The organism is Lacinutrix salivirga (genome assembly GCF_053604675.1).
The window spans coordinates 1-41,218 of the sequence record NZ_JBSHNP010000136.1 but is presented as its reverse complement, the minus strand read 5'-3'; the positions used below and the strand labels follow the sequence as shown (position 1 = coordinate 41,218).

The following is a 41,218-nucleotide window of genomic DNA, read 5'->3' as shown; positions in this document are numbered from 1 at the left end:
GAAACTTATAACAACAAAAGACCACATTTGAATCTTAACATGAAAACACCTAATTTTATACATAACAAAAAACCAGAGAAGTTAACTTCTCTGGTTTAATTTATTTTTTAAAAACTGTCAACCTATTTTAGGACGACTCACACGAACTAAATCACTGATACAGCAATCAGGTTTTAAACCAATAAAAATATGTATATGGTCTGGCATACCATTTATAGCAATAAGTTTTTGTTTTTTTTGTGTAATTATTCCTGTAATGTATTTGTATAATTTATCTTCCCAACTAGAGTTTATTAGAGCATTTCTGTTTTTAACAGCAAAAACAATTTGAATATATATTTGTGAATACGTATCTGGCATTATATAAATATAACTATTTCAAAGTTATTAATATATTGAACTTTATGTCGTATTATAATTCTATTTCAATAATCCAGCGCGTTTTAATAACGCTTCTGGTTTTGGTTCTTGACCTCTAAATCGTTTATATAATACTAATGGATCTTCTGTGCCACCTTGAGACAGCACATGGTTTTTAAATTTATTTGCAACAGTTTTATTAAAAATGCCTTCTTGTTTAAAATACTCAAATGCATCAGCATCTAAAACTTCGGCCCATTTGTAACTGTAATAGCCAGAAGAATAACCTCCTTGAAAAATATGAGCAAACGCTGTGCTCATACAATTCTCTTTTACATCAGGATAGAGTTTAGTGTTTGCGAACGCTTTAACTTCTTGTGCTTTTACGTTTGTAATACTCGTTGGATCTTGCCCATGCCAACTCATATCTAATAAACCAAAACTTATTTGACGCAACGTTTGCATGCCTTCATGGAAGGTTGAGGACGCCTTAATTTTCTCTATTAATTCCATAGGTATTACTTCGCCAGTTTTATAATGTGTCGCAAACAGCTCTAAAGTTTCTTTCTCGTAACACCAATTTTCTAAAATCTGACTTGGTAATTCCACAAAATCCCAATACACATTAGTGCCAGATAAACTAGGATAAGTTGTGTTGGCTAGCATGCCATGTAAAGCGTGGCCAAACTCATGAAATAGTGTTGTAACTTCATTAAAAGTTAGTAAAGAAGGCTTTGTTTTTGTTGGTTTTGTAAAATTACACACAATGGATACATGTGGTCTTTCATTAGTTCCGTTTTTAATTTTTTGAGATTTGTATGAGGTCATCCAAGCACCATTTCGTTTTCCTGCTCTTGGGAAGAAATCGGCATAAAAAATAGAAACTAAATCACCCGAAGCATCTAAAACCTCGTAAGTTAGAACCTCTTTATGGTATTTATCTATTGTATTTATTTCTTTAAACTGAAGACCAAATAGTTTTTTAGCAACAGTAAAAGCTCCGTTTATTACATTCTCTAATTTAAAATAAGGTTTTAATTGCTCGTCGTTTAAACTGAATAGTTTTTGCTTTAATTTTTCTGAGTAGTAAGCCGAATCCCATTTCTCTAATCTGTCTATTGTATCTAATTTTTTAGCAAATTGCTCTAAATTATCGAATTCTTTTTGTGCAGCAGGTTTTGCTTTTTCTAATAGTTCGTTTAAAAAACTAGTAACGTTTTCTGGTGTTTTTGCCATACGCTCTTCTAAAACAAAATGTGCATGTGTTTTATAACCTAAAAGTTGAGCACGTTTAAACCGAAGCGTTGCAATTTTTAATACTATATTTTGATTATCTAAGGCATCGTTTTTAAAACCTTTGCTCCCAGAGGCTAGAGATAGTTTTTTTCTCAGTTCCCTATTTTTTGCATAGGTCATAAATGGTATGTAGCTTGGATAATCTAAAGTAATTAACCAACCTTCTTTGTTTTTAGCTTCGGCTAATTGCTTAGCAGCTTCTTTTGCACCTTCTGGTAAGCCTTCTAAGTCCTTTTCATCTGTAATTAGCATTTCAAATGCATTAGTTTCAGCTAAAACATTTTCACCAAATTTTAGTTTTAAGGTCGATAACTCTTTGTCAATTTCTCTTAATTCTTGTTTTTTGTCTTCTGGTAAATTGGCTCCATTTCTAGAAAAGCTTTTATATTTTTTGTCTAAAAGCGTGCGTTGTTCTGTGCTTAAATCTAGATTGTCTTTTTGATCGTAAACCGCTTTTACTTTTAGAAAAAGTGCTTCATTTAAAGTAATATCGTTACCAAATTCTGAAAGTAGTGGCGAAATTTCTTGTGCTAATTTTTGAATTTCCTCATTAGTTTCAGCAGAATTTAAATTAAAAAAAATACTAGAGACTCTATTTAATTGCTCTCCAGAAAATTCTAAGGCTTCAATTGTATTTTCAAATGTTGGTGCTTCGGTATTATTGACAATAGCATCAATTTCTGCTTTAGCGTTTTTTATCCCTTCTTGTATTGCAGGCAAAAAATGAGCATTTTCTATAGCCAAAAAAGGTGCTGTATTATAGTTTGTATTAAATGTATGTAGTAAGGTATTCATATATGCTTATGGTTTATTTTATAAAAGTGCTAGTAAACTTAAATAAATTAATTAATTTTGTTTTTATGATTTTTCCCTAATGAGGTAACTCGTTTTGAGAATTATTGATTAATAGCGATTAAAAGCCTCAGATTTATTTTGAGGCTTTTTTTTTATGTTAAAATTTAGCTTTTCATCGATTAATTAGGTGTTTCGTCTAATTCATTGATTAATTTCATTCGGTTTTCGTCAAATAACAAGATAATATCAATATTTGTATAAGTTTTTTTTGATGTGAGTATATAAACTCATTTATAGAAAGATTAATAGCGATAAAAGCCTTAGGAGACTAAGGCTTTTTTAATGCGCTTATTTTAAGTTTTTTGCAGATTCTTCTACTTTTACTTTTAAGCCTTCCTTATACATTATTATTTTATCCAACACACATTGGTCTGTGCTACCAATAATTTGAGCCGCTAAAATACCTGCGTTTTTTGCGCCATTTAAAGCCACAGTGGCAACAGGTACACCTCCAGGCATTTGTAAAATAGAGAGTATAGAGTCCCAACCATCAATAGAGTTACTACTTTTTACAGGTACTCCAATTACTGGTAAAGGTGTTAATGAGGCTACCATACCTGGTAAATGAGCAGCTCCACCAGCTCCAGCAATAATTACTGAAAATCCGTTTTTATGAGCATTTTTACTGTATTCGAATAATTTTTCTGGTGTTCTGTGAGCCGAAACTATATCTACTTCAATTTCTACATCAAATCCTTTTAATATTTCAATAGCGTCTTGCATTACTGGCAAATCGCTTTTGCTTCCCATTATTATTCCTACTTTACTCATATTATTTGCTTTTTACTTTAATAGTTTCCTTCACTTCTTGTGCTATTTTCCTAGCTTCAGTTAAGTCTTTATTTACAATTGTTACGTGTCCCATTTTACGAAATGGTCTTGTTTGTTGTTTACCATAAATGTGAGGTGTAACCCCTTCCATTTTCATAATATCGGCTATATTTTCATAGATTACATCTCCTGTAAACCCTTCTGCACCAACCAGATTTACCATAATTCCTGCAACTTTGCTCTCTGTTTTACCCAAAGGCAAATCTAAAATGGCACGTAAATGTTGTTCGAATTGCGAAGTGTAGCTTGCTTCAATAGTTTGGTGGCCAGAATTGTGTGGTCTTGGAGCAACTTCGTTAATTAAAATGGCATCGTCTTCAGTTTGAAAAAGTTCAACTGCCAACAATCCAACATGGTTAAAGGCTTTAGATACATTTAAAGCCACTTCTTGTGCTTTTTGAGCTACTTTTTCAGAAATTCTTGCAGGACAAATAACGTACTCTACTTGGTTAGCTTCAGGATGAAATTCCATTTCTACAACAGGATACGTTTTTATCTCTCCAGATACATTTCGCGCAACAATAACTGCTAGTTCATTTTTAAACGGAATAAGTTTTTCCGCAATACACTCACCTTTAGGAAGTGCTTTTAAATCTTCTAGATTCCTAACAATTTTTACACCATTACCATCGTAACCAAATTGTGCTGCTTTCCACACAAACGGCATCTCCAAACCACCATTTAATATGGCATCTTCAATTTCGGAAGCATAAGCAAAACGCGAAAAAGGAGCAGTTGGTAAATTATGATCTAAGTAAAATAATTTCTGATTAGCTTTATTTTGTATTTGACGCAATGTTTTTGAGCTAGGATAAACTTTAACACCTTCTTTCTCTAAGGTTTCTAAAGCCTCTACGTTAACATTTTCAATTTCAAAAGTTAGTACATCTACTTGTTTACCAAAATCAACAACAGTGTTGTAATCCATTAAATCGCCTTTGGTAAAATTGTTACACGCAATTTTGCAAGGTGCTTGATCGCTTGGATCTAAAACATAGGTTGTAATATCAAATTTTCTGGTGTCGTAGAGTAGCATTTTGCCAAGTTGTCCACCACCTAAAATCCCTAGTTTAAATTGCGACGAAAAGTAATTCATAAGTTGCCTGCTTTTGTACAAAAGTACAAATCACAACGCACGAAAAAAACTAATTGCTAAAGGAATTAACTCTTAATTCGTAAATGCTTTAACATTTGATTATCTTTGTTTTTTTAAAACTAAAAATAAGGTGATACAACTTCACGATAAATACTTTAAACCTTTTATTTCAGCAGAAGAAATTGATGCTGCTGTACAGAAAATGTGCGATCAAATTGCCGAAGATTTAGGCGATGAAATACCAGTTTTTGTAGGTGTATTAAACGGTTCGTTTATGTTGGTTAGCGATTTTGTAAAAAAATATCCTAAGCCTTGCGAAGTAACTTTTATAAAATTAGCCTCGTATGAAGGTGTAAAATCTACCGAAGATATTCAACGGTTAATAGGTTTAACACAAGATTTAACAGGTAGAACTGTTGTGATTTTAGAAGATATTATAGATTCTGGAAATACACTTTCTGAAGTTCATCGAATTTTTAAAAACGAAAACGTAAAATCCTTAAGTATTGCAACGCTTTTTTATAAGCCAGAAGCTTACAAAAAGGACTTTAAATTACATTATATTGGTATTGAAATTCCTGATAAATTTATAGTAGGCTATGGTTTAGACTACGATGGATTAGGACGAGATTTACCAGAAGTCTATCAAATAAAAACCATTCAACACATGACAAATTTAGTCTTATTTGGTCCTCCAGGAGCAGGTAAAGGTACACAAGCCAATTTTTTAAAAGAAAAGTATAACTTAGTGCACATTTCTACAGGAGATGTATTTAGATATAACATTAAAAATGAAACCGCTTTAGGTAATCTCGCTAAATCTTATATGGATAAAGGTCATTTAGTACCAGACCAAGTGACTATAGATATGTTAGAAGCTGAAGTTGAAAGAAATGCAGATGCAAAAGGATTTATATTTGATGGTTTCCCAAGAAATGAAACACAAGCAGAAGCTTTAGATAAAATCTTAGACGCTAAAGACTCTGTAGTTAATGCAATGATTGCCTTAGAAGTTGAAGACGAAATACTAGTAAAGCGTTTATTAGAACGAGGGAAAACTAGTGGAAGAAAAGACGACTCTGACGAAGCGATTATTAGAAACAGAATAAAAGTCTATTACAACGAAACTGCCATTTTAAAGGACTACTATTCTGCTCAAAATAAATATTTTGGTGTAAATGGTGTTGGTAGTATAGAAGATATTACTAAGCGTTTATGTACTACAATAGATACTTTGCAATAATTAGTTGTATTAATAAGAAAAATTACAGATTAAAAAAATAAACCGAGTAAGTCCAAGAGTCAATAACTTTTAACTTTTAACTCATAACTTTTAACTTACAACAATGACAGAAGGTAACTTTGTAGATTATGTAAAAATGCATGTTTCTTCTGGAAACGGAGGAAAAGGTTCTACGCACTTGCATCGCGAAAAGTACATTGCTAAAGGTGGACCAGATGGAGGAGATGGAGGACGTGGAGGTCACGTAATTTTAAAAGGAAACTCTAATCTTTGGACGCTTTTACACCTTAAGTTTAAACGACATGTAAGAGCAGGACATGGTGCACATGGAAGTAGTGGAAGAAGCACAGGAGCAGATGGTGAAGATGTTTACGTAGAAGTACCACTAGGTACAGTAGTGCGAGATTCTGAGACCAACGACATACTATTTGAAATTACAGAAGAAGGTCAGGAAATGATTGTTGCAGAAGGCGGAATGGGAGGACGAGGCAATTGGCACTTTAAATCTTCTACAAACCAAACACCTCGTTACGCACAACCAGGCATGCCTCTGGAAGAACGATATGTTACTTTAGAGCTTAAAGTACTTGCAGATGTTGGATTAGTTGGGTTTCCAAATGCTGGAAAATCAACATTGTTATCTGTATTAACTGCTGCAAAACCAAAAATTGCAGATTATGAGTTTACTACACTAAAACCTAATTTAGGAATTGTTAAGTATCGTGATTTTCAAACCTTTGTAATGGCAGATATTCCTGGTATTATTGAAGGCGCAGCCGAAGGTAAAGGACTTGGATACTACTTTTTACGCCATATAGAACGTAACTCTATTTTATTGTTTATGATTCCTGCGGATGCTAAAGATATTAAAAAACAATACGATATTCTGTTAGACGAATTACGACGCTATAATCCAGAAATGTTGGATAAAGATCGAGTAATCGCCATCACTAAATCCGATATGTTGGATGACGAATTACAAGCAGAATTTAAAAAAGAATTGGATAAAGTGTTACCAATTCCATATTTGTTTATTTCTAGTGTTGCACAACAAGGCTTAACAGAATTAAAAGACAAATTGTGGCAAATGTTAAATGATTAAACCTAATTAGTTTATGAAATCATACATTAAGTCTATTGTTGAAATTAATGATAACAAAGCTAGTCGGTTTTTTTCTTTTTTCATTCAAGCCTTAATTTTAATATCTGTAATTGCGTTTTCAATTGAAACCATACCAGATTTAGAACCTTTAACTAAAAGTATTTTACAATTTATTGAAATTTTTAGTGTGGTTGTATTTACATTAGAGTATGCACTAAGAATTTATGTGGCAGATAGTAAGCCTAAATTTATTTTTAGTTTTTTCGGAATCATAGATTTACTAGCTATCCTTCCTTTTTACTTGTCTTTTGGGTTAGACTTACGTTTTTTAAGATCACTTCGTTTTTTAAGATTATTTAGAGTTTTAAAATTAGTGAGATACAACAAAGCAATTAATCACTTTAGTAAAGCCATCCAATCTGCTAAAGAAGAAATTTTCTTATTCCTATTTATTACTCTTTTACTTATTTATTTTTCTGCAATAGGTATTTATTATTTTGAGCACGAAGCACAGCCAGAGCATTTTTCTTCAATTTTTGATAGTTTGTGGTGGGCAATTATTACACTAACAACAGTAGGTTATGGTGATGTTTATCCAATAACAGTTGGTGGACGTGTGTTTACATTTATTATTTTAATGATTGGCTTAGGTATTGTTGCTATACCAACAGGTATAATTTCTTCTGCATTAACAAAATCTGTAGATAGCAAAGATGAAGATTAAATTTGCTCTAAAATCCAGTTTTTAATTACCATTAAAGCGTCTATATTAAACGTATCTTCTAGGCCTGCATATTCTTGTGGTAAGCCTGTTTCGCTTTTTTGAAATAAGTGGTTTAAACCCTCTAATTGTATAATAGTTATAGCGTTATTGTTTCCTTTTTTTAAAGCACTTTCAATCGCATTTAAGTTTAAATCTGGTAAAACTTGTAAATCTTTAGTGCCATTAATGGCTAAAACAGGACATTTTACTTGAGATAAATAATGTTGAGGTTCTATTTTTAAAAAACTCAGCATCCAAGGATTTGTTAATTGATTTGTTAGTTGTTTAATGGTAAACTCGTTAACATAAATAGCAAACGGACTGTTCTCAGACTCTAATTCGCTTTTGTAATTTTCTAAGGCTTTTGTGATGTTAGTTTTAAGTTTAGAAGTGTCTTTTTCTGTTTTAATCACCTCGTAAGCAACACTTGTAAGATTATTGTTAAAGGCAATGCCTTCTTGTGTGGTTCCGCTTAATTCGGCAATTTTTTTACTTTGTGATTGTAATACTTCTTGGCCATTAACTCCTGGTCCTGCTAAAAGCACAATAAAGGCAACTGTTTTGTTTTTGGAAGCTACAATTGGTGCAATTAGTCCACCTTCGCTATGACCAATTAACCCAATTTTACTAGTATTAATATCTGTTCTGGTTTTTAAATACTCTACAGCTGCATTAACATCGGACGCTAAATCGAATGTTGTTGCTGTTTTGTGGTTGCCTTCGGATTTTTCAATGCCTCTTTCGTCAAAACGTAAAACTGCAATGTCATTATTGGTTAAATAATCTGAAATTACTAAAAAAGGTTTATGTCCTAAAATCTCACTATTTCTGTTTTGTGGTCCAGAACCAGCAATTAGTACTACAACAGCAGGTTTTTTCTTGTTTTTTGGTAACGTTAAGGTTCCTGAAAGTGTAATGTTATCGGCTTTAATGTTTTTAAAGTTTACTTCTTCAGAACTATATTGAAAAGGAGGTATTGGTTCTTGAGGTTTGGTGTTTTGTGCGATGCCTTCAGTTGAAAACCATAAAAAACAAAATGTAAAAATGAGATATAGTGGTTTCATATTATTAAGAATTAATGCGTTTTAGTTTTTTAAATTTCAGATAAGAATAAACAATTGGTATAACAGCTATTATAATTGTTATTACAATAAATACAGTGAATATACTTTCTGTACTCAAAACCATACTTAATATTATGATGCTTAATCCACCAATAAGCCAAAGTTTACCAGCCATTTTGTGAGTTGCTTTCCAGACTGTTTCATTCTCTAAAGTCCAAGGTGTTCTTACTCCAACAAAATAATTTGGCTTAAAAGTTTTCATATAATTACCTAAAATTAGGTATAAAAAACCTATAAATAATAGGATTATTTTTGGGTTGGTAAGCGATTGCGATTTAGAGCTGTAAATAATAAAAATGGCTAAAACAGACATAAATGTGGTGAGTAAAAACTTGACTAGTCCATATTTATTTCCCATTTTTTTAATTTGACCTTTAGGATCAATTTTTGGAATAATGCTAAAAAGTATAAAAACTAATAATGGTAATAGAATTGGAATTAGCCATAAGGTTATTTTGCTACCATAGCCATCTATTTCGCCTTTTTCGTTCCAATGTATTGGTACAGTTTCTGGTAGATCATTCCATAAATAGGCTAAATAAGCAAAAGGAATAGCAACAATTATAAGTAGTAAAACGTCTTTTTTAAATAGAGATTTCATAAGCTTATTTTTTTAAAGTGATTATCCATTGTAGCACATCTTCTAAAATGGACGTGTTAATGGAGTATTCTACAAATTGTCCTTTTTTTTCGCTGGATACCAAATCTGCTCGTTTTAAAATATCTAAATGATGCGATATACTAGGCTTAGAAATATTAAAGGCATCTGCAATTTCGCCAGCAGTTAAATCTTTTTCTTTCAGCAATTCGAGAATTTGCCTTCTGGTATCGTCGTTTAACGCTTTAAATAAAAGATTCATTAATTAGGTATTTAGACAAATATCTAAATATTATCTTGTTTTTCAAAATTTATTATCTGTTTTAGGTTTTAAAAGGAATAGTTTTTGATTACTTTTAATAAAAATATTGCAATGAAAACTATTCTATTTTTAGGTTTAATTATAACGCTCATGTCTTGTGGAGTAACCGTTAATTACGATTATGAAAAATCTACAGATTTCAAAAAATATAAATCTTTTGACATCAATGACGATGGCGAATCTGGTTTAAGTGCTTTAGATAATAAGCGATTAAACAGAATTTTAATTAACGCTTTGCAAGCCAGAGGGTTTATAAAAGCAGATAGTACTGCGGATTTTTATATTAATATTAAAAGCTCAGAATTTCAACCAATACAACGCAACACTGTTGGTGTTGGAGTAGGAGGAAGTGGACGCAATGTTGGTGGAGGCATTTCTATTGGGTTACCTATTGGGCAATCCAAAGTTAATCGCCAGATTGTTTTTGATTTTATGGATTCTAATACTAATCAATTATTTTGGCAAGCGGTTAGTGAGAGTGATTTTAATCCAGACAGTACACCAAACGAACGCGAAGCAACGTTAAAAAGTGTGGTAGAAAAAGTACTAAAAGGCTATCCTCCTAAAACAAAATAGATTAATTTTTAACCAATTTTTTGGTAGCAATTTTGGTGTTATCCACATAAAAATTGGTAAGATATACACCATCACTTAATGCGCTAATATCTATTTGAGGCGACTGTGTGTTGTTAAACTCTACGCGTTTAATAAGTTTGCCTTCCATAGTAACCAACTCAATAGTCATTGTTTTATTAATTCTACTTTCAAACTCAAAAGTCACAACGTTTTGCGAAGGATTAGGAAACATAGAAATGCTAAATGCATTGCTTTCGGTTGTAAATTCTTCTACACTTAAAGCTGCATTTATAGTCCAACTTACTGTATAGATATGGATTGTTTCATGATTATCTACACGCAGTAAAGGCGAATTATCATGCACAACTGCCATTAAAAAATTAGTACCATCGTTTAAATCGCTTTCTTCTAAAGACACTGTATTTACATTTGTAGCAAATTCGCTAGCGTTTAAAGTCCAAGTGGTTTCTAAAGTATTTGGGTTTGGAAGTATGAGATCTAATTGAAAATCTGCAGGAAACGAAGGATTTTCAACAGTATTTATATTAGGAGAATAACTATCTATTGGAGATACTAAGCTATGTATTTTTTCAACAAAACCTTCTTTACACACTGCACAAAATGGAGCACCTAAATATCGCATTTTACAATTTTGGTGTGGTCTGTACCAAGTTGCACTTTGTCCTGAGCTTCCATGAACATAAGTACCAACACCATTTGTATTTATCCAGTTTTTCCACTTTACAGTTGTAGGATTATTATCTTGAGTCATGTTAATCCCTTCTTGCGCATAATTATCTCCAGCGTAATATTCATCTCTTAAATTTCCAAACGAGTGACCTATTTCGTGAATAGAGATTTCATTAGCATTTGATCCTGTTGAGGATACCGCAAACTGTCCACCACTACCTCCATAATAAGGAGAGTTAACCAATACTAAAGCTTCATCATAATTTGGGAAGTTGTTGGCTAACACTGTATTTATTGGTGCATATTGGCTGGTTAATAATCTATGGATATTAAAAGAATCGAACGCAGAATTAAAATACGTATCGACATCACTTACAGGAACAGGATTCGAAGGCTCGTCTGCTGCTGTACCTGGATGGTCTGCGCCACTCTCATTAGAAGGTACCCTTATGGCATACACATTAAAATAACTTTCATATTCTAAAAATGGAGATTGACTAAATAAACTATTACTAAAACTGGTAGCATCAGTAATAAACTGATCCAGTTCAGAATTTTGATAGCCATCGCCTAAAATCACAATATTTATGCGATTATCGCTATTTCCATTATCTTTTATAGTTTCTACAGGAAACGTTTGCGCAGTTACCGAGAGCGAAAAAATGGCTATTAAAAGTAAGTTTAAAATTAGTTTCATGGCTAATGTATTTTTGTGGTAATTAAAGTGTTTACCTTATTATTTGTATTAAGTTCTCCAATCCTTATATGTGTGGCTTTTGGATGCAATTGTATTCTTAAAGACACTTGAGTGCTATCTAAATCTAATGCTGTTTTGGTAAATGAATTATCGTCGTTAACGGTTTCAGCAACCATTTTTAAAGGATTATCAATATAAAATTTATCTAAAATAATATCGTTTTTATACAGTTGAAGACATTCTAAGTCACCTTTTTTGCCTTGTTTTTTAAAGTTGTTACTGTTCTTCTTCGCTTTACCATCTACAACTATTTTATTAATAAAAGTCATTGTTTTTTCTGCTGAAGCATTCTGGTAAATAGTATAATTTAGAAACACCAATTTAGGTTGAGATGCTACAGTTTTATCTGTTTTATTTATAGTATCTACGGAAGAATTAGTTGTTGCGGTTTTACAAGATTGCATAAAAAGTAATCCAGTAAATACTATAACAACGTATTGCAATAGATTTAAAAAATGGATTTTATGTATAGACTTATAACGCACTAAATGAATGATTTGGGATTCAAAAATAAAACACAAAGTTAAGGAATAATCATTTTAATACTAAAAAAAGAGACTTAAAAGCCTCTTTAGTATAATTTATTCTTTAAGTAAATCCTTGTATTTATGTCGATATCCATAAATTACAAGGACGTTTAAAACAAGTAACACTGCAGCTCCTCCAATTCCTGCAGGATCTAAAACTGCGTGAAATAACACTGCGTTTATAGAAATACTCATTAAAATTAGTGCAAATAAAGCACCATATTTATTGAATATTAATGCTACACCAGCGACAACTTCAACAATACCAACAAGCATCATTGTTTTTGCAGCCATTAATGCACCAAAATACGCTCCTGCTTCTGCAGAGAGCTCTGGCATTGGTAAAAAACTTAAAAACTTATTAAGTCCAAAGACTAAAACGAAAATTCCAAGTAGTATTCTTAGAACCATAAAAACTTTTGAATTCATATTTATTTGGTGTTAGTTAGTGATTTAATATAAACATTTATAGTTTAAACATTTTATTACTTGGTCGTATTATTTCAGTTTTTCTAACAATCCTGTTATTTTTCCGCTTACCATAATTTAATAACCACTCATCATATATTCAATTTTTTAAGCTTTAATGGTTTATATATTTACAGTATTAACTAATAAAAAAAAAATATGATTAATCTAGCAAAGGCAGTAGTGCAACTAATCGTTGATATTGTATTAAATTAAATTTTATAAATCATTAAAAACAAAAATTATGACACATTCAAAAGCAAAAAATCAAGACACTTTTCAAATTCAATTAACAAAGTTTAATAGGCTCTTGCTTGGAGGCAAAATGGCAAAATTATCTTCTGTAATTTTAATAATAGTGTCGTTGTCGCTTGTATATCATTCTAGAGAAAACAGTATAAATGTTGTAATACTATTAACAGGAGTATTAGGTTTAATATTTTTTATGGATAATTTTTTATCCCTAAAGGGAATCAAGCAAAAGACATATACACACACCTCTTTAGTTGCAAGTATTTCAAAATTAAAAATTTATATGACTAATCGTAAAAAATACGAAATGTATTTTATGTCATTTTGGATGCTTACCTTAATTCCATCTGCGGTTATTTATCTTGAGTCAAATGTAAAGGGCACTTTAGGCGTAATAATGTATATTGTTGTAGTAGGCTTTTTTGGCTATTTAGCTTATAAGAGAACAGATAAAGAGATTGCGTTGTTAGAAACAACAATAGAAAATGAATTACAACTACAATAAAAATTTAATAAGCAGTATATTGTACTATAATTAAGTTCTAAACAATGAAGTTATCTTTACATAAGTTTTATATAGTTTTTGCTTTAATTGGTTGGAGTCTTATCTTTTTTCTAACGTTAGCTGGACCTAAACTTTTTTTAAGATCAGAACCGTTAACTAATGATGGTTTGATACTGATTTTATCAGAAAGTTTTTCCTGTGCCATTTTCGCATATATATGTAGTTTTATTATTTCACTTTATATAGATTATAAAATAGATTTAAATAAGAGGTTTGTAAGTTTATTAGCACCAATTATATTAGTTTTTATAGCTACCCAAATATTTTATAATTTACTAATTTGGCCTATTTTGGGTTATGTTTCTGAAGTAATAACTGGAAAATATGTTGTTGCAGATACAATAGGTAAAATATATAATGTCGTTTATTTTGCGACGCTATTTGTCATTTGGCTTTTTATTTTTTTAACTATAAAAATATATCATCAATTAAAAAAAGTACAATTAAAACAATTGCAATTAGAATCCAACCTTAAAGAATTTCAACTCAATACTTTAAAAGGGCAAATAAATCCACATTTTATGTTTAATAGTTTAAATAATATTCGTGGTTTAATGTTAGAAGATGTAATTAAAGCAAGGCAAATGCTTACTAATTTATCTGAAACTTTAAGGTATTCATTAACTAAAAGTGAAGTAAATTCTATTGCATTGGAAGATGAATTAGAAATGGTAGAAAATTATGTAGAAATTTCTAAAATTCAGTTTGAAGACCGTTTACATTTTGAAACTCATATTGATCAAGAGTCTTTAAACAAAAAAATTCCACCAATGATTATTCAAATGTTAGTAGAAAATGCACTTAAGCATGGTATTTCTAATTTAAAAAATGGAGGAAAAGTAAGTGTAAAAATACAAGTTAAAGAAAACCAATTACAAATAGAAGTTGCTAATTCTGGAAGCTTACAAAAAAGTGTAAACACTACACAATTAGGTTTACTAAACATAAAAAAACGATTGGAATTACTGTATGGAGATGAGGCAACATTTAGTATAAAAGAAATTGAACACTTAGTGGTTGCTACTATTAAAATGCCATTAATATGATTACATTAAAAGCTGTTATTGTTGAAGATTCTCGTTTAGCTCGTAATGAGCTAAAGGAACTTTTTAAAGCGCATAAAGAAATTGAGCTTGTTGGTGAAGCAGAAAATGTAGACGATGGTTTTGAACTTATAAATAAAACGAATCCAGATTTACTTTTTTTAGACATTAATATGCCTGAGAAAGATGGTTTTGAGCTTTTAGAAATGCTAGATGAAGTGCCAATAACTATTTTCACAACGGCTTTTGATGAGTATGCCATAAAATCCTTTGAGTATAACGCCTTTGATTATTTATTAAAGCCGATAAATCAAAAACGATTTTCTAGTTCCATCTCTAAAGTTATTGAGAGAAACAGCTCAATACCTTTAGTAAATGGAAAAAAAGAAGAAGTATTAACTTTAGATAAACAGATATTTATTAAAGATGGCGAAAAATGTTGGCTAGTTAAAATTCAGGATATTTTTATATTCGAAATAGTCGGTAATTACACACGTGTCTTTTTTGAAGAGTACAAACCATTAATCTATAAATCGCTATCACAAATAGAAGAAAAATTACCTAGTGATGTATTTTTTAGAGCGAATAGACAGCAAATAATAAACATTAATCATGTTAAAAAAGTAGTCTCTTGGTTTAACGGGAAACTAAAAATTGAGATGAATTCTGGAGAAGAAATTGAAATCTCCAGAAGACAATCTTACATATTTAAAGATCGGTTAAGTTTTTAAATTTACTCCACTGTAATTCGAACACCTTCGCTATGGCTACTAAATTCTGGAGCATACATACTTTGTATTGTTGTAATGCCATTGCTCATATTTCCTGCATTATTTACACGTAAATCGTATTCAAAAACATAAACGCCTTTGGGCAAATAATCAAAAAAGAAGTTAGTACTTGCGTCTTTAGTACTTTCATAATAGCCTAAACCATCTTGCCATTTGTATTGCGAGATCACGTTTACAGGTTCTAAACCTGCAGCTCGCATATCTTTCATGTGTATAAACTCCATATTTCTATCGCTACGTAATTCTATACGTACTCTTACTAAATCACCAACGTTAAGTTGCGTTTCTGTTGTGATTTCGGAAATCTCTTCACCTGTATCAGTATTCGTTTTTAAGAATAATTTTTTCTTCAATTTTAAAGGTGTTTCTGCTGAAGTAATTTTATCTAAATCCTCAAAATACTGCCAATATAAACTTCCCCAAGCTATACCTTTTCCTTTTTTTGTGAGTTTTACAGTTGCCATTTCTGGAGTAATTTTCGCAGGATTCCAAGCCGTTTTATAATAGCCTGTTCCAGCTTCTACTTTTACATCTTCTAATTTAGAAGGTGAAATTTGTTGTCCTCCAATAACCACATCAACCCTATCTGTAACACTTAACCAATCACTGCCTTGTAATAGTAAAGCATACACAGCTTCTGTTGTTGCTTTGGTGGTTTTCCAACGGTTAGTTTGCTTGTTTTTTAGCAGCCAAATTTTAAGATTATCTATATCTTCAAGATTCTTCGCTTCGCTGTGAATAACAGTGCCAACTTCCGCAAAGGCTTCAATTAACAAGGCGTGTGTTTCAATTGGAGCTTGATACCAATACCAAGAACTCGTATTTTCTTTCCAATACATACCTAATTCCTCATTAGTAATACTGGTTTCTTTTAACGATTTTAAAATGTTGCTTGCCGTTGTTTTATCGTTCATTCTATTGGTGACTAAAGCCATCATGCCTTTAGCATACAAAGAACGCGATAACCAATATTTCTGGATTTGAGTTTGGTAATAATCTGTAATTTCCTGTACTTGTTTCGATTGTTTTATCTCAGGATAAAAGCTTCGCATATATAAATAATGCAATTGCGTGTAGCTTAAATGGTCTTTAGATAAATCTACATTTTTATTGTATTTTCTAATGTCTTTATATTCTTGTACAAATTCAGCATCTAAATAAGCAATTGCTTTTTCTATCATTGAAGACGTCTCGACTGCGCTCGACGTGACATTAAGTTTATCCAAATGTCCGAAACCAGTAATAATATGTTGAGTGATGTAACGATTTGCGCGTCCACCATTAAACCAAGGCCAAGCGCCATTACTCATCTGGTTATTTTTTAGTTTACGTTTTGCGTTTTGCAACTCGTTAGTCATTTTATTTAAATCAAATAATAATGCAATACGTTTTTTCTGTTCGGTTTCGCTTTGTGCATCTCGTAACCAAGGTGTTTCTTGTATTAAAATAGATTTTAAGTCTTGGTTTTTTTCTAGATTAGATAATAATGCATCTGTATTTTTCCATTGGTTAAACACCTCTTGAATTCTTGGATTACTATTCGCAATGTGACTAGCCAAAGCATTGGCATAGTAGCGCGAAAAGGTTTGTTCGTTACACTCGTAAGGGTATTCCATTAAATAAGGTAAAGCTTGTACAGCATACCAAGCAGGATTACTCGTAATTTCCAAAGTTAATTTATGGTGTTTTAAAGTTGAAGAGTTCGTTGTCTTTAATTTATCTAGTGTAAATGTTCTGGTTTCGTTGCTTTTAATCCACATTGGCAAGGTTTCGGTAACTAACATTCGGTTAGTTAACACAGGAAGTGCGTTTTGTTCGCCATCGCTAAAATCGCCTGCTTTTGCAATTATTTTATATTGAATTGCCTCAACATCAAAAGGGATATCTAAATTCCAAGTGACTTGTGTATTGCCTTTAGCAGCTGCAGAAAACCCTAACTCGTTATACGCATTAGATAATTTTTCGTCAATTGGTTTCCCTGTTAATCCATCGAATAACTGAAGCACAGCAACACCTTTTAACGCTTTGTCTGTAAGATTAGCAATTTTAGTGCTAATACTAATTTGATCGCCTTCGCGTAAAAAACGAGGTGCATTGGGTATTACCATTAACTCTTTTTGAGTTACAGTTTCTAAACTAGTTACAGCACTTTCTAGTGTTTTAGTGTGTGCTAATACTTGCAGTTTCCATTTGGTTAAAGCTTCTGGAGTGGTAAAACTAAAACTAATATGTCCTTCGTTGTCTGTTTGTAATTGTGGAAAAAAGAAAGCCGTTTCTTGGAGGTTTTTACGAATAGTTACTCCAGAGAAGTCTGCTTTTTTTGGTGAACCTGGTTCATTGGTAGAATTATCTCCTTCAACATTTAATAAGCCTAAAATACCACTTGAATCTTCATTTCCAGATGCATTTGTTGCGGCAGGAGCAGCAGCTATTTTACTTTCCATTACAATAGATTCTTCTAGTTCCATTTCGTCTGCAACAACTTCAATTCCTGCAGACATTCTTTTAAAACGATAATTTAAATTTCCACCTCCAAAATACAATCCAAACATATTTATACCATCAAAATACTGAGGTGCGTAATTTCGATAATTATTATATAAATTCTGAATTCGGAAACCTTGAGCGTTAAAGCTTTGTCCTGCGTTTCTACGAATACGACTATAATAATAAGGACGTTGGATTGGAGTAAATGTCCAATCGTGTGTTTTAAATTGGTCTAAAGAGGCATCGTACATACTTGCTAATAGCTCTGCAGCTACTTTATCTCCTTTTGGTCCTTTAATTTTAAAACGCCAAGTTTCGTCTGTTCCTGGTTGTAGCTTATCTCTAAACGTTAGCGTTTCAATCTCCAAATCTGTTTTAGGATAAGGTACAGTTATCGGTAAGCTACTAGCCGCAAAACTGTTGTTGAAAGCATAACTGTAGTGTACTACAAAACCTCCTAAGTCTTCCGAAGAAACAGGAATTGTAATTGTTTTTTTGTTGTTATTAAGCGTAATAATTTCTGTACGAATCGTTTTGTGTGCTTTCTCCACATCTATAGTAACAACAAGATTTTTTGCTGCAGAACCAATAGTAAGCTCAACAGTTTCATTCGTTTTGTATTCGCTTTTGTTTGTGGTAATACTAAACAGTTGGTTGTCTGCTAATGTTTTGTCTTTATCGCTGTATAAAAATGGTCGCGCTTCATCTTTTACCAGTTGTCCAAATTTGTCTTTACTTTCTAAAACCACCACGTAGTTTCCTGATTCCCATCTTTTAATATTACCAAGTTTTAGCGTTTTAGATTTTTCGGTATTGAAGGTTTTAGAAAACACTTCTTCTCCTTTTTTCCAGAGTAAACTATTGTGTTCGTTACTATACGCTTCATGCGGAAACTTAGTACTGAATTCTTCTTTAGGAATTACTTGATAATCTGGTGCTTGCCAAGGTCTTGGTCTTAAAACCGTATTTGGAGCATTTAATTTGTAAATTTTTATGGTTCCTTTTGCTGGTACAAATTCGCCATTAAGGTTTTTAGTGTCTATAGTTAATGTGTTATCCTTAGATTCTTTATCAACTTTACTATCAATAGACACTGTGGCTAATAAGGCATGATAGCCAACATATACAATGGTTGTTGCGCTTCTGGTTTCTCCATTTACGTCTGTAATATCTGCAGTGACTTCGTATTTAAAGATTGGTAAGGTGGTTTTATCTACACTGTCGTCTGGTAAGGCTTTAAAAGTAATATCAAATTCTCCTTTAGCATTAGTCGTAGTTTCGCCATGTGTGATTTCTTGTGGTTCGCTATTAAAATATGGTCTGTACCAATAATACCAACTTGGATATTGTACTTTTCTGTGTACACGATACACCACTTTAGCATCTGTAATATTGCTTCCTGCATAAGCTAAGGCGTTTCCGTTTACCAAAATGCTATCGTTTACTTTATAGGTTTCGGTTACAGGATTAAATTTAGCTTCAAATTTTGGACGTTTATACTCTTCGACTGAAAACGATTGATAGGCATTTACGTTATATTGTCCTGTTAGCTGAATAGAATAATTACCTGTTAATCCATTGTTTGGCAGAATAAATTCGCCAGCAACCGAACCATAATCGTTGGTTTTTAAATCTAGTGATCCAACATCTTCTCCATTAACATTATAAAGTGTAACTGTTACAGGTTGTCCATTTAAAACTTCCGATTTGTTATCAAACGTTTTCATTGTAATTCCTTTAAAATAGAGCGTTTGTCCTGGTCTGTAAATACTACGATCTGTAAACAAAAAGCCTCTGTATTGTGTACGCTCTTCGTTTTGATTGTAGTTGTAATATCTGTTTAAATAAAGATTGTCAAAAAGCGCCTCGTCGTTTGGAGCTGTAATGTTTAACGAGAGGAAATTACGTCTGTAATCTACTTTGGCTATTGAGAATTCCCCTTTTTGATTAGTTGTAAAACTCTCGGTTTTAAAACTATTTTGATTGTTCTTTTTATAGGAGACCTTTACTTTAGCATTAGCTATTGGCTTTCCATTGTTTCTATTAATTATTTGGTAGTTTATAGCTTTGTTTTCTTCTTTTTGAATGTATGCCAAGTTGGTAACTTGAATGTCTTGATAAGCAAACGAATTACGCGTGTTATTCACTTTACCGAATAAGATATAATGGCCATTGTCTAATTTAGGTATTACAATTTCTGTACTGTGTTTTTGGTAGTCGTTTTCGTTTTTTAAATCGGTTTTAAAAGCATGTAAAGCATTGAGTTGTTGTAAAAATTCTAATTGCTCTTCTTGTCTGTGTTTACTTCGAAGCGTTTTTAAGTCGTTAACACTAACCTTTGCAATTTTAAAATTGATGCTATTTATATTTTTATAATTTATTAATAATTTGCTCCATTGTTGGATTGGCAAATTACCTTCAGTAGAAATTTGAAGGGATTCCATTAAAATTTGACTTTTTAGAGCCTCACATTTTTCTGCACCTCTACTTTTTGGGTACTTACTAATTATAGTATTACAAATCTCTAATGCTTCTTTTAATTTCCAACGGTTTTCAGAATTGGTATTTGGTACAAAATTATTGCCTTGTTGTGCGTAAATATTAGCAATCTCGTAGCTGTATAATCCTGAAACTTCATGGTTTTTATGTGTGTTGACTTCGCTTTGTAAGGCTTTTAAAAGAGTATTTTCTTTATTGGAAAACGTCGCGTTTTCTTTTACAAAATTTAAACGTTCAATATTAACATCTGCTAAAGCAAAAGGCGATTTATCTTTTAAATGAAACTTAATGAGTTCCTGATAAAGATGTAATGCATTTAATTGTAAAGAGTTCTCATCTTTAGAAGTAATTTTTATACGCGAAAATGTTTGTGCATCGCTTAAATATTTCGTGTCGTCAATTTTAAATTTATAAGCAGGTTGTGTAATCGAATTCTCTGTAGTTTTATAAAATGTTAGTGCATTATGAGCGAGTAAATCGTATAACGTTGGTCTGTAAATTCTGGAGTCTTTTTGTTTGTTAATTATAGCATCAAAAGCCTCTAAATTAGTTTGTTGTAAAACTAAACCGTTTTCTAAAGACGCTTGGTAATGTTGGTGCACTTCGTTAAAGAGTGTTTGTAAATCCCAAGTTCTAAAATCCTCAGTATCTACTTTGTCTTCCGTTTTAGTTCGGTTATAAAATTTATATCTGTTTTGGTTAAAATATTGCCAGTATAAATTTGCAAGCAGGTTTTGTAGTACGTTTTTTGTTGGTACTGCGCTGATTTCTATTTCGGCTTTAAAGTCATTAATAACTTTAAGTTGAGCGTCTTCTTCTAAAGTTAATGCATATTTACTTTTGTAGAGTAAGGCTTTAATTTGTTGTGCATCGTTTTTATCTGCTTTTGCTTTGCTAGATAAGGTTTCTACCACTTCCAAAGCCGATTTTGGCAAGCCTTTTTTTTCAAAATTTTCAACAGTATTCCATAATTCGGAATAGTTATTGTTTTGTGCTTGTAGTGTTGTGGTTAAAAAAATCATTAAAATATAGAGGTAATTCTTCATCATATAAAATTTAAAGTCTTACAATACTAACGTCAAAAGTTGTTCCGAAAAACAATAAATGAGTTAAAGTAGGAGTTCAATGAGTGAAGTTACTATTTTTTATAGTGAAAACCATTTTAGTTAACATTTTAGTACGTAAAGTTTTAAACCATTAAAAAGTGTAGTTTTGTAATGCAAAAAAGAATAAGATTAAATACAACTATAATGCGACTATTAGTAATTGTTTTCTGTTTTCCGTTTTTTATTTATGGTCAAAATGCTGTAGATACTGCGCAACAGTTAATTGCAAAAAAGCAATTTGCTAAAGCTGAAAACATTTTAATTCCTTTTGTTGCTTCGCATAAAAACGATTTAAGAGCTGTTGAATTATTAGGCGATGCTTATGGTCACCAAAAAAAATGGGACGATGCCATAACGTATTACAAACAACTTACAGAAGCAGAAGATAGTAATGCAAATTTTCATTATAAATATGGAGGAGCATTGGGTATGAAGGCATTAAGCGTTAGTAAATTTAAAGCGTTGAGTATTATAGACGATCTAAAAACAGCGTTTTTAAAAGCTGCAAGTTTAGACCCAAAACATATTGATGCACGTTGGGCTTTGGTGGAATTATACATGCAATTACCAGGAATTGTTGGAGGAAGCAAAAAGAAATCGTTTAAATATGCCAATGAATTAGAAGCACTTTCTAAAGTGGATGGCTATTTAGCAAAAGGATATATTTACGAGTATGATGATGAACCAGAGTTAGCCGAAAAATATTATAAAATGGCGATTACAGAAGGCGGCTCATTAACGTGTTACGATAAGTTAACTGCACTTTACGAAAAAGAAAAGCAACCCAATAAAGCGATTAAGAATTTAGAAGAAGCTAGCCAGAAACACAAGCGCAATGCGATGCATTATCAAATTGGTAAAGTATGTGCAGAATACAACTTAGAGTTAGATAAAGGCGAAAAATGCTTATCTATTTACATTGAAAACTACAGCGCAAAAGATGGCGTGCCAAAAGCTTGGGCGTATTACAGATTAGCACAAATTAATAAACACCAAAAGGATAAGAAAGAGGCTTTAAAATGGATTAATAAAGCCATTGTTGACTTGCCAAAAATTGAGGTATTTAAAGACGAGAAAGTGACAATAGAAGCTTTGTAAGAGAATTTAATTACAATTTGGTAATTCTAACAATGTCTCCTTGAGCGCAGTCGAAAGGTTTATATATCGATATGTTTTAAGTAGGTCTCGACTGCGCTCGACCAGACACCTGTTTGTAGAAATAAGTAGTATTAATTAGTCACATTAAAGACGAGTAAGTGACAATAGAAGCTTTGTAAGAGAATTTAATTACAATTTTATAATTCTAACAATGTCTCCTTGAGCGCAGTCGAAAGGTTTATATATCGATAAGTTTTAAGTAGGTCTCGACTGCGCTCGACCAGACACCTGTTTGTAGAAATAAGTAGTATTAATTAGTCACATTAAAGACGAAAAAGCGTTAATAGAAGCTTTGTAAGTGAATTTAATTACAATTTGGTAATTCTAACAATGTCTCCTTGAGCGCAGTCGAAAGGTTTATATGTCGATAAGTTTTAAGTAGGTCTCGACTGCGCTCGACCAGACACCTGTTTGTAGAAATAAGTAGTATTAATTAGTCACATTCACTTCAACATTTAGCAATCAATTAGTATATTTACACTTCGTAAAAAAACGCTATGAACGTACATTTTATAGCTATTGGAGGAAGTGCCATGCACAATCTTGCTTTAGCCTTACACAACAAAGGATATCAAGTTACAGGAAGTGACGATACTATTTTTGAGCCTTCAAAATCGAGATTAGAAGCTAAGGGGTTATTGCCAGAATCTTTTGGCTGGTTTCCAGAAAAAATAACTACAAATATAGAAGCTATTGTTTTGGGTATGCATGCGAAAGCAGACAATCCAGAATTGCTTAAAGCACAAAAGTTGGGTTTAAAAATTTATAGTTATCCAGAGTTTTTATACGAGCAGTCCAAACAAAAAACACGAGTTGTTATTGGAGGAAGCCATGGAAAAACAACCATAACCTCAATGATTTTACATGTAATGCATTATCACGATCGCGATGTCGATTATATGGTTGGTGCACAATTAGAAGGCTTTGATGTTATGGTAAAATTAACCGAAGACAACGATTTTATAGTCTTGGAAGGCGATGAGTATTTGAGTTCGCCAATAGACAGACGACCAAAATTTCATTTATACAAACCTAATATTGCTTTATTAAGTGGTATTGCTTGGGATCATATTAATGTATTCCCAACTTACGAGAATTATGTAGAGCAGTTTAGCATTTTTGTAGATAGTATTGTAAATGGAGGAAGCATAAATTATAACGAAGAAGACCTTGAGGTAAAGCGTGTAGTGGAAGCTAGCGAAAATGCCATTAGAAAAATAGCCTATCAAACGCCAGAATATACTGTAGAAAACGGACAGACTTTATTACAAACTCCAGAAGGCGACTTGCCAATTGAAGTTTTTGGAAAACACAATCTTAATAATTTAGCAGGAGCAAAATGGATTTGCCAGCACATGGGAATTGATGAGGACGATTTTTACGAAGCCATTTCCACTTTTAAAGGCGCAAGCAAACGTTTAGAGAAAATTGCTGAAAGTAAAACTAGTGTTGCTTATAAGGATTTTGCGCACTCACCAAGTAAAGTAGAAGCGACTACAATTGCTGTAAAAGAGCAATATGAGAACAGAACACTTGTAGCTTGTTTGGAATTACACACGTATAGTAGTTTAAATGCTGAATTTTTAAAAGAATATAAAGGCGCTTTAGATGCTGCAGATGTTGCTGTGGTTTTTTACTCGCCAGATGCTGTAGAAATTAAAAAACTGAAAGAGGTTACTAAAGCACAAATAGCAACTGCTTTTGAGCGCGACGACTTAAAAATTTATACTACTCCTGAAGAATTTAAGCAGTTTTTATTCTCACAGAATTTTGATGATAAAGCCTTGTTACTTATGAGTAGTGGTAATTATGGTGGTTTGGATTTTGGTGCTATTAAAGGGTTGATTGGGTAATTGAAACTTTAAGTATTTAAATTACTCCTTCTTTTTTTAATACTTCTATTTTCCAAATAGGTAATGATTTTTTTGTACCCTTGTTTAATGCACATTTTATTTGGGCAAACCAAAGACCTAACGCTTTATTTTCTCCTCTTTGTTTTGGAATTTTATTTTTATTTCCATTTTGAAATTCTTTTAGTTCTTTGACTTTTTTAAGAAAACTTCTTTTGTGTTTGTTTTTTAAGTAATCCTTATCAACATATTGAGAAATGAAATCTACTTTTTCTGTAGATAATTTCCCTTTTTTCCAATAGGTCATATAATCATTTAGTTTATTGCCTAACCAATTGATTTTATAATCTTCTGCTACTTGTGAGGGAATTGTAGTGTATTTTTCGTTTGTAGAATAAAATTTAATTAATTCTTCACAAAATTCATCCCATATTTCTTCATTAGAGGTTGTATGTAATGCTATTCCATTTTTAATTAATAAATCGTATCTGTATTTTGGATAATTTTCAGGGTTTTTTCTAAAACTATTTCTTTGCAATCTCAACCAAGCTAATTCAACATTATATTGTTTGCTTAAATGAGAAGGTACATAATTGAATCCTGTGAGGTGCATAAATGCCATAAATTTGCCAAAACCTGTGTAAAATTTCTTAATATAAGGGTTAAAAACAAAACCAGCATCAATTAGCCGTTTTTCGTTTTCTGCACTTAGTTTTTTTGCTCTTTTAAAGCTTCTTTGGTCTGAACACCATCTTCCTAACGATTTCGTTTCAGAATTGTACTGAGATATATGAGGCCATTCTTTTATTGTTTCTTTTGAATTGCAAAACTCTTCAAATTTTGCTTCCCAACCAACTTTACTTTTACCTTGATTAGGTGTGTATTTGAATACCATTTGACCTCCTACATTATCGTAACTTGGAAGATGGGAACAGATAGGTTGTTGTTGTGTTTTAGAACTTGTTTCTTTTATTACATAATTAGCTAACTCAGATAAAGAAAAGTATGGGTTTTTGTTATTATTAAGGTAGTCATAAAATGAATTTGCAAAAGGACTTCCTTTTAGAGGTTCACCATCTGTTACTTTTTCGAGTCTACCTGAGGTTAGAATCCAACGGGATGACTTTTCATTTAGTTTTTTGTAAGATTGAGAAAAATCAACAGATCTATTTCTTGAAATAAATGAGCCAGAAAAACAAGAATCAGAAACTAAAAATAAATGTTTAGCTTCTATAGATTCAATTAAATCAATAATAGTTGAATTGTTTATGTAAGTTGCAATTGAGGAATGCTTAGCATTAGAAGGAACCCAATAGCCTTTATTTTTATTATTTATAATACCATGTCCTGCATAATAGATGATAATATTATCTTGTGGTATAAGTTTACCTGCTAATGAAGCAAGAGTATTAACGATTTTTTCTCGAGTAGCATTTTCATCAGTAATTGTATCTTCAATTAAATCAAACCCATAACTATCTAATAGTATATTTTGAATATTCTCTGCATCAAGTTTTGCATTATTTAAAGTAGAAAAATTAGAATCTGAATAATTGTCTATGGCAATGGTTAAAATATAGTTTTTTCCTTTTTTAGTCACTTAAGTTTTTGGATTAATCGCAATTTTTTAGACGTAAGTTGTTTTTTATAATTTGTAACAGTATAAACTAAGATAAGATTTTTTTTAATATTTCAACTGACATTGAGTAGAAAATAGCTGCGTTTTTTAAAATGTATTAATTCAACAACTATTCTAGATAACTACATTTCTAATATTTAATCAAAGACCAGAAATTATGAAATTATTACTCTTAATTAAATAAGAGGAATCTATTAATTTGGAATACTAATAGTTTTATCTTGCTCTATTAAAAAATAATAATTTTCAAAATATATACTTTTGTCAATTCCTTCAGATTAAATTAATGTGATGTGGAATAATCTAAACTATTTACCCTTCAGCATTAAAAAATACTTTATAATAGTGCATTTTTTTCTCCTCGTCGTAACCACGTTCTAAATACTCTTGTGCAGCGTCTGGCGCATCAATATCTAGTTTTATCTGTATATTGGTGTCTAGTTTAATGTCTGTTTTAATCTTTTTCTTGTCTTTTTTTACAACAGCTTCAGCTAAATCAAATTGATTACGAATAAGTACATCCTGTTCGCCTTCATATTCTTTTTTAAAGTCTTCGAATAAACGAATATGTTTTTCTTCGTTAAATACTTCTTCTTTAAAATTTTCAATATTTATAGTTTCATTTTCTTTAAAATAATCAATAGTTTTTGCTAAAAAGATGTTGCGTTCTTGCTCACCATAGCTGGTTTTTAAAATTTCGGTAGAAAACTCACTACACATATTTAAGTAGTTATGTGTGTGGTTATTCATATCGTCTGCATACTTAATATTTAGAAATTTATTTAACCAATATTGTGCATCGTAGCTGTTATTATCTACACTTAGTATAATGTTCCCTTCAGTATCGGTTTGGTTTAAAATAAGGCAACCTTTATCTACTTTTTTAGAGTTAATCCCTTTTTGTACCATTACATCGTAACTGTTACCTTCTAAAAAGGTTTGAAAGAAATTGGTTTTACTTTCAATTTTAAAAATACCAACGGCATTGGTGGTCATTTCTTTATATTCAATACCTTCAAAAATGGCAACTAACACATCGCCAGTTTTTATTTGTGCAGAATCGCTTTGCTCGTATAAATGTTTTACGATATGTTTTGAGGTTTCAATAAACGCATCGTCCTCATTAAATAATTGTTTGCTATACGAATTGATTTCGTTAAGCTCCACATTGGCATGATGATTAAACCTATAGCTTTGCACTACAGAGCCAAAAGGCCTTAGTAAAAACGGAAGCATAAGCTCGTAACTCGCCTCATCAAAATGCACTTCTTGCTCAGAAAACGCATTTTTTGTGTCGTTATGTTTATTACCAACTTTATGGATTATAAATTTTGAAATTGAAGCGTTTTTACGTGTAATCATAGTATTTGAATTGAGAGTACAATACTAATCATTATAAAGAAAAAGGCATAAAAAAAACCGAAGCTTTTCACTTCGGTTTTATAAATTATTTTTAAGATTTATTAGTAAGCAATTCCGTAATAATTACAAACAGCATAATAATCGTTGCTATTTACACCAGCTTGTTCAAGCTCACTATAAACGTGTTGCTTTTTGTTACTAGATTTTGCAGCAGTTGTTGCTTCTATAATAACTACTTTTAGTGTTTGTAGGTCTCCTGCGCTTATAGAAAGTGCATTACCACTACCATCACCATAATCTAACGAGTAAAATCCGTCTGTTAAAGTTACATGTACTGAGAAATCAAATTGATACGTATCGAAAGGGCAAGGCACAGGTACCCAATTAGTTCCATCATCTGTTAAATAACCTAAAACGACATCATTATCTATAACATCTTGTGTTAGTTCTGGTACAGTAACATCGTCTGATGATCCTGCGAAACTAGTTGCATCAATTGTTAATACTTGCACATTAGCATTACCATCAGTTCCGTTTGTGCCATCTGTTCCAGCTGGTCCTGCTGGACCTACAGCTCCATCTTCTCCATCCTCGGCAGAGCATGCAAAACTAAATGCTACTATACAGGCTAATAAAATGTACTTTGTGTTTTTTACTAAATTTTTCATTGTTTTAATTTTTAAAGGATTAATTTATTTGTTTACTAATTAATAGTTGTTTTTTTTAGAGGTTAACAAGGCGTTAAAAAAAAATCCAAAACAAATAGTATTTTGGATTTTTTGGCTTAGGGATTTAATTACTTTTGCCTAGCTTTCTTCTTCGCCAACAGGCTCATTAGATGTTTTTATGCTATTCCATTCTGGTTTAGAAGAATTTAAATACGCATACACTGGTTTTTCGTTTCTTACCATATCTACATACATTTGCATGTCTTTAAATGGAATAAAAATTGCACCAACTTTGTTTGCTGGAATAAAAGTGGGTTGTGGTTTTGGACTATCCTCATGTAGGAAATAGATAATAAAACGGTGTCCATCTCCATAACATGTAATGTACCCTTGGATTTGAATTTGTGTTCCTCCCCAAGTTGCTGAGCTTTTGTAGCCTAAGGCCATTTTGTAATTGTTTACTGAAAATTGTTTAATTGCCATGATGTTTGTTTTTAAAATTAATAGCTACTATTTAATGGCTATAGATTTTAAAAGGTTAACAGTTTTTTTAAAAAAAAAGCTCAACATCTTTAAGGACATTGAGCTTTATGGTATTGAAGACTAGGTTTTTAAAAGAAGGCTGTAAAACCAACACTAAAAAATACAGTGCCTAAAATAGTTTTAGCATCACCTTCGCTATCTTTTGGTTTTTGACTTTGGTAGGTGTAATTTATTGCAGGTTCTATTGCAATATGATCTCCTATAAAAAAAGCATAACCAGCAGTTGCACGAAACGCAAGGATGTTAGATTTTAAATCACCAAAACTAGTGGATGTTTTGTTAGAACCAACACCAACTAAAGCTTCGGCAAATAAGTTATTATCAAAATAATACCTTGCAAATGGACCAATTGCAATGCCTGAGGTTGTAGTTTTCTCGTCAAAACCTTCAATTTTGCTAGAACTTGTTCGTACTTCCAATTCTAAACCAATGGCTAAATTGTTTTTAATAAAATAACCTGCTTTTGGTGTAGCAGTAATTTGGAATGTAGATCCTACATCGTTAGTGTTACCATCAAATTTAACTTTTTCGTTAGTGTGGATAATTCCAATAGTTCCATTGGCTAAAAAGCTACCTTCAGTTTTTGCCGAAAAGCTTTCTTGAGCATAATTTGATAGTGTTACCAATAATGCTAGTGTAAAAATAAGTTGTTTCATAATTTAAGATTTTATAATTAGTTTATTGTTAATAGTAAAGCGAAAGCAAAGGTTAACAGGTATAAAAAAAACCGAAGCTATTTACTTCGGGTTTTTCTAAAAATTTGTGACTAATTCAAATTTAAAACATGGATTTGTATGCGGTTGTATCTATAGAAAAATCTTCTTTATCTAAGGCTATACAACGCATTACTACTTTTTTTGGTTTGCGTTTAGAGGTGTCTTCCATGTTCATTTCCATTACCAAGCCTTTAGCGTAATTAAACCATTGCGAGTTAAAGTTTTTATTTTTTTTCATACCAGAGGTTAGGTTTAAAAATTGTACACCAGCTTCTTGTGTGACCCAAATGGTGCCTTTAAAATCGTCTCCAAAAACAATAAACTCTTCGCAATTATATCCTAAAATTTGTTTGGTTTTTCCTGTTTTACTTACGTTTACGTTTTGATTGTCTGTACTCTCATCAACAACATCACTAAAATCAAAATCACTAGCCATTAGTGTTTTTCTATCTTTCATATCCATAAGCATAAAAACAGCATTTTTATTTGCATCCATTATCATTAGCATGTTTTGGTTATTTTTTTTACCAATATCCATTTTACTGCCAATGTAATTTCCTGTGTTGGTTAAAAAGTAAGTAAGTGCCATATTCCCTTTTTCATGCTCAATTTGCATAACGTATTTATGGGTAAAATTATAGTTGCTGTCTGGTTGAGCAGTAGATTGCTTCATGGAAAACGGACTGCTTTTTTTATTCTTTTTCTTCTTCTTATTTGAAGAATTATTAAATGTAGAGTCAAATGCCTTTTCGGTTTCGCGTTCTGCTTTTTCTTCTACTTTACGCTCAATAGCACGTTCGGCAGCTTTTTCGGCTTTTTTGCTAAGTTTTTTCCAAATTTGAGCGTTACCATTAAAGGCAAAACATAATGTAATTAATAAGAGTGTTGTTTTTAAAGCTTTCATTTTTTTATTATTTATTGGTTCTTTTATTGTTATTCGTCGCGTTGTGCTTCTCTAATTTTCTGTTCTAACACTCTCCCTAAAGAGTCTTTTTGTCTTTGCGTTAATTTTTCGGCTTGCAGAAAATAGAGGTTTTTGTATTCTTGCTTTTGTTCTGTTGTTAATTCAGATCTATTTAGCAATTCTAAATAGCCAATGGATTCTCCAGTTGCATTTCCGTCTAACTCTGTACCAAATATTTTGGTAAGTGTTTTGCTTTGCATGTCTAATAAATTGTCGGATTTTACTACTAAAGAGTCGCTTTGAGCATGTGTTACTGCGCTAATACAAATTAGTAGTATAAAAGTTAAAAGTGTTTTCATTGGTGTTTCTTTTTTAAGATTTACCATTTAATGGATAGTTTTTAAAAAGGTTAACACCAATCATTTTTTTGTTTTCTAATTTTTTGATTGTAGCGTTTTGGCTATAAAACAAATTAAATGAGTAAATTAGCTAAAGAGAATGTTAACCTTTTTTATGTATTGCTATTAAATGAATAACGTTGAACATACTATTACTGTAGAGGAGCTAAAACAAGGTTCTGACCTTTTGTTTAAGCAGATTTATAATGATAATCGCGACAAGTTTATCAATTTTGCCAGACGCTATAATGTATCGCACGACGATATTATAGATGTGTACCAAGATGCTTACGTTGCCTTTTATAATAATGTAAAAAGCGGAAAACTTGAAGTGTTAACCAGTAGTGTATCGACGTATTTAATAAGTATTGGTAAATATTTAATTTTTGACAAGATGAAAAAGAATAGCAAAACTATTAATCCGGATTTTGATCTAACTATTGTTAGAAAAGATGAGGTAGTAGTGGATGCTTTTGAAATTGAAACCGAAGACCTTACAACAGAGCAACGGTTAATGAAAAAGCATTTTGCAACGCTTGGGAAACAATGTCAGGAATTATTAAACCTCTTTTATTATAGAGGATTTACCATTAAAGATATTTTGGAATTGGGTAAATATAATAGCGAAAACGTTATTAAAAGCACCAAATCTAGATGTATGAAATCCCTAAAAGAAAAAATAATAGCAAACCCTAATTAACAATGAATACCGAAGAATTATTATCCCTATACTTTTCTAATGGCTTAACACCAAGCCAGGAAGATTTATTTAATGACCTTTTAGAAAAGGATGCCGAATTTAAATCACAATTTGAATTTGAAAAGAATTTAAAGCGCGTAATAAAAGATAAAGAAAGCGAAGCCTTTAAAGCTAAATTGCAAAGTTTTGAAGCGGAACACAAAACAGTAAATAAACCAGGCTTTAATTGGCGAATTGCTGCGTCTATAATTTTCTTTTTAGGTGCTGGTTATTTTGGATACCAATCGTTTTTTGGAGTAGATTATAACGAATTATACGAAACAAATTACGCAACTTATCCAAACACTTTATATCCTATTACACGAAGCGACACTATAAATAGTATAGAACGCCAAGCTTTTGTTGCTTACGAAGCTGAAGACTACGAGACTGCACTTATTAATTTTGAAAAAATTGAAGCTGAAAACAAAACAGCAGACCATAATTTTTATAAAGCACAAACCTATTTGCAGTTAAATGATTTGGATAAAGCTGAAAAATTATTGAATAATTTAATGAATAGTAAGTCTCAATTCAAAGCAGAGGCTACTTGGTATTTAGCTTTAATTGAGCTAAAAAAAGGAAATAAAACGGAAGCTAAAAGCTACTTAAAAACGTTAATAATAGATTATAATTATAAAAAGAAAGAAGCCAAAGCCTTACTTAATGCGCTTAGCTAGTACGTTGTTTTTTAATTATAAATCCAATTATAACTAAGGCTAAAACTCCAATAATCCACCACATCCAATTCGAGTTTGTTACAACTGGAGTTGTGTTTCCGGAAATAATAATACCAGACCAATAATAAGGATGCGTTAATTTTGTGTCTTTATTATTGGTTATAAATTTTAGTTGTGCGTCCTGCAACGCATCTTGTTTGTCTTTTCCTTCAGCAAGATTAGCGTAAAAATGATTCATAATTTTTGTGGAAGAGGCATCATTAATTTTCCAAAGTGTACTAGAAATACTATTTGCTCCACTAAAATAAAAACCACGCGCTAAGCTTAATAAGCCTTCACCACGTTTTAAATCTCCAATACCACTTTCGCAAGCACTTAATGTTACTAAATCTGAGTTTAATTTTAGATTATATAAATCTTTGGTATATAATACGCTATCTGTATTTGTTTGAGGTGTGAATGCTAAAAACGAAAACTCTGGAGTCTCATCGTTAAAAATAGCATGAGTTGCTAAATGTAAAATGCTATAATTAGAACTTTCGGCATTAAAATTTGTTAGTGTTGCTGTGTCGTTTTCTAATACTCTTCCTTTAAAATAAAGTAAACAGTTATTAGCTTCTTTTTTATTATTTGGTAATGGCAATAGCTTATTAGTGGTATTAAATTCTGGTGCAAAGGCTAATAGTTGTCCGTTATTTTCTTTTTTAGACTGTAGTTGTTTTAACAAGGTTGCAGAATTTACATAACTAGTTGCATATTTATGAATTATATAATTGGAGCCATCATCTATTAAAGCAGAAAACGGAATATAATTTAAAACACCATCTGTTATAATAACTAGGTTTTTTATGTTTTCTGGAATATTAATTGGACGTAATAAGCTTTCAAATAAAACATGAGAAAGTGATTTTAAACTTTCTACATTAGAGTTTGGATCACTTAATTGCTTTTGAAAGGTATTAATAGTGTTTTTAAAGTCAGAAGCTATAGGTGTTTCAATAATTTGGGTATTATTTTTTGATACAGCAATGGTATATATATTAGTTTCGCCATAAAAATAGGAGAGAAGCATTGTAGAATTAGAGAGTAGCTTTTTAGTGTCTTTTATAGTTGTAACTTTAGTGTTGTATTTTAAATCGTAATAGTTTTTGTATTTGCTCTCTAGGGTTTCAATAAATTTTATATGTTTTGTTTTTAGTTTAAATAATTCATCTTCTAAAGCTTCAGTTTTTTTAGAGTTTAACTGTTTTTCTAAATGCGTAATTTGGGATTTAATGAGTAATTCTTCTTCTATGACAGTTTTAGGAATATTGGCAAATTCTGTTGCTTTTACACTAAGTAATGATTCTAATAATAGTACAGCTTTACTTTTTTCGGCATATAAAAATGCTTTATTGCTATACATTTCATCCTCTGAGGTTTTATAGAGATTAAAAGCAGCTTTTATACCAGATTCAAAAAGCGGAAAGGCGTTTTCTATTAAAAATAATTTATCTGTATTGTCTTTAAATGTAGGTTTTAAGTCGTCTAAAATGGCAACGGCTTCATCTACAGTTTTTATAGCTTCTTCATAATTATAAATTTGATTTAAAGCATTGGCTTTCCCTTTTAGTGTTTTTAGAATTGTGATCTTGTTTATGGTGGATTTTATTGGATTGGATTCGTATACTTTTAACGCTAAGTTGTAATATTCAATTGCTTTTTCTGGGTTGGAGGCTTCGGTATATAACGTGCCAAATTTGTTATAAATTTCTACCACATCATTGTGTGGCTTATTATTCCATTTTTCTTGTACTAAAATTAGGCTATTGTTTAGTTGTTGTATGGCTTCCGGATAGTTGTTTTCTGCTTTTAATACATTAGAATTTACTAAATGATAACGATACCAAAAAGGATGGTTTTCTGGTAAAACATCCTTCATTTTTCCTAAATAAAATTTTGCGCTGTCTAGGTTTTTTAATTGTATGTAATTATTGGTTAAATTTTCTGCAGTTGTAACAATACTATTTGTGTTTTTTGTATTATTTGAATAATATTGGAAAGCCTTTAATGTATAAAAATTGGCTTTAGAAAAGTTGTTTTCTTTTAAATGTACTTCTGCTAATAAGTTATAGGTGCTATTTATATAAGAAACATTGGTTGGGTTATAGGTGTTTATTAAGTGAAGGTTTTTTTTATAGAGCTCTTTTGCAAGATTAAATTTCCCTTCGTCTGTGTACATTTTAGCTAGAAAAGAATAGCTAACAGATAGAAAATCTATTTCTGTAGTAAGTAAGTTAGTGAGTTCGTTTTTTTTTAAACTATTTATTAACCTTTCAAAATGTACACGAGATTGTTTAAAATCTTTAATTTCGAAATAGTAAGTGCCTTTTGAATATTCTAGTGATTGTGAGAGGTCTTTTTCAGATTCCAATTTTTTAATATCTTCAATTCTTGTAGAATATAGACTGTCTAAACCTTGTAAGTTGTTTTTAATTTTATTTAAATCATAATAGTAACTTGCTGCATAATTTTCACCAATTAGTGCACTAATATAATGTTCTAAAAAATCATGCTTTTTAGCATTTTCTTTTATTAAGTCGTAATATTTATAAACAGAATCTTTATTAGTATAATAATATTGACCAATTTTATTGTAGTAGGAATCGAGTTTTTTTGATGAGTCTGAATCTTTATTTTGTCCAAACAAAATGAAAGAAAAAAACAAACAGAATACAATGTTGAGGGTTTTATACATAAAAAAAAGCTTTCAGCTACTGCTGAAAGCTAATATACAAAATTATAGGTGTTTTATTCTCCAATATTTCCTCTTACACTGTATGATCTTGGTTGTTTACCATTCACATTTCGTGTGATATTTATTCTCATTTCACCATTAAAATCGCCTAAATCTATATTAGATGCAAATATTAACTCTTCGGTACCATCTAAAGGTGTTAATTCAGTATTCGCATTACTATATATAAGCTCTTCACTGTTGTTTTCTACAATTTCTATTAAAAACCCGTTTTCTATATGTTCCGAAAAAACTAGAATATATTTTAATAAATCAGGAGCAGGTAAGCATGTTGCAATTCCTGGACAAGGAGGAGGAGGAGGAACAGGTAGTCTTGGAGGAATTATACCTATTTGGTTTTCCTCGAAAGCAATTTGAAATTCACTTTCATAAGCTTCTACTGCGCCATAAATGCTGTCTTGTTGCATTATAAAAGCTTCTTGTTGCTCAGGGTCATTTGCAGATTCTTCAATTAGTAACTCTAAATCAGCAATTGCAGCATTAGACAATTCGATTTCCTTTTCTAAGTAAAAGAGAAAAAGGTCGTTTTCGTACAAAGAATTTTCGGCATTTGGTTCTTCTTCTTCAGGAATAATTATTACATCATCCTCGTCACAGGAATAGGATAATAATAAAATTGGGAATACTAGTAATAGTAGCAGTTTTGCTCTCATAATTTAATTGTTTTTGTGGTTAATTATTTTAAATTAATGTTTGAAGCACATTAAAGTTAACACTTTAAACTGTACATTTTAAATAAAGATGTATAACTGGTAATAGAAAACGTATATTTAGTGGTAAAGTATAGGTAGTTGGATTAATTAATTTTATACGCTAAAATTGTATTATCGTCTCCTTTAGTTATAAATTCTAAACTAGAATCTTTATCCATATTATGTAAATCTATTGTAGAAATTCCATACACAGGAAAATTTGGTAGTAATTCTGCATTACTATCGTAGAGATAGACTTTTTGAGTCTGTAAATCGGTAACCGAAACATAGATTTTATTATTTATTAAAAACAACGATGGCTGAGTATAGTTGCCAAAATCGAGTTCTAGCGTTTTGTCTTTTATTGTTAATCTGTTTTCGGAGAGTGCGACTAAGGTTCTGGATGTGGTTTTTAGTGTGTGGTTTTGCAATAATCCAAGGTTTTGTGTTGTTGCACTTCCATTTTGGTCAATAGATACAAGAGTTCCATCTGCTGTTGTTGTGGTAAACTTATTTTTATATGCAAATACAGGTTGGTTAGAGTAGTTGAAGCTGTTTTTAACTCTAACTCTTGTTTGTCCGCGTCTATTTAATATGTGTAATTTATTATCGGTTTTAATTACTAAATAATCTTTGCTCCCAATTCTAAAATGTTGAGGCGAAGTATTTATTGTTTTACTAGCTTTAGAAAATCCAAAACCTTTAACGGTTTTGCCTTTAGCGTTATATACCAAAACAGCCTTGTTTTGAGTAACGAAAAAACGATAATTTTTCTTTTTGTCGTAATCAAAAACTGAAAGTGGTTGTGTAATTTCATCATTAAATTTTAGAGGGAAGTTATCTACGTCGTTTCCGTTTCTATCTAACATATACACTCTGTTTGGTGTAGCGAATACCAATTGAAGTCTTCCGTTTTTATATCTATCTACTTGTTTTACATCTCCAAGAATTGGACCATGTAATTGTTTTTTCCAAAGTACTTCTCCAGTATTGGAAATTAAATAAAGGTTATTGTTTACGTCTTGCACAACAATTTCTCGTTGCTTGTTTCTATGGTTAATAACCAGTTGAGGTGTGTTAAGTAATGTAGCGTCTAACTTAATGTTTAAAGTTTCTGTAACACTATGCTGTACAGCTTTTTTCTTTTCCTTTTTTACAATAGCATTAATGTGTGCAAAATTACCATCGTACACAAATTGTAAAGCAGATGCTTTATAGTTTGCAATACTAGCTACTAACTCTTCTTTAAAATTGGATTCTAATACAGCTTTAAAACCAAATGGATTATTAACATTTAAAAGAGAAGCGTTACTCGATAAGTAAGGTGAAATAGTTTTGTAATAGTCTCTAGTGATGTAAGTCGTTTCGTTTTGATAATTGGCTATAATGTTTTGTAGTACATCAATTTCTTCTGCAAAAATTATAAACGAATCGATTATACAATATTTAGTAGCATTTTTAAACGTAATAAAAGGTGAAAAATAGTTGCTAAATAGTTCTGGAGCATCAAAATTGTAAATATCTATTTGTCGGTAAGTTTCAATAACGCTTTGGTTTTTAGCAAGCGCATCTTTGGTAGCAATAACATCTGTTGAATTTAATACAACTGCTTGTTTATTGCCTTCGTAAATAGTGCCAATTTCGATAATTGAATTAAAAAGTGTTGTGTCTGGAGCAGAGGTTTCAGTTTGATTGTAGGCCTGTAGGTTGCTTTTAAATACTTCAAAATCATCAAAAGTAATACTTAAAAAACCATCGCTGTTTGAAGGAGTAATTTCGGCTAATTGATTACGTTGAGGTATTGTGTTTTTAAACACATTAATGGCACTTTTACTACTATCAATTGCCTTAGTAATGCCGTTTAAATAAATTTGATCTTGCTCAATATCCACATCAACAGACACAAAATTTGTTAAGTTTGATAGCATTAAATCGCTTGTATTAAAGAGCGTATTAATTCCTGTTTTATACTTAGTATTTATAATTACAGAAAACGTTTTATTATTATTAACAGTATTTACAAAATCAGTTATGTTTGGTTGTTTTTTGTCTTCGTTTAATAACTCACTAATTACTGTTTTGCTAGAGCTTCCTATAAAAACGCTGTCTGTAATGCTACTGTATATAATTTGTTTGTTAATAGTTGATTTTGTGAGTGTTTCATTTTTAAAAGAAATAGTTTCTTTTTTATGATTTGGTAAACTATCTACTTTAAAAACGGAAGGTTGAAATTTAGTAATAATCGTATAGTTAAGACTATCTTTTTCAGTAGAAGAAAAACAAATAAATACTGGATTTTTTGTCGAAATGTGGTTTAAATACTGTAGTTTATTCTTAATAGTTTTATAGTCGGAAACTTGAGATAGTGTTTGAAGAAAATTGTTGTTGTTTAGATTGCTTTTAAAACGTTCTAAATTATTTATTTTTAGAATAACTGAAGCGTTTTCAGGAATATAATGACTTAAATCTTTTTGTTTTTTATAGGAATCGCAGCTAATTGCGATAATAAAAATAACAAGTACGTACCAAAAGTTTTTCATTAAGCATTAATTTTATGTAAATATAAAAGTTTTTATAGATTATAGCTCTAAAGCGAATTGTTCTGGAAGTAATCTAAAGGATTTTCTATGGTATTTTGTAATTCCGTATTTTTTAATGGCCTCTCGATGTTGTTTTGTTGGGTACCCTTTGTTTTGCTTCCAATTATACATCGGGAATTCTTTGTGGATTACATTCATATATTCATCTCTATAAGTTTTTGCTAAAATTGAAGCTGCAGCAATACTCAAAAATTTACTATCACCTTTAATAATGGTTTGATGCTCAATACCCTTATATGGTTTAAACTTATTGCCATCTACAATAATAAATTCTGGTGTTATTTTAAGATTATCTATAGAGTGATGCATCGCTAAAATCGAAGCATTGAGGATGTTTATTTTGTCTATTTCTTCTTGGTAAACGTGGCTCACAGCAAAAGCAGAGGCTTCTAATTCTATTATTGGCTTTAATAAATCTCGTTTCTTTTCGCTAAGTTGTTTAGAGTCTGTAAGTACTTTGTTGTTAAATTTTTTAGGCAGAATAACAGCTGCAGCAGTAACAGGTCCAGCAAGACAACCTCTACCAGCTTCGTCTGTGCCACACTCTAGTAAAAATTTGGAGTAATTTAACTTTAGCATCTAAATAATTAAGTTTAAAATAGCGTTATTGTAAGCGTTAATGCTTCTTTAAAAGCATAATGCCTAAAACTAATAAGATATTTGCTATTTTTGGCAAAATTAAAATTTAAAATAGAAAACCAGTCTATAATTAATTTGGTTGCATTTAATTTCTATATGAAAAACTTCTTTTTAATATTTTTTCTTTCATTTTTTACAACGAGTATGATGGCTCAAGTGAAACCTACTTTGAAAAAAAGTGTAAACCAATCTAATAGTAACTCAATTTTTAACGATTCTATCCGTAAAGGATCTACTAGGAGTACATCTAATAAAAATATAAAAAATAAAGACGCTAAGATTACAGACTATCTAATAATATCTCATGTCCAAGACACCACTTATGTTGATACTACATTAACAATAGCAAAGGATTATAAATTTAATTACTTGCGTAAAGATAATTTTGAGTTAATGCCTTTCGCTAATTTGGGACAAACCTATAATACATTAAGTTATAATTTTGAAAGTACTAGCTTAATGCCAGGTATTGGAGCTAATGCCAAGCATTTTAATTATATGGAAATTGATGATATTAAGTATTATCATGTACCAACTCCTTTAACAGAGTTGTTTTATAAGTCAGGCTTTGAGCAAGGTCAAGTTTTAGATGCATTTTTTACAGTCAATACATCCAAGCAGTTTAATTTTTCAATTGGTTATAAAGGAAATCGCTCATTAGGGAAATACCAACACATATTATCAAGCTCTGGGAATTTTAGGTTTACAACCAGCTACAAAACAAAAAACAGTCGCTATTTTGTAAATGCACATTTTGTATCTCAAGATATTTTAAATCAGGAAAATGGAGGCTTACAAGACGATAACGTTGCTTTTTTTGAGTCTGGAGAAGACGCTTTTAAAGATAGAGGAGTATTAGAGGTTAATTTTGAAAATGCTGAAAATATTTTAAGAGGAAAACGCTTCTATTTAAATCATACCTATAATTTAATTCAAAAGAAGGATTCACTATCGAGGAATACTTTAAGTATAAATCATATCATAAATTTAGACGATAAGTATTATCAGTTTGAACAAAATGCAAGTAATGATTTTTTTGGAGAATCATTCAGGAGTAGTTCGTTAAGAGATAAGGTGACCTTGGAAAATTTATATAATAAACTTCAACTTAATTATGGTAATGATATAATTGGCAACCTGCAATTTAATGTTAGCCATAACAATTTTAATTATGGTTACGATAAGTTGGTTATTCTAAATGGTAGTTCAATAACTAACAGATTAAAAGGTAATGTAGTTGCTATTGGAGGTGCATATCAAAAAAAAATTAATGGGTTTAATCTTAAGGGAGCTTTAGGGGTTAACGTTACTGGTGATTTAGAGGGTAATTATTTAAATGCGCTTACATCGTATAGCTTTAATGATGATATTAAAGTGGGAGCTCAAATAAACATAAACTCTAAAGCTCCAAATTATAATACACAACTTTATCAAAGTAGTTATCTAAATTATAACTGGCAAAACGACTTTAGTAATATTCAAACCAAACAACTATCATTTAATTTAAAGTCTAATAAACTGGTAAATGCAGATTTAGATATTTCAACTATTAATGATTTTGTTTATTTTTCAAAAGAAGAAACATCTAAGCTTGTTAAACCATTTCAAAATAATGAGTCTATTACTTATTTAAGATTAAAACTTCAAAAAGCAATCACATATAGAAATTTTACTTTGGACAATACTATAATGTACCAAAATGTAAAAGACAATAATCAAGTATTTAACATGCCTGAAATAGTAACAAGAAACACCTTGTATTATTCAAATCACTTATTTAATAAAGCAATGTTTCTTCAAACAGGAATAACACTTAAATATTTCTCCGATTACAATATGAATGGTTATGATCCTTTGTTAGGAGAGTTCTATTCTCAGAGTACAGAAAAATTTGGTGGATTCCCAATGCTAGATTTCTTTATAAATGCAAAAATCAGACAAACAAGAATATTTCTTAAAGCAGAACATTTTAATTCCTCTTTTACAGGTTATAATTATTATTCAGCTCCAAATCATCCATACAGAGACTTTACAGTAAGGTTTGGTATTGTATGGAACTTCTTTCTTTAAACTTTAATAGTAATTATTTAAAGTTCATATATTAATAAGGACAGGTTATTTTAAAAAATTTCATAAAACATTTTAAGATATAAGTAATTGAGATTAAGTGTGTTTGGATATTAAAAGAAATAAATAAAAAAAAAGGACAAAAAAGTCATTGTTAATTCTAAAAAGGGTTTTATATTTGCACCCCTCAAACGCCGTAAATTATTTATGGTAAAAAAGGGGGAAGAGTTCATAATATTTTATTGGATTACTGGTTTTAAAAAAAAATAATAAATTTTTTTTAAAAAGTAGTTGTGGGTTTAAAATATAGTTTTATATTTGCACCCGCTAAGAGATAAACGCCTTAGGATAAAAATTTAGAAAAGTTCATAAACATATTGAATTGACAGCGTAAAATTATAATTGGAAACGGTTA

Annotated in this window: 33 protein-coding genes and 1 pseudogene; 12 read left to right on the top strand and 22 right to left on the bottom strand. The window is 30.9% G+C overall.

Features of this window, described 5'->3' with window-relative positions; all coding sequences use genetic code 11:
* Positions 1-141: 141 nt before the first annotated feature.
* The 4 genes and pseudogenes from ACVC5O_RS12905 to ACVC5O_RS12890 form a co-directional block, all read right to left on the bottom strand.
* Positions 142-360: pseudogene (locus ACVC5O_RS12905) on the bottom strand (IS200/IS605 family transposase); the annotation flags it as partial.
* Positions 361-420: 60 nt separating this feature from the next.
* Entirely contained in the window at positions 421-2,451 is a 2,031-nt protein-coding gene (locus ACVC5O_RS12900; RefSeq protein WP_452221901.1) for a M3 family metallopeptidase, read from the bottom strand.
* 348 nt (positions 2,452-2,799) lie between these two features.
* On the bottom strand, positions 2,800-3,282 hold the full coding sequence (purE, locus tag ACVC5O_RS12895) for a 5-(carboxyamino)imidazole ribonucleotide mutase (RefSeq protein ID WP_452221900.1): 483 nt from the start codon (positions 3,280-3,282) through the stop codon (positions 2,800-2,802).
* 1 nt (position 3,283) lies between these two features.
* Positions 3,284-4,438, bottom strand: a complete 1,155-nt coding sequence (locus ACVC5O_RS12890; RefSeq protein WP_452221899.1) for a 5-(carboxyamino)imidazole ribonucleotide synthase — start codon at positions 4,436-4,438, stop codon at positions 3,284-3,286.
* Between the two features lie 130 nt (positions 4,439-4,568).
* Between ACVC5O_RS12890 and ACVC5O_RS12885 the strand changes: the two genes are divergently transcribed.
* The 3 genes from ACVC5O_RS12885 (at position 4,569) to ACVC5O_RS12875 (ending at position 7,507) form a co-directional block, all read left to right on the top strand.
* The gene (locus ACVC5O_RS12885) at positions 4,569-5,681 is read left to right on the top strand and encodes an adenylate kinase (RefSeq protein ID WP_452221898.1); all 1,113 of its coding nucleotides are present in this window, start codon (positions 4,569-4,571) and stop codon (positions 5,679-5,681) included.
* Positions 5,682-5,784: 103 nt separating this feature from the next.
* Positions 5,785-6,783, top strand: a complete 999-nt coding sequence (obgE, locus tag ACVC5O_RS12880; protein WP_452221897.1) for a GTPase ObgE — start codon at positions 5,785-5,787, stop codon at positions 6,781-6,783.
* A 13-nt stretch (positions 6,784-6,796) separates the two neighbouring features.
* Positions 6,797-7,507 (top strand): ion transporter, encoded by a 711-nt coding sequence (locus tag ACVC5O_RS12875; RefSeq protein ID WP_452221896.1) that lies wholly within the window; start codon positions 6,797-6,799, stop codon positions 7,505-7,507.
* Here the strand turns inward: ACVC5O_RS12875 and ACVC5O_RS12870 are convergent.
* Genes ACVC5O_RS12870 through ACVC5O_RS12860 form a run of 3 tightly spaced genes read right to left on the bottom strand, consistent with a single transcriptional unit; the run spans position 7,504 to position 9,530 of the window.
* On the bottom strand, positions 7,504-8,610 hold the full coding sequence (locus ACVC5O_RS12870) for an alpha/beta hydrolase family protein (RefSeq protein ID WP_452221895.1): 1,107 nt from the start codon (positions 8,608-8,610) through the stop codon (positions 7,504-7,506). The two genes, ACVC5O_RS12875 and ACVC5O_RS12870, sit on opposite strands and share 4 nt — an antisense overlap.
* Positions 8,611-8,614: 4 nt before the next feature.
* Positions 8,615-9,271 carry an SdpI family protein gene (locus ACVC5O_RS12865; protein WP_452221894.1) on the bottom strand — a complete coding sequence of 219 codons (657 nt, stop codon included), beginning with the start codon at positions 9,269-9,271 and terminating at the stop codon, positions 8,615-8,617.
* Between the two features lie 4 nt (positions 9,272-9,275).
* Positions 9,276-9,530: an autorepressor SdpR family transcription factor gene (locus ACVC5O_RS12860; protein ID WP_452221893.1), complete on the bottom strand. Its 255-nt coding sequence runs from the start codon at positions 9,528-9,530 to the stop codon at positions 9,276-9,278.
* 111 nt (positions 9,531-9,641) lie between these two features.
* Between ACVC5O_RS12860 and ACVC5O_RS12855 the strand changes: the two genes are divergently transcribed.
* A complete protein-coding gene (locus ACVC5O_RS12855; protein WP_452221892.1) occupies positions 9,642-10,166 on the top strand; it encodes a DUF4136 domain-containing protein in 525 nt (174 codons plus the stop codon).
* Between the two features lies 1 nt (position 10,167).
* On the opposite strand, the gene ACVC5O_RS12850 is transcribed toward ACVC5O_RS12855, so the two are convergent.
* From ACVC5O_RS12850 to ACVC5O_RS12840, 3 genes are read right to left on the bottom strand one after another with little or no spacing between them, the layout of a single operon-like run.
* Complete coding sequence (locus ACVC5O_RS12850) at positions 10,168-11,553, bottom strand: M64 family metallopeptidase (RefSeq protein WP_452221891.1); 1,386 nt, start codon at positions 11,551-11,553, stop codon at positions 10,168-10,170.
* A 2-nt stretch (positions 11,554-11,555) separates the two neighbouring features.
* The gene (locus ACVC5O_RS12845) at positions 11,556-12,134 is read right to left on the bottom strand and encodes a hypothetical protein (protein ID WP_452221890.1); all 579 of its coding nucleotides are present in this window, start codon (positions 12,132-12,134) and stop codon (positions 11,556-11,558) included.
* A gap of 60 nt (positions 12,135-12,194) precedes the next feature.
* Positions 12,195-12,569 carry a DoxX family membrane protein gene (locus ACVC5O_RS12840; protein WP_452221889.1) on the bottom strand — a complete coding sequence of 125 codons (375 nt, stop codon included), beginning with the start codon at positions 12,567-12,569 and terminating at the stop codon, positions 12,195-12,197.
* 283 nt (positions 12,570-12,852) lie between these two features.
* Between ACVC5O_RS12840 and ACVC5O_RS12835 the strand changes: the two genes are divergently transcribed.
* The 3 genes from ACVC5O_RS12835 to ACVC5O_RS12825 are packed head-to-tail and all read left to right on the top strand — an operon-like array spanning position 12,853 to position 15,199.
* Entirely contained in the window at positions 12,853-13,365 is a 513-nt protein-coding gene (locus ACVC5O_RS12835) for a hypothetical protein (RefSeq protein ID WP_452221888.1), read from the top strand.
* A gap of 44 nt (positions 13,366-13,409) precedes the next feature.
* Complete coding sequence (locus ACVC5O_RS12830) at positions 13,410-14,471, top strand: sensor histidine kinase (RefSeq protein ID WP_452221887.1); 1,062 nt, start codon at positions 13,410-13,412, stop codon at positions 14,469-14,471.
* Positions 14,468-15,199: a LytR/AlgR family response regulator transcription factor gene (locus ACVC5O_RS12825; protein ID WP_452221886.1), complete on the top strand. Its 732-nt coding sequence runs from the start codon at positions 14,468-14,470 to the stop codon at positions 15,197-15,199. Before ACVC5O_RS12830 ends, ACVC5O_RS12825 begins: the two co-directional genes overlap by 4 nt.
* A gap of 2 nt (positions 15,200-15,201) precedes the next feature.
* Here the strand turns inward: ACVC5O_RS12825 and ACVC5O_RS12820 are convergent, their stop codons facing one another.
* Positions 15,202-21,294: an alpha-2-macroglobulin family protein gene (locus ACVC5O_RS12820; protein WP_452221885.1), complete on the bottom strand. Its 6,093-nt coding sequence runs from the start codon at positions 21,292-21,294 to the stop codon at positions 15,202-15,204.
* 168 nt (positions 21,295-21,462) lie between these two features.
* Between ACVC5O_RS12820 and ACVC5O_RS12815 the strand changes: the two genes are divergently transcribed.
* Together ACVC5O_RS12815 and ACVC5O_RS12810 are read left to right on the top strand one after the other, a co-directional pair.
* On the top strand, positions 21,463-22,449 hold the full coding sequence (locus tag ACVC5O_RS12815; RefSeq protein WP_452221884.1) for a tetratricopeptide repeat protein: 987 nt from the start codon (positions 21,463-21,465) through the stop codon (positions 22,447-22,449).
* Between the two features lie 557 nt (positions 22,450-23,006).
* The gene (locus tag ACVC5O_RS12810) at positions 23,007-24,362 is read left to right on the top strand and encodes a UDP-N-acetylmuramate--L-alanine ligase (protein WP_452221883.1); all 1,356 of its coding nucleotides are present in this window, start codon (positions 23,007-23,009) and stop codon (positions 24,360-24,362) included.
* Positions 24,363-24,378: 16 nt separating this feature from the next.
* Here the strand turns inward: ACVC5O_RS12810 and ACVC5O_RS12805 are convergent, their stop codons facing one another.
* The 7 genes from ACVC5O_RS12805 to ACVC5O_RS12775 all read right to left on the bottom strand — a co-directional run bounded on the left by ACVC5O_RS12805 (position 24,379) and on the right by ACVC5O_RS12775 (position 30,577).
* Complete coding sequence (locus ACVC5O_RS12805; protein WP_452221882.1) at positions 24,379-25,959, bottom strand: caspase family protein; 1,581 nt, start codon at positions 25,957-25,959, stop codon at positions 24,379-24,381.
* Between the two features lie 351 nt (positions 25,960-26,310).
* Positions 26,311-27,360 carry a nucleoid-associated protein gene (locus tag ACVC5O_RS12800; protein WP_452221881.1) on the bottom strand — a complete coding sequence of 350 codons (1,050 nt, stop codon included), beginning with the start codon at positions 27,358-27,360 and terminating at the stop codon, positions 26,311-26,313.
* Between the two features lie 101 nt (positions 27,361-27,461).
* The gene (locus tag ACVC5O_RS12795) at positions 27,462-28,028 is read right to left on the bottom strand and encodes a collagen-like triple helix repeat-containing protein (RefSeq protein WP_452221880.1); all 567 of its coding nucleotides are present in this window, start codon (positions 28,026-28,028) and stop codon (positions 27,462-27,464) included.
* 138 nt (positions 28,029-28,166) lie between these two features.
* Entirely contained in the window at positions 28,167-28,511 is a 345-nt protein-coding gene (locus ACVC5O_RS12790; protein WP_452221879.1) for a hypothetical protein, read from the bottom strand.
* A gap of 128 nt (positions 28,512-28,639) precedes the next feature.
* A complete protein-coding gene (locus ACVC5O_RS12785) occupies positions 28,640-29,227 on the bottom strand; it encodes an outer membrane beta-barrel protein (protein ID WP_452221878.1) in 588 nt (195 codons plus the stop codon).
* Between the two features lie 121 nt (positions 29,228-29,348).
* Positions 29,349-30,191: a DUF4412 domain-containing protein gene (locus ACVC5O_RS12780; protein WP_452221877.1), complete on the bottom strand. Its 843-nt coding sequence runs from the start codon at positions 30,189-30,191 to the stop codon at positions 29,349-29,351.
* A gap of 29 nt (positions 30,192-30,220) precedes the next feature.
* The gene (locus ACVC5O_RS12775) at positions 30,221-30,577 is read right to left on the bottom strand and encodes a hypothetical protein (RefSeq protein ID WP_452221876.1); all 357 of its coding nucleotides are present in this window, start codon (positions 30,575-30,577) and stop codon (positions 30,221-30,223) included.
* A 142-nt stretch (positions 30,578-30,719) separates the two neighbouring features.
* On the opposite strand from ACVC5O_RS12775, the gene ACVC5O_RS12770 reads away from it, so the two are divergent.
* Together ACVC5O_RS12770 and ACVC5O_RS12765 are read left to right on the top strand one after the other, a co-directional pair.
* Positions 30,720-31,289 (top strand): RNA polymerase sigma factor, encoded by a 570-nt coding sequence (locus tag ACVC5O_RS12770; protein ID WP_452221875.1) that lies wholly within the window; start codon positions 30,720-30,722, stop codon positions 31,287-31,289.
* Positions 31,290-31,291: 2 nt separating this feature from the next.
* On the top strand, positions 31,292-32,008 hold the full coding sequence (locus ACVC5O_RS12765) for a tetratricopeptide repeat protein (RefSeq protein WP_452221874.1): 717 nt from the start codon (positions 31,292-31,294) through the stop codon (positions 32,006-32,008).
* Here ACVC5O_RS12765 and ACVC5O_RS12760 read toward each other — a convergent pair.
* The 4 genes from ACVC5O_RS12760 to ACVC5O_RS12745 all read right to left on the bottom strand — a co-directional run bounded on the left by ACVC5O_RS12760 (position 32,001) and on the right by ACVC5O_RS12745 (position 38,676).
* Positions 32,001-34,745, bottom strand: coding sequence for a CHAT domain-containing protein (locus tag ACVC5O_RS12760; RefSeq protein WP_452221873.1), 2,745 nt, complete (start codon positions 34,743-34,745; stop codon positions 32,001-32,003). The genes ACVC5O_RS12765 and ACVC5O_RS12760 overlap by 8 nt on opposite strands.
* Before the next feature lie 53 nt (positions 34,746-34,798).
* Positions 34,799-35,458, bottom strand: a complete 660-nt coding sequence (locus tag ACVC5O_RS12755) for a hypothetical protein (RefSeq protein WP_452221872.1) — start codon at positions 35,456-35,458, stop codon at positions 34,799-34,801.
* 143 nt (positions 35,459-35,601) lie between these two features.
* Positions 35,602-38,037, bottom strand: coding sequence for a ribonuclease HII (locus ACVC5O_RS12750; protein ID WP_452221871.1), 2,436 nt, complete (start codon positions 38,035-38,037; stop codon positions 35,602-35,604).
* Between the two features lie 39 nt (positions 38,038-38,076).
* Entirely contained in the window at positions 38,077-38,676 is a 600-nt protein-coding gene (locus ACVC5O_RS12745) for a ribonuclease HII (protein WP_452221870.1), read from the bottom strand.
* A 228-nt stretch (positions 38,677-38,904) separates the two neighbouring features.
* On the opposite strand from ACVC5O_RS12745, the gene ACVC5O_RS12740 reads away from it, so the two are divergent.
* Complete coding sequence (locus ACVC5O_RS12740; protein ID WP_452221869.1) at positions 38,905-40,806, top strand: putative porin; 1,902 nt, start codon at positions 38,905-38,907, stop codon at positions 40,804-40,806.
* Positions 40,807-41,218: the final 412 nt, after the last annotated feature.

Bases quoted from the DNA above. Each gene is read 5' to 3' on its own strand.
- ACVC5O_RS12900 (WP_452221901.1), bottom strand. From the start codon at position 2,451: ATGAATACCTTACTACATACATTTAATACAAACTATAATACAGCACCT.
- purE (WP_452221900.1), bottom strand. From the start codon at position 3,282: ATGAGTAAAGTAGGAATAATAATGGGAAGCAAAAGCGATTTGCCAGTA.
- ACVC5O_RS12890 (WP_452221899.1), bottom strand. From the start codon at position 4,438: ATGAATTACTTTTCGTCGCAATTTAAACTAGGGATTTTAGGTGGTGGA.
- obgE (WP_452221897.1), top strand. From the start codon at position 5,785: ATGACAGAAGGTAACTTTGTAGATTATGTAAAAATGCATGTTTCTTCT.
- ACVC5O_RS12875 (WP_452221896.1), top strand. From the start codon at position 6,797: ATGAAATCATACATTAAGTCTATTGTTGAAATTAATGATAACAAAGCT.
- ACVC5O_RS12870 (WP_452221895.1), bottom strand. From the start codon at position 8,610: ATGAAACCACTATATCTCATTTTTACATTTTGTTTTTTATGGTTTTCA.
- ACVC5O_RS12865 (WP_452221894.1), bottom strand. From the start codon at position 9,271: ATGAAATCTCTATTTAAAAAAGACGTTTTACTACTTATAATTGTTGCT.
- ACVC5O_RS12860 (WP_452221893.1), bottom strand. From the start codon at position 9,530: ATGAATCTTTTATTTAAAGCGTTAAACGACGATACCAGAAGGCAAATT.
- ACVC5O_RS12855 (WP_452221892.1), top strand. From the start codon at position 9,642: ATGAAAACTATTCTATTTTTAGGTTTAATTATAACGCTCATGTCTTGT.
- ACVC5O_RS12850 (WP_452221891.1), bottom strand. From the start codon at position 11,553: ATGAAACTAATTTTAAACTTACTTTTAATAGCCATTTTTTCGCTCTCG.
- ACVC5O_RS12840 (WP_452221889.1), bottom strand. From the start codon at position 12,569: ATGAATTCAAAAGTTTTTATGGTTCTAAGAATACTACTTGGAATTTTC.
- ACVC5O_RS12835 (WP_452221888.1), top strand. From the start codon at position 12,853: ATGACACATTCAAAAGCAAAAAATCAAGACACTTTTCAAATTCAATTA.
- ACVC5O_RS12830 (WP_452221887.1), top strand. From the start codon at position 13,410: ATGAAGTTATCTTTACATAAGTTTTATATAGTTTTTGCTTTAATTGGT.
- ACVC5O_RS12825 (WP_452221886.1), top strand. From the start codon at position 14,468: ATGATTACATTAAAAGCTGTTATTGTTGAAGATTCTCGTTTAGCTCGT.
- ACVC5O_RS12820 (WP_452221885.1), bottom strand. From the start codon at position 21,294: ATGATGAAGAATTACCTCTATATTTTAATGATTTTTTTAACCACAACA.
- ACVC5O_RS12815 (WP_452221884.1), top strand. From the start codon at position 21,463: ATGCAAAAAAGAATAAGATTAAATACAACTATAATGCGACTATTAGTA.
- ACVC5O_RS12810 (WP_452221883.1), top strand. From the start codon at position 23,007: ATGAACGTACATTTTATAGCTATTGGAGGAAGTGCCATGCACAATCTT.
- ACVC5O_RS12800 (WP_452221881.1), bottom strand. From the start codon at position 27,360: ATGATTACACGTAAAAACGCTTCAATTTCAAAATTTATAATCCATAAA.
- ACVC5O_RS12795 (WP_452221880.1), bottom strand. From the start codon at position 28,028: ATGAAAAATTTAGTAAAAAACACAAAGTACATTTTATTAGCCTGTATA.
- ACVC5O_RS12790 (WP_452221879.1), bottom strand. From the start codon at position 28,511: ATGGCAATTAAACAATTTTCAGTAAACAATTACAAAATGGCCTTAGGC.
- ACVC5O_RS12785 (WP_452221878.1), bottom strand. From the start codon at position 29,227: ATGAAACAACTTATTTTTACACTAGCATTATTGGTAACACTATCAAAT.
- ACVC5O_RS12780 (WP_452221877.1), bottom strand. From the start codon at position 30,191: ATGAAAGCTTTAAAAACAACACTCTTATTAATTACATTATGTTTTGCC.
- ACVC5O_RS12775 (WP_452221876.1), bottom strand. From the start codon at position 30,577: ATGGTAAATCTTAAAAAAGAAACACCAATGAAAACACTTTTAACTTTT.
- ACVC5O_RS12770 (WP_452221875.1), top strand. From the start codon at position 30,720: ATGAATAACGTTGAACATACTATTACTGTAGAGGAGCTAAAACAAGGT.
- ACVC5O_RS12765 (WP_452221874.1), top strand. From the start codon at position 31,292: ATGAATACCGAAGAATTATTATCCCTATACTTTTCTAATGGCTTAACA.
- ACVC5O_RS12760 (WP_452221873.1), bottom strand. From the start codon at position 34,745: ATGTATAAAACCCTCAACATTGTATTCTGTTTGTTTTTTTCTTTCATT.
- ACVC5O_RS12755 (WP_452221872.1), bottom strand. From the start codon at position 35,458: ATGAGAGCAAAACTGCTACTATTACTAGTATTCCCAATTTTATTATTA.
- ACVC5O_RS12750 (WP_452221871.1), bottom strand. From the start codon at position 38,037: ATGAAAAACTTTTGGTACGTACTTGTTATTTTTATTATCGCAATTAGC.
- ACVC5O_RS12745 (WP_452221870.1), bottom strand. From the start codon at position 38,676: ATGCTAAAGTTAAATTACTCCAAATTTTTACTAGAGTGTGGCACAGAC.